Origin of the sequence: Paenibacillus thiaminolyticus, assembly GCF_007066085.1 — a bacterium.
GTDB classification, from domain to species: Bacteria; Bacillota; Bacilli; order Paenibacillales; family Paenibacillaceae; genus Paenibacillus_B; species Paenibacillus_B thiaminolyticus.
In genome coordinates, this window is sequence record NZ_CP041405.1 from 3,596,373 (window position 1) to 3,654,043 (window position 57,671).

The 57,671-nt window shown below is 54.1% G+C and carries 45 protein-coding genes and 4 riboswitches (2 of these 49 cut by a window edge); of the genes, 20 read left to right on the forward strand and 25 right to left on the reverse strand.

From position 1 onward, the window contains the following. Both FLT43_RS15960 and FLT43_RS15965 read right to left on the reverse strand, forming a co-directional pair. Positions 1–997 carry the 5' portion of an ABC transporter substrate-binding protein gene (locus FLT43_RS15960; RefSeq protein WP_373994932.1) on the reverse strand. It extends 314 nt beyond the left edge of the window, so 997 of the gene's 1,311 nt are visible here — the first part of the coding sequence; its start codon is at positions 995–997; its stop codon lies off the left edge, out of view. 110 nt (positions 998–1,107) lie between these two features. Further along, positions 1,108–2,091: a helix-turn-helix domain-containing protein gene (locus tag FLT43_RS15965; protein WP_087440427.1), complete on the reverse strand. Its 984-nt coding sequence runs from the start codon at positions 2,089–2,091 to the stop codon at positions 1,108–1,110. 172 nt (positions 2,092–2,263) lie between these two features. Between FLT43_RS15965 and FLT43_RS15970 the strand changes: the two genes are divergently transcribed. Both FLT43_RS15970 and FLT43_RS15975 read left to right on the forward strand, forming a co-directional pair. Then, on the forward strand, positions 2,264–3,454 hold the full coding sequence (locus FLT43_RS15970; RefSeq protein WP_087440472.1) for an acyltransferase family protein: 1,191 nt from the start codon (positions 2,264–2,266) through the stop codon (positions 3,452–3,454). 350 nt (positions 3,455–3,804) lie between these two features. Continuing rightward, positions 3,805–5,007 (forward strand): MGDG synthase family glycosyltransferase, encoded by a 1,203-nt coding sequence (locus tag FLT43_RS15975; RefSeq protein ID WP_087440426.1) that lies wholly within the window; start codon positions 3,805–3,807, stop codon positions 5,005–5,007. Between the two features lie 1,105 nt (positions 5,008–6,112). Here the strand turns inward: FLT43_RS15975 and FLT43_RS15980 are convergent. The 11 genes from FLT43_RS15980 to FLT43_RS30520 form a co-directional block, all read right to left on the reverse strand. Then, positions 6,113–7,681 (reverse strand): DUF4129 domain-containing protein, encoded by a 1,569-nt coding sequence (locus FLT43_RS15980; RefSeq protein ID WP_164776683.1) that lies wholly within the window; start codon positions 7,679–7,681, stop codon positions 6,113–6,115. Beyond that, positions 7,671–8,789 (reverse strand): DUF58 domain-containing protein, encoded by a 1,119-nt coding sequence (locus tag FLT43_RS15985; RefSeq protein ID WP_087440423.1) that lies wholly within the window; start codon positions 8,787–8,789, stop codon positions 7,671–7,673. Before FLT43_RS15985 ends, FLT43_RS15980 begins: the two co-directional genes overlap by 11 nt. Positions 8,790–8,794: 5 nt before the next feature. Next, complete coding sequence (locus FLT43_RS15990) at positions 8,795–9,754, reverse strand: AAA family ATPase (protein WP_087440422.1); 960 nt, start codon at positions 9,752–9,754, stop codon at positions 8,795–8,797. A gap of 231 nt (positions 9,755–9,985) precedes the next feature. Continuing rightward, complete coding sequence (locus FLT43_RS15995; RefSeq protein WP_087440421.1) at positions 9,986–10,684, reverse strand: hypothetical protein; 699 nt, start codon at positions 10,682–10,684, stop codon at positions 9,986–9,988. Continuing rightward, entirely contained in the window at positions 10,677–11,600 is a 924-nt protein-coding gene (locus FLT43_RS16000) for an ABC transporter ATP-binding protein (RefSeq protein ID WP_087440420.1), read from the reverse strand. Before FLT43_RS16000 ends, FLT43_RS15995 begins: the two co-directional genes overlap by 8 nt. A gap of 143 nt (positions 11,601–11,743) precedes the next feature. Beyond that, positions 11,744–12,685: a sensor histidine kinase gene (locus tag FLT43_RS16005; protein WP_087440419.1), complete on the reverse strand. Its 942-nt coding sequence runs from the start codon at positions 12,683–12,685 to the stop codon at positions 11,744–11,746. Position 12,686: 1 nt separating this feature from the next. Then, a complete protein-coding gene (locus FLT43_RS16010; RefSeq protein ID WP_087440471.1) occupies positions 12,687–13,382 on the reverse strand; it encodes a response regulator transcription factor in 696 nt (231 codons plus the stop codon). A 129-nt stretch (positions 13,383–13,511) separates the two neighbouring features. After that, complete coding sequence (locus FLT43_RS16015; protein ID WP_087440418.1) at positions 13,512–14,138, reverse strand: GNAT family N-acetyltransferase; 627 nt, start codon at positions 14,136–14,138, stop codon at positions 13,512–13,514. 31 nt (positions 14,139–14,169) lie between these two features. After that, positions 14,170–14,340, reverse strand: coding sequence for a hypothetical protein (locus tag FLT43_RS29380; RefSeq protein WP_164776682.1), 171 nt, complete (start codon positions 14,338–14,340; stop codon positions 14,170–14,172). 28 nt (positions 14,341–14,368) lie between these two features. After that, positions 14,369–14,479, reverse strand: coding sequence for a hypothetical protein (locus tag FLT43_RS30665; protein WP_326051479.1), 111 nt, complete (start codon positions 14,477–14,479; stop codon positions 14,369–14,371). A gap of 89 nt (positions 14,480–14,568) precedes the next feature. Continuing rightward, positions 14,569–16,398: a protein kinase domain-containing protein gene (locus tag FLT43_RS30520; protein WP_087440417.1), complete on the reverse strand. Its 1,830-nt coding sequence runs from the start codon at positions 16,396–16,398 to the stop codon at positions 14,569–14,571. 173 nt (positions 16,399–16,571) lie between these two features. Continuing rightward, a riboswitch (TPP riboswitch) is annotated at positions 16,572–16,679 on the forward strand. Positions 16,680–16,807: 128 nt separating this feature from the next. Here FLT43_RS30520 and FLT43_RS16025 point away from each other — a divergent pair. Genes FLT43_RS16025 through FLT43_RS16040 form a run of 4 tightly spaced genes read left to right on the forward strand, consistent with a single transcriptional unit; the run spans position 16,808 to position 20,634 of the window. Continuing rightward, positions 16,808–17,404 (forward strand): YkoF family thiamine/hydroxymethylpyrimidine-binding protein, encoded by a 597-nt coding sequence (locus tag FLT43_RS16025; protein WP_087440416.1) that lies wholly within the window; start codon positions 16,808–16,810, stop codon positions 17,402–17,404. Positions 17,405–17,436: 32 nt separating this feature from the next. Beyond that, positions 17,437–18,009 (forward strand): ECF transporter S component, encoded by a 573-nt coding sequence (locus tag FLT43_RS16030; RefSeq protein WP_087440415.1) that lies wholly within the window; start codon positions 17,437–17,439, stop codon positions 18,007–18,009. After that, positions 18,006–19,880: an ABC transporter ATP-binding protein gene (locus FLT43_RS16035; protein WP_244194010.1), complete on the forward strand. Its 1,875-nt coding sequence runs from the start codon at positions 18,006–18,008 to the stop codon at positions 19,878–19,880. The genes FLT43_RS16030 and FLT43_RS16035 overlap by 4 nt, the downstream gene beginning before the upstream one ends. Further along, positions 19,846–20,634 carry an energy-coupling factor transporter transmembrane component T family protein gene (locus tag FLT43_RS16040; protein ID WP_087440414.1) on the forward strand — a complete coding sequence of 263 codons (789 nt, stop codon included), beginning with the start codon at positions 19,846–19,848 and terminating at the stop codon, positions 20,632–20,634. The genes FLT43_RS16035 and FLT43_RS16040 overlap by 35 nt, the downstream gene beginning before the upstream one ends. A gap of 84 nt (positions 20,635–20,718) precedes the next feature. Here the strand turns inward: FLT43_RS16040 and FLT43_RS16045 are convergent, their stop codons facing one another. After that, on the reverse strand, positions 20,719–21,735 hold the full coding sequence (locus FLT43_RS16045; protein ID WP_087440413.1) for a LacI family DNA-binding transcriptional regulator: 1,017 nt from the start codon (positions 21,733–21,735) through the stop codon (positions 20,719–20,721). 496 nt (positions 21,736–22,231) lie between these two features. Between FLT43_RS16045 and FLT43_RS16050 the strand changes: the two genes are divergently transcribed. The 5 genes from FLT43_RS16050 (at position 22,232) to FLT43_RS16070 (ending at position 31,019) form a co-directional block, all read left to right on the forward strand. Then, a complete protein-coding gene (locus tag FLT43_RS16050; protein ID WP_087440412.1) occupies positions 22,232–23,113 on the forward strand; it encodes a carbohydrate ABC transporter permease in 882 nt (293 codons plus the stop codon). Positions 23,114–23,123: 10 nt separating this feature from the next. Continuing rightward, complete coding sequence (locus tag FLT43_RS16055; RefSeq protein WP_087440411.1) at positions 23,124–23,972, forward strand: carbohydrate ABC transporter permease; 849 nt, start codon at positions 23,124–23,126, stop codon at positions 23,970–23,972. Between the two features lie 33 nt (positions 23,973–24,005). Continuing rightward, positions 24,006–25,352: an ABC transporter substrate-binding protein gene (locus FLT43_RS16060; RefSeq protein ID WP_087440410.1), complete on the forward strand. Its 1,347-nt coding sequence runs from the start codon at positions 24,006–24,008 to the stop codon at positions 25,350–25,352. Between the two features lie 128 nt (positions 25,353–25,480). After that, entirely contained in the window at positions 25,481–28,519 is a 3,039-nt protein-coding gene (locus FLT43_RS16065) for a cellulase family glycosylhydrolase (RefSeq protein WP_087440409.1), read from the forward strand. A gap of 16 nt (positions 28,520–28,535) precedes the next feature. Continuing rightward, entirely contained in the window at positions 28,536–31,019 is a 2,484-nt protein-coding gene (locus FLT43_RS16070) for a beta-mannosidase (protein WP_087440408.1), read from the forward strand. Between the two features lie 125 nt (positions 31,020–31,144). On the opposite strand, the gene pdxR is transcribed toward FLT43_RS16070, so the two are convergent. The 4 genes from pdxR to FLT43_RS16090 form a co-directional block, all read right to left on the reverse strand. Continuing rightward, complete coding sequence (gene pdxR, locus FLT43_RS16075) at positions 31,145–32,590, reverse strand: MocR-like pyridoxine biosynthesis transcription factor PdxR (protein ID WP_087440407.1); 1,446 nt, start codon at positions 32,588–32,590, stop codon at positions 31,145–31,147. A gap of 179 nt (positions 32,591–32,769) precedes the next feature. Continuing rightward, on the reverse strand, positions 32,770–34,749 hold the full coding sequence (locus tag FLT43_RS16080; RefSeq protein ID WP_164776637.1) for a serine hydrolase domain-containing protein: 1,980 nt from the start codon (positions 34,747–34,749) through the stop codon (positions 32,770–32,772). A gap of 119 nt (positions 34,750–34,868) precedes the next feature. After that, complete coding sequence (locus tag FLT43_RS16085) at positions 34,869–36,233, reverse strand: serine hydrolase domain-containing protein (RefSeq protein ID WP_087440405.1); 1,365 nt, start codon at positions 36,231–36,233, stop codon at positions 34,869–34,871. Between the two features lie 144 nt (positions 36,234–36,377). Next, positions 36,378–36,848 carry a MarR family winged helix-turn-helix transcriptional regulator gene (locus FLT43_RS16090; protein ID WP_087440404.1) on the reverse strand — a complete coding sequence of 157 codons (471 nt, stop codon included), beginning with the start codon at positions 36,846–36,848 and terminating at the stop codon, positions 36,378–36,380. Positions 36,849–37,087: 239 nt separating this feature from the next. On the opposite strand from FLT43_RS16090, the gene FLT43_RS16095 reads away from it, so the two are divergent. Next, positions 37,088–37,657 carry a GNAT family N-acetyltransferase gene (locus FLT43_RS16095; RefSeq protein ID WP_087440403.1) on the forward strand — a complete coding sequence of 190 codons (570 nt, stop codon included), beginning with the start codon at positions 37,088–37,090 and terminating at the stop codon, positions 37,655–37,657. Between the two features lie 55 nt (positions 37,658–37,712). Here the strand turns inward: FLT43_RS16095 and FLT43_RS16100 are convergent, their stop codons facing one another. The 3 genes from FLT43_RS16100 to FLT43_RS16110 form a co-directional block, all read right to left on the reverse strand. After that, complete coding sequence (locus tag FLT43_RS16100; protein WP_244194009.1) at positions 37,713–38,882, reverse strand: sensor histidine kinase; 1,170 nt, start codon at positions 38,880–38,882, stop codon at positions 37,713–37,715. A gap of 13 nt (positions 38,883–38,895) precedes the next feature. Further along, a complete protein-coding gene (locus FLT43_RS16105) occupies positions 38,896–39,591 on the reverse strand; it encodes a response regulator transcription factor (protein WP_087440401.1) in 696 nt (231 codons plus the stop codon). A 126-nt stretch (positions 39,592–39,717) separates the two neighbouring features. Further along, positions 39,718–40,239, reverse strand: a complete 522-nt coding sequence (locus tag FLT43_RS16110) for a hypothetical protein (protein WP_087440400.1) — start codon at positions 40,237–40,239, stop codon at positions 39,718–39,720. Positions 40,240–40,497: 258 nt separating this feature from the next. On the opposite strand from FLT43_RS16110, the gene FLT43_RS16115 reads away from it, so the two are divergent. Next, a complete protein-coding gene (locus tag FLT43_RS16115) occupies positions 40,498–40,629 on the forward strand; it encodes a DUF4023 domain-containing protein (RefSeq protein WP_087440399.1) in 132 nt (43 codons plus the stop codon). A 145-nt stretch (positions 40,630–40,774) separates the two neighbouring features. Here the strand turns inward: FLT43_RS16115 and menA are convergent, their stop codons facing one another. After that, positions 40,775–41,728 carry a 1,4-dihydroxy-2-naphthoate polyprenyltransferase gene (menA, locus tag FLT43_RS16120; RefSeq protein WP_087440398.1) on the reverse strand — a complete coding sequence of 318 codons (954 nt, stop codon included), beginning with the start codon at positions 41,726–41,728 and terminating at the stop codon, positions 40,775–40,777. 242 nt (positions 41,729–41,970) lie between these two features. Continuing rightward, positions 41,971–42,060: riboswitch (cyclic di-GMP riboswitch) on the forward strand. Between the two features lie 105 nt (positions 42,061–42,165). Then, positions 42,166–42,253, forward strand: a riboswitch (cyclic di-GMP riboswitch). Positions 42,254–42,351: 98 nt separating this feature from the next. Here menA and FLT43_RS16125 point away from each other — a divergent pair. Then, complete coding sequence (locus tag FLT43_RS16125; RefSeq protein WP_087440397.1) at positions 42,352–43,005, forward strand: anthrax toxin lethal factor-related metalloendopeptidase; 654 nt, start codon at positions 42,352–42,354, stop codon at positions 43,003–43,005. Between the two features lie 67 nt (positions 43,006–43,072). On the opposite strand, the gene FLT43_RS16130 is transcribed toward FLT43_RS16125, so the two are convergent. Further along, positions 43,073–48,136: a MucBP domain-containing protein gene (locus FLT43_RS16130; RefSeq protein WP_087440396.1), complete on the reverse strand. Its 5,064-nt coding sequence runs from the start codon at positions 48,134–48,136 to the stop codon at positions 43,073–43,075. Positions 48,137–48,286: 150 nt separating this feature from the next. Then, positions 48,287–48,374, reverse strand: a riboswitch (cyclic di-GMP riboswitch). A gap of 493 nt (positions 48,375–48,867) precedes the next feature. Here FLT43_RS16130 and FLT43_RS16135 point away from each other — a divergent pair. The 4 genes from FLT43_RS16135 to rbsK all read left to right on the forward strand — a co-directional run bounded on the left by FLT43_RS16135 (position 48,868) and on the right by rbsK (position 53,381). Continuing rightward, positions 48,868–49,845, forward strand: a complete 978-nt coding sequence (locus FLT43_RS16135; protein WP_087440395.1) for a LacI family DNA-binding transcriptional regulator — start codon at positions 48,868–48,870, stop codon at positions 49,843–49,845. A 220-nt stretch (positions 49,846–50,065) separates the two neighbouring features. Continuing rightward, positions 50,066–50,992, forward strand: coding sequence for a ribonucleoside hydrolase RihC (rihC, locus tag FLT43_RS16140; RefSeq protein ID WP_087440394.1), 927 nt, complete (start codon positions 50,066–50,068; stop codon positions 50,990–50,992). A gap of 32 nt (positions 50,993–51,024) precedes the next feature. Next, positions 51,025–52,386, forward strand: a complete 1,362-nt coding sequence (gene dcuC / locus FLT43_RS16145; protein WP_087440393.1) for a C4-dicarboxylate transporter DcuC — start codon at positions 51,025–51,027, stop codon at positions 52,384–52,386. Positions 52,387–52,448: 62 nt separating this feature from the next. After that, entirely contained in the window at positions 52,449–53,381 is a 933-nt protein-coding gene (rbsK, locus tag FLT43_RS16150) for a ribokinase (protein ID WP_087440392.1), read from the forward strand. An 836-nt stretch (positions 53,382–54,217) separates the two neighbouring features. On the opposite strand, the gene FLT43_RS30525 is transcribed toward rbsK, so the two are convergent. Both FLT43_RS30525 and FLT43_RS16160 read right to left on the reverse strand, forming a co-directional pair. After that, positions 54,218–54,574 (reverse strand): SAM-dependent methyltransferase, encoded by a 357-nt coding sequence (locus FLT43_RS30525; RefSeq protein WP_127510963.1) that lies wholly within the window; start codon positions 54,572–54,574, stop codon positions 54,218–54,220. A 135-nt stretch (positions 54,575–54,709) separates the two neighbouring features. After that, a complete protein-coding gene (locus tag FLT43_RS16160; RefSeq protein WP_087440389.1) occupies positions 54,710–55,804 on the reverse strand; it encodes an NAD(P)H-dependent flavin oxidoreductase in 1,095 nt (364 codons plus the stop codon). Between the two features lie 647 nt (positions 55,805–56,451). On the opposite strand from FLT43_RS16160, the gene qoxA reads away from it, so the two are divergent. Both qoxA and qoxB read left to right on the forward strand, forming a co-directional pair. Next, positions 56,452–57,477, forward strand: coding sequence for a cytochrome aa3 quinol oxidase subunit II (gene qoxA / locus FLT43_RS16165; RefSeq protein WP_087440388.1), 1,026 nt, complete (start codon positions 56,452–56,454; stop codon positions 57,475–57,477). Between the two features lie 27 nt (positions 57,478–57,504). After that, on the forward strand, positions 57,505–57,671 hold the 5' end (the start) of the coding sequence (qoxB, locus tag FLT43_RS16170) for a cytochrome aa3 quinol oxidase subunit I (RefSeq protein ID WP_087440387.1). 1,777 nt of this gene lie beyond the right edge of the window; 167 of the gene's 1,944 nt are visible here — the first part of the coding sequence; it begins with the start codon at positions 57,505–57,507; its stop codon lies off the right edge, out of view.

Below are 57,671 nucleotides of genomic sequence, written 5' to 3' on the forward strand. Positions count from 1 at the left end.
GCTTCGCGCCCTTCGGAATATAGAACACGCTCGTCGCGACATTCCCTGGATTCTTCATAACCGGATTATTCTCATCATACGGAATCGGCGCAATGCCGTAGTTCAGATTCGGCGCGAACTGCTTAATGAAGGTCGGCAGCCATTCGCCGTCGATCGTCATCGCATACTTGCCGGAGAAGAACGGATTCTGCGCGGACATATATTGGCCAAGACCCGAAGAGAACCGATCCAGATTGTCAGAGCCGTATTGATCCCAGATGCTCTTGGACAGCTCAATGGCCGCTTTGACGCCCGCATGATCCGGCGTCACCTGCTTCGCTTCGGCATCATAGAACGAACCGCTGTAAGCATAGGCGAAGGTGTAGGCATCCATGCCCGGCCATAATCCCAGACGCTGAAGGCGTCCTCCGTCCTCCACGATGCTCAGCGCCTTGGTATATTGCTTCAGCTCGCCGATCGTGGCCGGAGGACCGTCGAAGCCCGCCTCGGCCAATATATCTTTGTTATAGAACAACATCGATACATGCATCGCAATCGGGATGGCGTAGGTCTTGTCTTCATACTGCGACGTGCTTAATGCCGCCGGAACGAAATCTTGCAGATCGACGCCATCCTGCGCAATATAATCATCCAGCGGCATCATGGCGCCGCGCAGTCCCCAAGGTACGACGTTCTGGCCGAATTGCGAGGCGATGTCCGGAGGATTGCCGCCAGTAATCGCCGTGAGCTGCTTCTGATAGTCGCTCTGGGATAGCCCCTTCACCTGGATGCCGGGGTTGGCCGCATTCCACTTGGCGATCAGCTTCTCAATCGCTTCGCCCTCCGGCCCGGTCCATCCGTACCAGAAGCTGAGCTCTACCGCATCTGCGGAAGAACCGTTATCTGTCGCGCCGCCTTCGCTCCCCTTGTCCTGGGAGCTGCCGTCCGCATGTTGAGAATTGCCCCCAGAGCATCCGGATACAATCGAGATCATAAGAACGAGAACAAGACACCACATCACCGATTTTCTTCTCACACTTCATCCCCCCGTAATGGTTGAATCGAACAACCGACTGCGATCCTGTTAGGCTAACAAGTACCCATATGGTAGCATGTAAACGCTTTATTTCATTTCACTTTTGTCTGTATAAGTGGGATTATCGTATGATTGTCATTCTTTGGCTGCACCGCTTGCTTGCGGAAATAGGTGGGAGAGATGCCCGTATATTTTTTGAAGATCCTGCAAAAATAAGAGAGCTCGTTGAAGCCCGTAGAATAGCATACATCCGTGACGGACAGCTCCGGCCGCATGAGCATGCCGATAGCATGGAAGATGCGAAGATCGGTGACATAGCGGTTGAACGTCTTGCCTGTCCATTCCTTGAACAGTCCGCAGAAGGTTGACCGTGACAGATTCGCGAGAGAGCACAGCGTATCGAGCTTCAAATTTTCATGATAATTCGTATGGATGTACTCGATTACCCCGGTCATAATATTTTTATATTTTTCCGATTTCTCGAATCCCGCATCGACCAGCTCCCGGTTCACCTGCCGAACCAGGATGGACAGCAGCAGGAGCAGGTTCGCTTTCAATAAGATCTGAAAAAAGGGAGATCGCTTCTCATACTCCGCCAGCATCTCCCTCATCAGATTTCGAACCCTGACCTCGATCACATTCTCCAGCGTAAGCTTGGACTGAATGCTGCTCTCCCTTCGCAAAAAATACTCTACATAGGCTACATCAAAAAAGGAGCGATCCACCGGCTTCTCTTCCAACCGTTCGTTGATAAAGGAAGGCATAAATTCACAGCCGTATATTTCAAGCTCCTGCTCTGGAGGAATCTCCACACTATGCAAAGTAAACGGAGAGACGACAAAAATGTCTCCCGCCGCAATCGCGAACCGCTCGCCGCTCACCGTATGATGGAAGGCTCCTTTGGCCACATACCAGATCTGAAAATAATCATGGCAATGGGTCATTAAGCTCGGTTGGGCCGTCAATCGATACATTTTGCAGGGCAAGCCCTCCAACATTTCCATCCTGGAATTGAAATAAATAATGCCGGAACGGGTCAATTCATCAATATCAGCGATGTTCCATTGAAGTGCCAATGCTATTCACTCCTTCGTATCCCGCCATATATGCTCTGCCTCTCGACTACTTCTCCTCCTTGGAACCGTTTTCCTATGTTCTCATGAAAAATTTAAACATCTCCCTCCAATATGGGATTACAATGAAAGTAAGGAAAAGGAGGAACGCCGGTATGGAGAAGTGGAGATGCCCATGAAGCCGAAAATCGTATACTTGGATGGCGTTAGGGGAATGGCGGCTTGCATCGTGGTGGTATGCCACTTCTTTCAGGTGTTTCTTCCGTCTGTCTTTGAGGGCAGACCGGAGATGGCGCATTTCGCCTTCGAGGGCGCAGCCGCGCGGACGCCGATAAATCTTCTGTTTAACGGTAACTTTTCTGTATGCCTGTTCTTCGTGCTGAGCGGTTATGTGCTGAGCTATCGTTATTTTCAGACCAAAGACCGTCTGCATGTATACTCTTCTGCCGCTCGAAGATACTTCCGCTTGGCCATACCCGCTGTTCTGTCCGTTGTCCTGGCTTATCTGGCTATCATCGGCGGATTCGGATTCTATGACGACATTCAGGGAATCACCTTATCCTCCATGCCCGATCCGTTCGCGGCCGATACCGGCGTATGGGCGATGATGAAGGAGAGCCTGTTCCATACCTTCTTCACCTATGGTTCGCAATACAATCCCGTGCTCTGGACGATGACGTACGAGTTGTTCGGGTCCTTTTTGATCTTTGCATTCCTGCTGCTGCTTGGGAAGCGCAAGCTTCGGTTCGCCGTCTATGCGCTCCTGATCTGGTTCTGGATCGACTCTTACTATTTGGGATTTGTGCTGGGCATGCTGTTGAGCGATCTCAAGCATAGCGGCCGGAACTGGCTGGCGGCCATCAATCGGCCCTGGATCAATGCGATATTTGTCATCGCCGGCATATACATGGGCTCTTACCCTTATTGGAGTACGCAGGGAACCATCTACTCCATTCTCGTATGGGAAGCGCCCGGATTTTCCTTCTTCGGGTTCTACCATGTCATCGGATCATTCCTGATCCTGACGGCCCTGTTGAACTCAAGCCGGATGCAGACGCTGTTCAACCGCAAGCCATTCGCCTATTTGGGCAAAATATCGTTCTCGCTGTACCTTGTGCATTTTACTATCATTTGTACCCTCGGCAGTTATATCTTCGGGCAGCTCTATTCCGCACTGCCTTACGGGATGAGCGTCCTGCTGACGATGGTAATAACGCACCCGGTCATCTTCGCTGCGGCCCATCTCTTCGATCGGTTCGTCGATGCCAAGACACTGGTCCTGCTCTCGCGATGGAGCGTGCGGCTGTTCGGCCCTGCGAAGCGGCAGCACGCCGTACAGGGGGAGCGAACAGTTGGGATGGATTGAGAGAATTCGTGGCACTCGTGGCTGCATACGTCTCTACTACAGCGAATATAGTTATCTAGGGAGATGTCCCAATCATCTTGCTATAGTATAAAGTAGGCGGGCATACGGTCCCTATGATGATCTCATTTGAAAATCTTATAAATTTTCAACCTTTTCTCATCATTTTTATTTTATGATGGAATTTGTTTGCATGATAGCTAGGTCCAAGACCCGCCAAAGGTCTAGGATCACAACCGCACTCCAGTCCATTTCCAGTCCGTCCCTTTTCGGATACGATAAATGTAACAAATTCAGAGAGAAGAAGTAGCCAGAGATGGTGAAGTTATAAATAAAGGGAGATGTTAGGAAACATGTATGATCGGGGTTACGGTAAACAGCCGAAGGAGAAGGTGCTCGTTCTCGCAGGATCGCTAGGCCACGGCCATCTGCAGGCGGCTCATGCGATTCGGGAAGCGGCCCGCACCTGGTGCCCGCAGGAAGCAGAAGTGCATGTCGTCGATTACTTGGAACAGGTGTCGCCGCATCTGCACACGGTCGGTTCGTACTGCTTCGTGCAATGGTTGAAAATGTTCCCGAATATGTACGGCTTTCTGTTCGAGATGACACGCCGGGATCATCGCTTCTCCCAGCTGATTAAAAATGTGCCGCTGACGAGTCTGCGTCCGCTCATCAAGCTGATACGCGAGGTGCAGCCGACGATTATCGTCAGCACGTTCCCGGCGGCGAGCGCGGCGGTATCCCGCCTGAAGGAGCGCGGAGCTGTGCAATGCGGCCTGGTGACGGTCATTACCGACCATACCGATCATAGCTTCTGGATTCACCCCCATACCGACCGCTATCTCGTCGGTTCGGAGGAAGCCCGGGCCAAGCTGGCCGGACAGGGCATTCCCGCCTGCCGGATCGAAGTGTCCGGCATTCCGGTTCGTCCGGAGTTCTACGGAAGCTATGACAAAGCAGCGCTTCGGAGCCGCTACGGTCTAGATCCGAATCGGATGACCGTACTGCTGATGGGCGGCGGCTGCGGCCTGCTCGATCCCGATTTCTTCCGCGCAATGGAAGAAGCCGACTGGGCAGCCGACATGCAGTTCATCGTCATCTGCGGGCGGAACGAGCGGCTGCAGCGCCACCTCGAGGAATGGGCGGCCTCGTCCCCGCTTCATATCCGGGTGGAAGGCTACGTGCAGCCGGTCCATGAATATATGGCGATGTCCGATCTGCTGATTACGAAGCCAGGCGGGGTGACGACGACCGAGGCGGTCGTCCAGCGGCTGCCGCTGCTCGTCTACAAGCCGCTGCCGGGCCAAGAGCAGGACAACATCCGGTATCTCGTGCGCAAGGGACTGGCCTCCCAAGCCGAGGATCCGGAGGATCTCGTGTCCCAGCTCTCATCCTTCGCTTCCCGGCCTGAAGCGCTGCAATGGATGAGCGTCCGCGCTCAGGCGGAACGCCAGCATACACAAGCCCGCGTGCTGGAAGCAATTTTGCAGGTTGAACGGCACCCGATCGTGCCGCGCAAGACGGCAAGACTCCGCTTCCGCCGCAATTACGTGTAATAATAACGTGTAAATAACCTAGTAAGTAAAAACAGCCGTCAGAGTCTCGCCCTGGCGGTTTTTTGCGCGGGTTGAGGCGGTTCAGGGCGGGCTAGTCGGGAGTCTTGTGGAGTTGTTGGGAGTTGTTGGGAGTTGTTGGGAGTTGTTGGGAGTTGTTGGGAGTCGTCGGGTCTTGTTTGGATTAGCTAGTTCTGGTGTGGGCGGTATCTGATTGTGCTTGCTCGTGGTCGCTCATGTGGCCGGTGTCTGTTTGTGCTTGCTCGTGGTCGCTCATGTGGCCGGTGTCTGCCGGTGCCTGCTCGTGGTCGCTGGAGTAGCCGGTGTCTGCTGGTGCCTGCTCGTGGTCGCTGAGTAGCCGGTGTCTGCTGGTGCTTGCTCGTGGTCGCTGAGTAGCCGGTGTCTGCTGGTGCTTGCTCGTGGTCGCTGGAGTAGCCGGTGTCTGCTGGTGCCTGCTCGTGGTCGCTGAGTAGCCGGTGTCTGCTAGTGCTTGCTCGTGGTCGCTGGTGTGGCCGGTGTCTGCTAGTGCTTGCTTCGTGGTCGCTGAGTAGCCGGTGTCTGCTGGTGCCTGCTCGTGGTCGCTGAGTAGCCGGTGTCTGCTAGTGCTTGCTCGTGGTCGCTGAGTAGCCGGTGTCTGTTTGTGCTTGCTCGTGGTCGCTGAGTAGCCGGTGTCTGCTAGTGCTTGCTCGTGGTCGCTGGAGTAGCCGGTGTCTGCTGGTGCCTGCTCGTGGTCGCTGGAGTAGCCGGTGTCTGCTAGTGCTTGCTCGTGGTCGCTGGAGTCTACAGTAGCACTGGGTATGCAATGGTATACATGGTGCCTGCTTCCTCCTATATCCTGGCCTGCGATGAGTGCTATTCGTGTTTTCCCGCCAAAAATACTGTAAAAGTGCAGCTTTTTCACAGGGGCCGTTATTGCCGCAAGTCAATCCTGCAAATGTGCACCAATTTCACACCATAATTGCTTGATCGGCACTTTTCGAAGTGAATTGATGTAATTTTGCAGGATTTTCCCCAAATTCACCCTCTATCCACCAAAAATGATGTAAAATTACAGGAATTTTACATGCAAAAGAGAGCCACCAAGGCTCACCTTTGCAATAAATTCGCCTCACTTCATTCCGCCGCGTATCTGGCGGACCAGCCGCTCCACCATCTCGTCCGGAATATCGCGCTTCCCGTATCGGGCTTCGGTGTATGCCTCGCCAAGTTCGTTCTCGACGGCTATAGTGTACGCCTCGCCCAACTCCCTCTCGACGGCTCCGGTGTACGCCTTGCCCAACCCGCTCGCGACGCCTTGACCGCGCTCTGGCTCCCGCTCCCACTGCCGAAGATGCTCCATCGTCTCCTTCGGCGTGCGGCTCGGGTCGGGCTCATACCCTTTCTCAATCGCCTGGCGCAGCCGCTCCCGGTACAGGAAGCGGACCCGCTCGCGATTGGTCCTCAGGTCGTCATAGAGCTCCCGGCGCCAGCGGCGTGCGGCCTGCGCCCACGGCTTCATGACGCGGCGGCGAAGCTTCTCCCATTCGAACGTGGAGGAATGCTCGTCGACATAGTCCGCCGCCTCCGGCCCCGCTTCCCGCTTGCGCAAAAACCGCAGCAGCGCTTCCCAGGCCTGCGGGAATAGCTTTTTCATCAGGAAGCGCAGCAAGAACCAAGTGCCGGCCAGCGCCCCGACAGCCAGGGCGACCCAGAAGACGACGGTGATGAGACGCTCCAGCAGCGTCCAGAACAGACTTGGCTCGGCATTCGCATCGGCCCCGAATAGAGGCATTAGCGGTGCGGCCTGCGGCGGCGGAGGCTCGTCCACGGCCACATTCTCGCTCCCCGAGAACAGCCAACCGAGCAACATGCGCGTCCACTCCATCAGCGTATCCATCGCCGAGCCGAAGGTAAAGGCGACAATCAGCACCAGCGCAAGGAAGAACAGGATGACATAGGACGCATTAAGGCGCATCACCTGGGCCGGAACGGAGCCGCGGGCCTCCACGCTGTAATTGGCCTTGTTCAGCTGCCCCCAGTTCATCTGCCAGAGCGTGCCGAAGACGAAGAGTACGCCGACGGCGGCCAAATGCGGCTGCAGCGCACGCAGCTCCGCGCGGAAGAAGGAGAGTGCGAACACGAGAAAATAGATGCCGAGCGCCGCCCAGTTCCAATGTACGGTATCTCCGAACGATGACCGGTTCGCCACAGCCGACATCCCTCTTGCAAACACGAGAAAGCCTGCCGCATACACCGCTATAATCGGCAGCCCAATCGGCACTACGGCTGCCAGCGCGGCGCTGCCGGCCACGAACAACAGCAGCAGCCAGAGGCGAAGCCGCTTTAAGCGAACCGCACACTGGAGCACCGCCCCCATGGCCGCACAGGCCGGCCATAGTCCGTACCACAGCTGAGGTCCCGCCACATTGGGCGCCGCGTACACGCTGATCAGCAGCAAGACCGGGAATAGGATGAGATAATCGAGCAGCGCCCTCAGCAGCGAAGTGCCGAACTCTCGCCCCCGTCTCCAATGCCAACCTTGGCTACCCTCCCGGTTCCGTTCTGGGTTCAGTTCCCGACTGCTTTTACGGTTCAACTCCCCGCTCCCGCTCCGATTCTGGCCGCCTTCCCGAGTCGGTTCCTGACTCTGACTCTGATTCTGACTCCGGTCAAGCCCCTTTGCCCGGCTATTGAGCATGGCGCACCTCCTCATCCCCCGGCTTCGCAACGGGCTTCGGCAGCACGAGCCATTCCACGGCGCTGCCGCGCATACGCATCCTGTTCACGATCGCTTCCGCCTGACGGGAAGGCGGGAGCGGCGTCACGATAATATAGTCGGTATCCCCGGCCGGCTCCCATTGCGCGAGGAAGGTGGCGAACGTCATCGTCAGCTCCAGCTCCAGCTTCGCCATCCATTCGAATAGCCGGTGCAAATGCAGCGTTCCCGCTCCGGGCGGAAAGGTAAGCGCGGTCCCTCTAGCATGGCCGGGCTGGCTTCCGTTGCAGCTGACGCCCGTCTCCATCCCCTGCTTCACCGTCGCATGGGCGATGGAGGCCGCGTAAGACAGCGCCTTCTCGACCTGCTCCGGAATCGTCACCTTCGACCACATCCCGTCCGATGTCTCGAAATTGACCAGAATCATCAGCTTGCGGTCGGCCGTGTAATCGAACTTGTGCACTTGAAGACTATTCGTGCGGGCCGTCGCCTTCCAATGCACCGATTTGAGCGTATCGCCCGGGCGGTACGGCCGGACGCCTGATTTCCAGAACGGATCCTCCAAGATCCAACGGCGGACCGGAATATCCCCAATCCAGCTCTTCGTCGACAGTGGAAGCTGATCCAGAGGGATGAGCGCAGGATATACGGTCAGCTCCAGACCCAGCGGAATGCGGCGGACCGCATCGAACACGCCGAACGGATCGCCAGCCGTCATCGTAACGCTGTCCAGCCGGTAGATTCCCCGCTTCACGCATGTAATCTGATGACGGCGAATGACGCGTGTATACGGTTTCAACGCGAACAAGCTTCGATGGTTCTGCGAGAGCTCCCCGACGTCCATCTCCAGATTATGCTGCTTCCCGAAGCGAAGGGCGCTCGGATTCATCGACTCGAGCCGGACCCAAGGCAGCGGCAGCAGCTTGTCATTGCCAATCGTCTCCGTCATCTCCACCGTCTCGCCGGCGAATAGCTTCTGCTTCGAAAAGGTGCGGGTATAAGAAACCCTCCGCAGCGCCCAGCGTCTATACAGCATACCTTGCACAGCCAGCGCAAGGCCGAGAAACACAATCAACCAATGCAGCGGCATAGGCGTCACTCCGCCGCACGGGCTTCTGCCGGAACCGGCACCTGGCTTACGATCTGGGCCAGGACCGATTCAGCTTGATCATCCCGCGATCCGGCCGCATGGTGAAGCAGCAGGCGATGCGCTAGCACCGGAGCGGCCATCGCCTTCACATCGTCCGGCGACACGTAATCCCGCCCGCGAATGACGGCATAGGCCTGTACGGCGCGAAGCAGCGCCTGGCTGGCCCGCGGGCTGGCGCCCAGCGCGATGTCCGGGTGGCTGCGCGTCCGCTCGACAATGCCGAGCACATATTCGAGGATGGCATCATCAACATGGACCTGAGTATATCCGGTCCGGGCCGCCTTGATGTCCTCCTGCGTCGCCACCGGGGCAAGCTCCTGTATCGGATCCTCGGTGCGGAAGCGGGAGAGAATGCGCAGTCCTTCCTCGAACGTCGGATAGCCAAGCTTCAGCTTCAGCATGAAGCGGTCCAACTGGGCCTCCGGCAGCGGAAAGGTGCCGAAGTTGTCGAGCGGGTTCTGCGTCGCCAGCACGATGAATGGCTCTTCGAGCTGCATCGTGACACCGTCGATGCTGACTTGGCGCTCTTCCATGCACTCTAGCAGGCTGGATTGGGTGCGCGGCGTCGCCCGGTTAATCTCGTCAGCGAGCAGCAGGTTGGTGAAAACCGGGCCCGGCCGGAACTCGAATTCGCCCCGCTTCTGGTTGTACACATTCATTCCGCTCAGATCGGTAGGCAGCAGATCGGGCGTGAATTGAATGCGCTTGAAGGTGCCGTCGATTGACTTGGCGACGGATTTGGCGAGCAGCGTCTTGCCTGTGCCCGGAACGTCCTCGAGCAGCACGTGGCCGCCAGTGAACAGGGCGACGAAGATGCGGTCCAGCGTATCGTCCTTGCCGACGATAACCTGCTGCACATTGCGCTTAATAGCTTGGGCAAGCGTATGAATACGGGATAAGTCCATAGATCGAAGCACCTCGTTTCCGTCGTGGTTACTGCTTCTATGTTACCCTTTTTTGGAGGGCTCGGCTACGTTAACCCTGAACAGGGGCGGCAATGGCAAGCGAACGGGGGATCTGAAGGTTAAGGTAAATAGAAAGGGAGAAGGAGAAGAAATGGACCTGGCCTCATCCGCCGTTCGGCGGAGAGAAGACGCCAAGAAGAACGCAGCCTCCTGGCCGCGTTCCTTCTTATGTTATGTCGTCACATCGACATGCTCAATATTGCGGATGGTGAAGTAAGCGATTAGCCCGCCGATGACCGCCAAGGCCAGAGGGATGAAGATGATCGACCCCAGCGAGAACCCATTGGTGTTGGAGGAGACAATCGCGATCATCAGAATCGAAGAGACGATGGTCGCCGCGACAGAATGCTTCCGCATTCCGAAGAACAACGGGATCAGCCCCATGCCGCTGGCGGCGATTGCATTGATGAAGGCCTTCAAGCCCTGGGAGGCGAGCGCCGATACCGGCAGGCCCCCCGGCACCAGATCGAGCCACCGGTTCAAGAGATAATAACCGCTGGCCACGAACAGGGTGGACAGGATGATGGCGCAGAACGTGAAGATCACGACAATCGCCAGCTTGGCCGCGATAAGACGCTTGCGGCTGATCGGGTACATGAACAGCACCGTAATCGACTTGCTCCGGAATTCCTCGATGACGAAGCGCGAGAGCAGCACCGCCGCGAACACAATGAAGGTGCTCCGCACGATCGTGACGCTGAAGTCGAATGCCTCAAGCAGGTTAGTAAAGGCAGGAATGCCCTCCTCCACCTTCTGCACGAAGCTGACGAACAGCATGAAGAGGAGAATGATGGCGCTGGCGATGACGGCTCCGCGGATGTAGCCGCCGATCTTGTATTTTTTCATTTCCAGCTTCATCAAGTTACGCATGGATGCCGCCTCCGTTCAATAAAGTGAGGAAGTAGTCTTCCAGAGACTGGTTCTTCTTATGAATCGACTCGATAATGACATCGTTCATAATCAGTGTCTTCGCAATCTCGTTCTGCGGCAGCTCCGTGTCATATACCCGTATGACCTGTTCGTTCATCAGCCGCAGGTTCGTAAGGTTCATCCGGTTCTCCAGCACGAACACCGCATGCTGGCTGTTGGTCGTGACGATCTCGATATAAGCGGCATTCTGCTCCCTCACTTCCGCCATCGCCACCTCGGCGAGCAGCTTGCCGTGATTGATGACGCCGATCGTATCGGCCATCTGCTCGATCTCCCCCAGCATATGGCTGGAAATGAGCAGTGTAATCCCGTAGTCGCGGGACAGCATCCGGAACAGATCCCGCAGCTCCTTCATACCGATCGGATCGAGTCCGTTAATCGGCTCGTCGAGCAGGAGCAGCTCCGGCTTCGTCGTAATGGCGCGGGCAATGCCAAGCCGCTGCTTCATCCCGAGGGAGAAGTCCTTGACCATTTTCTTGTCGATGCCGCGCAGATTGACCAGCTCAAGCGCCTCGTCAATCGCCTTTTTATCATGATAGCCCATATATTCGCAGTGCAAATCCAGATTCTCGCGCGCCGTGAGCTTGTCGTAGAAAATCGGATATTCGATAATCGATCCCATCCGCCCGAGCAGTTCAAAGGATGTGTCCGTCAGCTTCTGCCCAAGAATCTCGATCTCGCCGCTGGTCGGCTTGACCAGATTCGTCATCATTTTCATCAACGTCGTCTTGCCAGCGCCATTCGGCCCGAGAAATCCATAGATTTCACCCCGCCGGATATTCATGCTGACTTCCGATACGACTTCATTGCCTTGATAGCTTTTGGTGACCCGATAGGTTCGCAATGCATAGGTCATCGCTCAAACTCCCTTCGCTCGTATGCCTTATGCTTCCATCGTATAATTTGAAATTCTCTTTTTTCTTTCCTGATTCTTACGAGTTTCTTAAGAAACGGCACATAGCCCGCAGACAGCCGTTCCGGTCTATCCGCAGGCGGAAATCAATAGGCGAGGGCACGCAGCCGAATCGTGAAGACGGTCTTCGCATACGGCTTGCTGTCCAGATGAATGGCGCCGCCCATATGCTCCACGAGCCGCTTCGTAATCGTCAGGCCGAGCCCGCTGCCTTCGAATGATTTGTTCCGTGAATCCTCCATCGTATACATCCGTTCAAATACCCGATCGCGATGCAGCTCCTGAATGCCTTTGCCCCTGTCCCACACATCGATCAAAATAAAGCCTTCCTCCTCGCGGGTCTGGATGCCGATCGCCTGGCCGTCGCCGCCATGATGGATGGCGTTCGAAATGAGATTGTTTAGAATGCGCTCCAGCGCCTCTTCGTTCGCGTGCGCGTACATCGGCTTTTCCGGGATCGCGATATCCACCTCGAAGCCTCGCGAAGTCAGCGTATCATAGAACTGAAGCATGCTCTTCCGGCATGCCTCATTGATATCCAGCCGGGTCAGCGGCAGCTCCTTGTCTCCCGACTCCAGCTTCGCCAGATCGAAGAAGGTGCGAATCAACTTCAGCACATCGTGCAGCTTCTCATTTACCCGTTCCAATAAGCGCTGACGCTCTTCCGCAGGCATATCGGGATCCAGGCTCAGCGTCTCGATATAACCGAGGATGACCGTTAGCGGCGTCTTCAGATCATGGGAAATGTTCGACAGCATCCGGCGAATCGACTGCTCCGTGCGGTTGTATTGGGCTGTTACTTTCTGATTCTCGCTCAACAGGCGGTTGATCTCAATCAGGATCGGCCGCAGCTCGGGATCGCTCGTCACCACGAGCAGCTTCTCGCGTGTCGGTTCGGTCAATATGAGGTGCAGCTTCGAATGAATATAAGCGAGCTTGGCGCTTCGGACCCGCCGTGCCCGCCACTGCAGCAAGAGAAGAAGGAGCAGAATGGCAATTAGCGCGCCGTACACGAGATGGATGATCATCTTACTTCCCTTCCCACTTGTAGCCGATGCCCCATAGGGTCGTAATATAGACGGGATGGGAAGGATCGTCTTCGATCTTCTCCCGCAATCGGCGGATATGGACATTAATGACATTCTCGTCGCCCAAATAGTCGTCACCCCAGACAAAGCCGTAGATCTGGGCCTTCGTAAATACCCGGTTCGGATTCGTCATGAACAGCTTCAGCAGCTCGAACTCGGTCGAGGTCAGCTTAATCTCCCGCTCCTGCTTGGTGGCGCGGTAGCCGTCTACATACAGGCTGAGCGGGCCGGAAGTGATAACGCGCTCCTCGGGTTCGGCCAGCCGCGCATATTCGGTGGCACGCCGGATGGAGGCCTTCACCCGGGCTGACAGCTCAATCAAGGAGAACGGCTTGGCCACGTAATCATCGGCGCCGAAGCCAAGCCCCAACGCTTTGTCCACGTCGCCGTCCTTCGCCGACATGATCAGAATCGGAACCGAGCTTCGCTCGCGTATCCGCTTGATCACTTCGTAGCCGTCGAGCTTCGGCATCATCAGATCCACGATGACGACATCATAGGAACGCTGGCCGAAGAGGGTCAGGCCCTCTTCCCCGTTGCCCGCCGCCGTGACGGCGAACCCTTCCTTCGTCAAATGATTGCCCACCATCTCCACGATGCCGGGATCGTCTTCAATCAGCAAAATATGCTGCTTCATCATCTATCCTCACACCTTCACTGTTGTGTTGCGTTACGGCTTGTGCTGCGGCATGGCTGCCGAATGCTTGATGGGAAATTCATCTCAGCAGGGCATCTTGCCCGCATCATGCGGAACCGGAATCGCAGCTTACCGTTCCGGCCTTCCGGCGCCGTCTGGCAGACAGACCATGCAATACTGCTTCAACTCGCTGTTCCGCAGCCGGATCGTATCCACGACCGTGAAGCCGTAATGTTCGTACAGCCCGACATTGCGCGGATTTTGCGTCTCCAGGGTACAGGCGATTCCCCGTCCGCGGCATTCGGCCAGCAGCGGGGACATCATCTTCCGCACCCAGCCCTGCCCCCGGTATTGCGGCTGCACCACGAGCATATCGAGATGCAGATAAGGCTGGTCGCCCAATGAGGCCAGCCAGGCCGAGCTCATGCTGCGCAAGCCCGACAAGCCGCGCAGGAAGCGGGCGGGACTGATGTAGCGGCACATGCCTAACGACTTCGCGACAGCCCGGGCAACGCCCCATGCGTAGCTCGCGCGGGAAGCCCAAGAGGTTCCCATCCGCTCCGGACGGAAGATGAGCGCTACGGCCTCCATTTTATCCGATGTCGCGTACAAGCCGCCGTAATCATACAGCAATTCGATATAATTGCGGAAAAACAGCTTCAACACTTCGACACGGATAGACGGATCGGGCAGCAAATGCACATACAACCCGTCTTCCTTGAAGCCTTGGGCCATGACCGCCGCCGCGGCTTCCATATGCTTGCGTTCCAAGAGCAACAGCTTGGCACTACAAATAGTTCCACCCCGAATCTTCGAATATCGCTCCTTCGCCGGCTGGCGGCGCCGAAGCTTCTCCTGCCATCGTACTGCGCCGGACCGGATGAGTCAATTGTTGCCGGTGCGGCTCGAACGGATTTGCCCAACCGCAGGCGGTGACGCGTGCCGGAACAAGCAACAAGCCGCCAGGATTTCCTGACGGCCGGCCCTTACAGTCCGATCTGGATAAATAAATTGTTGGCGGTATAGAACAGCACCGGCGCCCATAGCGATCCCGTTCGCTTCCACATGCAGCCTGCGATCAGAGAGAACATCATCATGGTCCCCATTCCCCTTTCGGCTTATCACCTCATCACGTTACCCTGCGGCAACCTTCCGGGCAATTCCCCGACAGGGGGATTGGGTAAGATTATGGCGTCCGCTCATCCAGCCAGCCGAGCGTCTTCGCGACGGAGACGGCCTTCATGCGGCGATCGACGCCCAGTTTCTTGAACAAGTTTTTGATATGAGCCTTCACCGTCTCGGCCGACACCAGCAGTTCTTCGGCAATCTCCTTGTTCGAGAGGCCGCGGGCCAGAAGGTTCAGCACTTCCCGCTCGCGGGCGGTCAGTTCCTCCACCTTCGCCAGCCGCTGCAGCTCCTCCCTGGACGGCGGCAGCCTTCTAGCCTGGGCTTCGGCCACATACAGCAGTTGGCAAGCCAACGTGTGCAGCGTTCCCAGGCGTCCCGGGACGAAGGCGTGCCCCGTCCGTCCATTCACCAGATACAAGCAGCCCCGCACCTGGTCGTGCATCCGAAGCGGCAGCACCAGCACCGAGGCCGGGCAGCCTTCCGCCGCTTCGGGCGGGCGTGTCGCCGGCCCAGGCTGATCCGGCCCGCCGGAGTGCCTCTCGTTCTCGGTGCGCAGCAGCATCGGCTCGCCCGATTGAAGCGCAGTCTGGATAAGCTCCTGCGACAGATCGCCGCACGCGCTCAGCGGACAGGGCCGGAAGTCGCCACAGCCGCTCATCACGCCGTTGTCCGAATCGATCGACGCTTCCACGTAAGGCTCGCCCTGCCGCAGGACGATGAGATACCCCTGCCCCGCTCCAGCCTGCATCACAATCGTGGCGAGCAGCTTCTCCGCCAGTCCCCGTCCCTCCCAGCCCTCCGCGAAGCAGTGGGATGACTGGACGACCGCCGCCAGATCCAGAGTCTGCGGATAGCCGCCGCTATCGTCCCCCGCCAACGGTCCGGTCAAGCCGAATAACGGAGCGTCACCGGCCTGGCCCAGCGCAGGGTGAGGCAGGATGCGCCCCGGCCCCGGGTCGACAGGGTAGAGCGCCGTCACCGATAACTGCCGCGCCGGCGCGGCCTGATCCCGCAATGTTCCCTCCGGCAGCTCCGATGCACGGCTGTTCCGCCGCCCCTCCAGGCATTCCTCCAACGCGACGCGCAGCATGCGCGCATCGGGATAGCGCGCTTCCGGGTCCTTCTCCAGCAACCTCATCACGATCTCCGCCAGCTCTGGCGGCAGTTCCGGCCTCCGTTCGGTTAACGGCACGGGGCGCCGCGCCATATGCGCATGCGACCAGGCAAGCGCGTTGTCCGCCTCGAACGGCAGCTCTCCTGCCAGCAGCTCATACCAGGTCACGCCCAGGGAGTACAGATCCGAATACGGGCCGAGGTCGCAGTTCATGCGCCCGGTCTGCTCCGGGGACAGATAGATCGGATTGCCCTCCAGCAGAGGGCGCTTCATCGGCTGTCGCTCGCCCTGCTGCAAGAACAAAGCGTACCCGAAGCCGGTCACATAGATTCGCTTCGTCACCATCTGCACGAGGATCGTATCGGGCTTGAGATTGAGATGGAGCACCTGCTGCTGGTGAAGCGCCTCGATCATCCGGCACATGCCGATGCCCAGCTCCAGGAACTCGTTGCACGATACGGGTTGCATCTCGAAGTAGCTCCGCAAGGTTACCCCGTTCACCGGCTCATACTCCAGAATCAGGGCGTGGCCATGCGGCACGACTGTCACCGGCCGCAGGATCCCGTCGACAGGCACGCGAGCGGTGCCTTCATATTCATGCAGCAGCTTCGCGTTCTCGATAATGGTGCGGCTGCCTTCCTTGACCACCTTGAGCAGGGCGGGGTGCCCCCGCTTCGCCGCATAGGCATAACAGACGTACAGGTAAGGGTCTTCATATATAATTTTATCCACTTCATAACCGGGAAGGGTCAGGCCGTTCGTCATTGCATTCATGGAGATTCCCTCGTATTCTCTCGATTCCAAGCGAATTCAATTTCTTCTTTTCATTATAGCGAAAGATCGCCCGGAGGAACGATGAAAAAGCAGTTTTCTCGAAAAGAGTCTTTACATTCAGGACGGTCCCGGTATAATGGGAAGCGTAAAAGAGGCAATCCCAACCGCATATCCGTGAACACTAGGGGTGCTTGCTCGCAGGCTGAGAGACAGCGGATCGCTGTTAACCCTTATGACCCGAACTAGATAATACTAGCGTGGGGAAGTGTAGGTAGATTACGATGATTCGCGCTCGCCGAAGGGGGCTTTCCTTCCTGGCAGCCGTTCTTCCGTATGGCGAACCGCACTTCCCGGAGGTGCGGTTTTTTGCTGTTTTTACGATCATTCGCAGATACGGGAGGAATTCGCAATGAAAAAAACAATGTGCGGCACCGGCCAGATCGCCGGCTGCCGATTCTCGCTCTATCCGATGAGCGATCGGTTCGTGGAGCTGATTCTCGGCGCCCTGGAGGCAACGGACCTGTCCAAAGTATGGTCGAAGACAGATGAGGTGAGCACCTGCGTCCGCGGCAAGGCGGAGCATGTGTTCGATGTGGTGAAATCGATTTTTCTCCACTGCGCTAAGTCCGGCGTCCATACCGTACTGAATGCCACCTTCTCGATCGGATGCCCCGGCGACAGCGAAGCCGATTATTACATGACGGAGGACGACCATCGCCTGAATGAAGAGCGCTCCCGCCTCATCGCCGTCCAGACCGATGCGCAGTTCTCGCTCTACCCGCTCGGCACGCCGGATTATATGGATACCATCTATGACATTATCGGCCTTGCCCGGGAGGAGGGCACCTTCACCAAGGGGGTTCATTATGCAAGCGGGCTGCAGGGCGACGCGCATGACGTGTTCGCGACGCTGGAGCACGCCTTCGAGCAGGCGCGGACAAGCGACAGCACTCATATTGTGCTGACGGCGAATATTGCGGCGCACAGTCCGAGCCGGAAGTCATGAACGCGGGAAGCGGAAGGGAGAGCCATATACCGATGCAACAGTGGAAATTAAAAGATATCGTCATGCTCAGCTCGTTGTCTGTCGTCTTTGCCGTTGTGTATTTGATATTCTTCCAGGTAGGCAATGTCCTGGTCGGCTTCATGGGGCCGATGGGCTATGAGGTCATCTTCGGCATCTGGTTCATCGTGTCGATCATCGCCGCCACGATTCTGCGCAAGCCGGGCGCCGCCGTCATCTCGGAGACGGTGGCCGGCGTCGTCGAGGTGCTGATCGGCAACGCCGTCGGGCCGATCCTGATCGTGTCCGCCCTCATTCAAGGGCTGGGGGCCGAAGCGGCCTTCGCCGCCACCCGCTACCGCAGCTACAGCCTGAAGACGCTGATGCTGGCAGGGGTCGGGGCGGCCCTGTTCAGCTTCGCGTGGGGCTACTTCCGCAGCGGCTTCGGGGCCTACTCCACCGGCCTCGTCATCTCGATGCTGGCCGTCCGCTGCGTCAGCGGGGCGCTCATCGCGGGGCTGCTCGGCCACGGGATCGCGCAGTCGCTGAAGCGGACCGGCGTGCTGCGCAGCTATCCGATCGCGAAGGAAGGCACCCGCGCCGCATGAGCTGCGTGAATGGGAGCTGCATGAATGGAAGCCGCGTGGATGAGCACATGGATGAGCGCGTGGCGGCGATCGAAGCCGAGGGGCTGACGCTCGCCTTCGAGGCGGGCGCGGACCCGATCCTGTCCGGCCTCGACGTCCGCATCGGCGACGGAGAGACGGCGCTGCTGCTCGGGCCGAGCGGCTGCGGCAAAAGCTCGCTTGCCCTCTGCCTGGCCGGGCTGTATCCGCACGCGATCGACAGCGAGGTGCGGGGCCGGGTGCTCGTGTACGGGAAGCCGGTCGCCGAGCGGGCTGCGGGCGACGCCCCTTGGGCGGCCGGCATCGTGTTCCAGGACTTCGAGAGCCAATTCTGCCTGCTGCGGGTCGAGGAGGAGATCGCCTTCTGCCTGGAGAACCTCGGCTGCCCGCGGGAGGAGATGGACGGGCGCATCAGCGGGGCGTTGGCCGCGGTGGACCTCGGCGCCTGGCGCAAGGCGCCGATTCACGAGCTGTCCGGCGGCATGAAGCAGCGGCTGGCGCTCGCCTGCGCGATCGCGATGGAGACGCGCCTGCTCGTGCTCGACGAGCCGACGTCGAATCTTGACCCGGCGGCCCGGCGGCAATTCGCGGCGCTCGTTCGCGAGCTCGCCCGGGCGCGCGGTCTGGCCGTGCTCGTCATCGAGCATCAGCTCGATGAGTGGATCGGCCAGGCGGACCGGCTGCTCGTGATGGACGCCGCCGGCGCCATCGCTTACGACGGGCCGCCCGCCGCGTATTATGCCGGCGCGGTGCCGGAAGCGGCCGGCATCTGGCAGCCGGGCCCGCTCCGGCTGTACCGCGAGCTGCGGCGGCTTGTGCCGGGCGGGGAGCCGCTGGCACAGGCGGCGGTCCTGACGGAGCAGGACCTTGCCGCCGAGCTGGCCCGGTGGAGCGAAGCGGGCCAGGCCAGCGCGCTGCAGGCGCTGACCGCGCCTTCGCCGGCCGGCTGCAGGCCTGCCGGAGACCAGTCTGGCGGCGGAACGGGCGGAGACCAGGCCGGAGGCAGAGCAGGCGGGGTCCGGGCCGGAGGCGCTCCCGAGCCCGGCCCTCTGCTGGAAGCGGATGGCCTGCACTTCCGGCGCGGCGGCCGCCCGGTGGCGGACGGCATCTCCCTGACGCTGCGCGCGGGAGAATGGGTCGCCATCGCCGGGCCGAACGGGGCGGGCAAATCGACGTTCGCCTCGCTGCTGTCCGGGCTGAACGAGCCGGAAGCCGGAACGGTCCGGCTGCAGGGACAACCTCTCGGCGACTATGCGGAGAAGGAGCTCCGGACCTGGATCGGCTACGTCTTCCAAAATCCGGAGCATCAATTCATTACCGATACCGTCGCCGATGAGCTTGCCTTCGGGCTGCGCCAGCAGGGCATCGCGCCGGCCGTGGTCGAGCGGGCGGTTCAGGATGCGCTATGCCGCCTGCGGCTGGAGAATGCCGCGCAGGCGAGCCCGTTCTCGCTCAGCCAGGGCCAGAAGCGGCGGCTGAGCGTCGCTTCGGCACTGACTGATGAGCAGAGGCTGCTCATTCTGGACGAACCGACCTACGGTCAGGACGCCGGCACGACCCGCGAGCTGATGGGCATGCTCGGGGAACGGATCCGGCGGGGGGATGCGGTCATCATGATTACGCATGATATGGAGCTGGCCTGCGCGTATGCAGACCGGATCATCGTCCTCCGGGACGGCCGCGCCGTCTATGACGGCCCGCCCGCCACGCTGTGGTCGGAGCATGCGGAGCTGGCGGCGGACTGCCAGCTGCTGCCGCCGCTCCGCTGCGCGGCCGCTGGCAGGCTGGCCGAACTTATCGCGAGCAGGAGGGAGAAGCATGCTGCGTTTGCAGGATTGGAATCCGAGCATTAAGGGTTTGGCGGTCATCATGTCCGTTATTTTGTTGTCTCTGACCCTAGATCCGATTACGCCGCTGCTGGCGCTGATCTGGACCACAGGGATGACGTTCGTACTTGGCCGCGTGTCCTGGAAGAAATGGCTGCTCGGCTTCGCGCCGTTCCTGATCATGAGTGCCGGGTACGTATGGACGGCGATATTGCTTCCCCGCGCGGGGGCGGACGGATCTTCTGACGTGGTATGGGAGTGGGGATCCTTCTCGGTAACGGCGGCAGTGCTTCATCAAGCGCTGTCGCTCGGGCTGCGGGTGCTCATCTTCTCGGCGCTGTCGCTGCTCTTCATCCTGACGACGGACCCCGTCCGCTTCATGCTGAGTCTGATGCAGCAGTGCAGATTGTCCCCGCAATGGGCGTACGGCATCCTCGCAGGCTACCGCTTCCTCCCTTTCTTCCGGGAGGAGCTGCGGATTCTGCAGCATGCGCACCGCATGCGCGGCATCGAACGGGAGCGCGGCTGGCGGGGCCGGCTGCGCGCCATGAAGCGGTATGCCATCCCGCTGCTCGCCTCCGCCATCCGCAAGTCAGAGCGCGTCGCCGTCGCCATGCTGTCCAAAGGCTTCACCGGCAAGCGGGAGCGCCCCTATTACGTGCAACTTCGGGTGTCCTGGAAGGATTGGCTGCTCCTGCTGCTGCTCATTGGCGGCATCTGCGGATGCTATCTGCTGTCCTGGCACATGGACTCGGTCCGGCTGTACCGGGGGGAACTGTAGCCGCCGACATGAGTTGAGATACGGGATGCCGCCCCGTATCTCCTTCGCTTATCCGGCGGCGAGTCTATCCAAGAAGGGGATGTATCAGTGATGCGATGTTTCCGGGGTCGAGAGTGATTGCACGGAGTCGCGGACAATCAAATTCCCGGGTACGACTTTGATTCCGATGCGGGAAGCCGGATTTTCCATCTTGTATTGGAGTCCTCGAATCGTTTCCTCCGCCATACGCCGGATATCAACCGCGATCGTTGTCAAGCTTGGATTCGTCTGTGTGGCATAAATGTAATTATCGAATCCGACGATGGAGATATCCTCCGGCACGGAAATATGATGTTTGCTCAAAAACGAGATAAAATTATACGCCGTCTCATCGCAGTCGCATACAAAAGCGGTAGGAAGTTCATCTGGAAGAACAAAGTCGGTGAACAGCCGGTCCTCTATATCCCGGTCATCCAAAATCCATTCCTTGCGAATGTCCAGACGATTTTCGGTCATGGCTTTGTAATAACCAAGATAACGGTCAAGAATATTGCCTAGAGCATATATGTTTCCAACATACCCTATATTCTTATGGCCGCATTGAATTAAATAGTTAGTAAGCCGATGCGAGCAGTAGAGATTATCGGAAATAATCGCGTCCACATCATAGCGCCAGTCATAAAAATCAAGGAAGACTAACGGAAGCGAGGTGGACACGAGCTGATCCAGGTAGCCTTTGGGGAAACTCCCCAAGACGACTAAGCCGCCCATCTGCTGGTTCTGCAACAGATTCGGCATACTCGGATTCGACTCGGACACCTTGGTTACGACCTCAAGAAGTGCAGTACAGCCGATGTCGGACAAGCCCTGCACAAGACATTGGTACATATCCCAGTAAAAAGAGTTTTTAATACACATGTAGCGTTCCGATACGACAACTCCGATCACTCGATTCGGGTTGGCGGCGGATTTCCCACTATAGCCCATTTCGGCAGCGGTTTTCATGATTTTCTGCCGCGTCTCCTCACTTACGCCCTCTTTTCCGCTAAGCGCTTTGGACACAGTTACAGTACTGACCTTTAACTGTTGTGCGATATCAGACATGGTTACATTTTTCTTCATAATTAGCGGAAATTCCTTTCTCTGATTTGAATTCGTTCCTGTTCATGGAATGTATTTTACCATATATGAGGCGATTTTGAATCCATAAATTACTTTAATAACCTTCTGCTTCCGGGTAACAACTCCTACCTTTTTTATGAAAAACAAATTAAAAATAAAGTAAGAGCAACCACTTCCGGATTGAAACCGTTTATAGCTATGGACTCTTTCCTCATCTATCATACCTTATCATTAACATTTTTTAAACTGTTTTTACTTAATTATTGACAACGTTTAACCTTAGTAATAAGCTAGTACTTGAAATTACATAGACAAAAATAAACATAAAACGCCTTTTGTTTGATTTTTTAAGCGTTTTCGATAATTATTACTTAAATAATACTAATTTTATAAACATATATTACTTAAAAACAACTTTATGCCAAACAAGTAAATCCATATATTGGTCAACCTATTTCTTCGGAGAATGATCGCTAACCTTAAAGGAGGATATTTTATGAAAGCCCTTGCAAAAAATGGGTACTTGCGGCAGAAAAAAATATTGATACTTGGCTTTACGGTTTTTCCAATCGTGTTTCTATTGACCTTTACGTATTGGCCCATGCTGAATATGGTCTGGTACAGCTTCACAAGCTGGGATGGCATCAGCAACGTCAAGGAATTTGTCGGTCTGGATAACTATGTTCGCGTGCTGAACGACCCTCAATATTTTTCCGTATTCAAAGTCAGTCTCTATTATATTGCAGGCTCCGTGCTCAATTTGTTTCTCTCGTTATTCATTGCTACCATTTTAAATTTCAAGCTCAAGTTCTCTAATTTTTTCAAAGGCGTTCTGTTCTTTCCTTATTTGATTAACGGTGTAGCCGTCGCCATGATCTTTCTGTTTTTCTTTCAGCCGGACGGGGTGCTTGATTCGTTCCTGTCGCTGCTCGGCTTGAACAGTTGGATCCAGCAGTGGCTGGGGAATCCGAACCTGATTAACCCATCCATGGTGTTTGTATCGATGTGGAAAGGACTTGGGTTCGCGATCGTCCTGTATCTGGGCGCGATGCAGTCCATTGACAATAGCGTATACGAGGCGGCAAATGTCGATGGCGCGAATGGGTGGCAAGTGTTCAAATCGATCATTATTCCTTCGATCAAGCCAGTGTTGACCATCCAGATTATATTGTCTGTCAAAGGCGCCTTAAGCGTGTTTGAAATTCCGTTTATTATGACGAACGGGGCCAATGGCAGCATGACATTCGTCATCCAGACGATAAAAACCGGGTTTAACTACAACAAAGTCGGGTTAGCCTCCTCTATGGCGATGATTCTGTTCATCATCATCATCATCATGACCGTGGTGCAAAAATTTATCTTGAAAGAGGAGAAGTAGGAGGATCAACATGCAAAATACACGGACAAAAACAGGTCGTGAGCTTGCCGTCAATGTCATGAAGTATTCAGTGATGATTATTTCTTGTTTGATTATTTTGTTGCCGATCGTCGTCGTTTTTTTCGGTTCCTTTAAGACCCACGCCGAATTTTATGATTCGAATCCACTGGCGCCGCCGGCCAGCTTTCTTAACTTCGACAATTATAAAGCGGTCTTTGTAGAAGGGAAGCTGTTAACCGGCTTTATCAATACGGCCATTATTATGGTCATTTCCTTGACAGGCTCGATTCTATCGGGAACGACGATCGCCTATGTGTTTTCGAGGTTTCAGTTCCGAGGCAAAAAAATACTGCAAAATATGTTTTTGTTTGCCGCACTCGTACCGGGAGTCACGATGCAGGTGACCGTGTTTCAAGTCATTAACCAGCTGGGAGCATTCAATACGCTGATGGCGCCCATCCTGCTGTATATCGGAACGGATATTATGGCGATTTATATCTTTATGCAGTTTATCGACAGCATCTCCAAAGATTTGGACGAGGCCGCATTGATTGAAGGCGCTTCCTATTTCCGCGTGTTTTTCAAAATCATATTGCCTTTGCTCAAGCCGGCTATCGTAACCATCATCATTATTAGCGGCACCACCATTTATAACGATTTCTACACCGCGTTCTTGTATATGCCAAGCGCTGACCTGGCAACGATCTCGACGTCTTTGTTCAACTTCAAAGGGCCGTATGCCTCGTCCTGGGAGATCATTCTGGCCGGCATCATTGTCGTTATGTTCCCGATGTTAATCGTGTTTCTTACCCTGCAAAAGTACATTTACAACGGGTTAACAGCGGGTTCAGTTAAATAAAAATAAGGAAGGGATGGTGAGCGTAATGGCGGTATGCCGCAACCTGATGCCGTCATTGCCAAGGTTATGAAAAAAACTATGATTCTCGCTCTATCCATACTGCTGGCAGGATTCTCAATCGCTGGATGCTCCTCGAGCAAAAACGCGGACGCCAACACAAGCAAATCCTCGATTAGCGGTGACATCGTGGTCATTACCAATGACGCGGGCTCCATTGATACGTTATTCAAAGATTACGAGAAACGATTTAAGGAGAAATATCCCGAAGTCAACTCCGTTAGATTCGAAGCCGTGCAAGATTACGACAATAATATGAGAACGCGAATGTCGACGAAAAACTATGGCGATGTCCTCTATAATCCGAACTTGAGCGCGGACAAGTTCGCTCAGTTCTATGAGCCGCTGGGCACGGTAGAGGACATGAAGCAAAAGTATACCTTCGCCGAACGCGGCGCTTATGACGGACAAGTATATATGCTTCCGGTATCCGGCGACGTAAGCGGAATCATGTACAACAAAAAAGTATTCGAGCAGGCCGGAATTACGGAATGGCCTACTACGGTGGATGAGTTCATGGCCGATATGAGAGCAATCAAGGAAAAAACTTCTGCGATTCCGTACTACAGCAATTACAATGCGGGCTGGCCGCTGTCCCAATGGAAAGGGAACGAGGCAGTCATCGCCAATGATTCTGCTTATCGCAACCAGACGCTCCCGCATGATCCAGAGCCTTTTGCAGCCGGGAAGCCGAACTATATTCTGTATCATGTGTTATACGATCTGACCAAGGAAGGTCTGATCGAAGCGGATCCAACCACTTCTGACTTCGATAAATCATTGCAGATGATTGCCAATGGACAGATCGGCAGCATGGCGCTCGGTTCCTGGGCACTGTCGAATGCACGTTCCTTGGCGGATAATCCGGATGATGTAGGCTTTATGCCATTCCCGAATGCCGACCACAAAGCTATGCTGAACGCCGGCTATGGCATGGCTGTGAATGTCAACAGCAAAAACAAAGCAACCGCGAAGGCGTTTGTGGAATTTTTCATTACCGAGTCAGGCTATGCCGAAGCGCAAGGCAACGTGCCTGGAGTCGTCGGAGGCAAGGTTCCGGAATCCCTCAATGATATGGAAAAGAATAATGTGGAGTTCATGGTAGAGCTGCCTTCCATACAAGGCGAAGAAGGTCTGGTCGAAGAAATTCTGTCTCAGTCTGAAGTTGGTCTGTATGACGAGAAATTCGGACGCCGCATCATCGATACGGCCCTTGGACGTTCTCAAGAAGGCTTTACCTCCTTCGATGACATTGTGAACCGCATGAACCAGGATTGGTCCAATGCGCAAAAAGAGGTTTTCGCGAAGAGAAACATACAATAGACAGGTTGCAAGGCTGCCTGAAGAAGCCTAAGAATGCGTGGATTCCACTGGAATCTTACCGGCTTGCGCTCTTGGAGGCAGCCTTTTGATTTGTCTGACACGAATGACGATCAGAAAGAGGGTTGACCATGTGTAACATATTGATTTTCAGCGATGATGCCTTCCCCGGTTATCGTCCTGTTCCCATCGATCTTCCTCATGCCGTGTCCTGCAGTGCTCAGGAGCTGCGGCATCACCTGACGGAATCCTTCGATGTATTTGTAAATATGCATGGGGCTTATTTCCCGATGGACGCCTTCGAGACGATCGAGCGATTTCTGGAACAGGGGAACGGTTTCCTTCATTTTGGAGATGTCCCTTTTCAGTATCCGGTCATCTGGAACGGAACCGGCTGGGATGTGCAGAAGCAGCAGTGGAGCTATCTTCGCAAGCTCAACATCCACAGCTTCATGAATGTCGGCGCCGAGGAATGCGGGATTGCCGCATATGAGGTGAATCGGATGAATCCGGTCGCGGACTCCCTTATGCCGCTATTGGAGGTTCAAGATACTCGTAATTTGATTATGGTGCCGACCAAAAATAAATATGTTCCCAAGGAATGGGGGTCCGTCGGTTCGATGGATGCCGCCATTTCCCCGCTGGTCAAGGGCCTGACCCAAGACGGAGAGCATTACAGCTCACCGGTGGTCTTGATCGAGAACCGCGCAGGGAAATATCGCGGGGGCCGGTGGATTTGGGTCAATCAGGAGATAAGCACGGAGGACCGGAATAGCTTCGCGCAAGCGGTAACCGATTTAGGAGCATTTGCCGCCAGAGGAGTCAGAGAGATTTTCATCAAGCCTTCCTTCGCTTCTTATCTGCCCGGCGAGAAAGCTAGCGTGACCATCCAAATCGAAAACCCGGCAATGGATGGCGCCTGGCACTGCCACCTTGAATTAATACACGCTGGCGACATAATTGCTTCGGCAGATCGGGAGGTAAGCGGGTCATCCTTTACCCTTACGGATCAAGTACCATTTGACTGCGAGCTGAAGCCTGGCCACTATGAGATATTGATGAGCGCCACCAGCCAGGATGGGGAGCGGAGGCAGTTCAAGCAAGGCTTTTGGGTGAGGGATGACCAGTTGCTAAGCAGCAGCGAGCGAGTGAAATGCGGCACCGACTATTTTATCATCAACGGAAAACCTGCCCCTGTGGTCGGGACAACGTATATGTCCAGCGATTATTCCCGCGCCTTCCTGCAATATCCGAATCCGGGAATCTGGATGGATGATATGAGAGACATGAAGCAACAGGGGATCAACTGGATTCGCACAGGGATGTGGTGCAACTGGAGAAGGTTCATGCTGGATGACGGGCATTTCGATGAATTTATCCTGCGCAGCATTGATGCGTTTATACAATGTGCGGCGGCCCATGGCCTGCAGGTTACCTTTACGTTCTTCACGTTTGTGCCTGAGCCTTGGGAAGGCAGCCACCCTTATTTGGATATACGAAGCCTGGAGGCGCAGAAACGGTTTATTGCCCACATTGTGGGCAGACATCAACATACGACCAATGTGGATTGGGATCTCATCAACGAGCCCTATGTCTCCGATCATCCGTCCCAACGAAGAAGCGATGATGATGTACTGGAGAGAAATGCGTTTCAGGCCTATATGCGCGAGAAGTATCAATCGGTAGAGACCATGGCTGCCGCACTCGATATTCCGATATCGGATGTTCCTGATTTTTCGGCCCTGCCTCTTCCTGAGAGGCAGCATATCAATTTCGATATTACGGACATGGGCGACAGTAAGAACGGGCTGATCTGGCAAGATTATTTGCAGTTCTGCACCCATATGTTCCGCCAATGGACGGAGGAGATGAAGGCGGTTATTACTGCAGTGCAGCCATTGCAGTTGGTGACGGTCGGACAGGATGAGGCGCTCCGGGGCCAACGGCCCACGCCTCTCTTAATTGGCGATTTGCTGGATTATAATGCGCAGCACACCTGGTGGCTGCTTGATGATCTGGTATGGGATACGGTCTTCACGAAGTACTACGGCAAGCCGCTGCTCGTGCAGGAGACGGGCATTATGTACTTGGAAAATGCGGATAACAGCCCGCGCCGGACCGAACGGGAGATCGCTGATTTGCTGGAGAAAAAATTCGCATATGCCTTTGCCACTCGCTGCGCAGGCGTTATCCAGTGGGTCTGGAATACGAACTGCTACTTGCAGAGCGCCAATGAATCGAACATTGGAGCCATTCGTTCGGATGGCAGCAAGAAGCCGGAGATGAAAGTGAGCCGTCAGTTCGCAGAGTTCTTCGCGCAATCTCAGGATTATATCAGTGATATGGCGAAGCAGGAAGAAATCGCGGTTATTTTTCCATTTACGAATGACTTTTCCAACAAAAATTTTGCGCAGCAGGCAACGGCCCAAATCATCAAAGTGTTGGCCTATTACAATAAACAACTGGCCATGGGTGTGAGCGAATATGAACTGGAGCCGCTTCTCGAAGCTCAGCCGAAGCTGATTTTCCTGCCAAGTCCGCATCATATCGACGGAAAGCAATTCGAAAAATTGATGGCCCTTGTTCGTGAGATGGAGACGACCTTGGTGATTACCGGACCGATTTCATTGAACGAATATTTCGCCAAAACCAATCGGGCGCAGGGACTGGTAGGGGATACAAGCTTGGAGCCGCTGTCCCGATTTGAGCGTCTGACATATGCCGACAAGAGCTACGAGCTGTCCTTTGCCCACCATAATGCCGGCAGAGCCTTCAAAGAGAACGGGGCGAATGGCGAGGCGGCCGTGAATATCCCGCTTGGCAAAGGCCGCTTGATCTGGATCCCGCTTCCGATTGAGCTTGCGGAAGAGCCTCATGTTTTGAAAGAGATCTATGCCGATCTGATTCGGGAAGCGCAAGTGACGGAGCCGTTCCAATTGGAAGGCGACAGCTGCGGAATATTCGTGAGCCGCTTGAACTGGCAGGACGGCATCCTCTATACGATTATCAATGAGACCGGAGCAGACCAGACGCTCCGCATTCGAGATCATGTTCTTAATCAGACGTATTCATTAACGGTTGGAAGCAACCGAAGCAGTCTTTTTACGTTGGATAAGGACGGTACGGTCATAGCCAGCTATAAAAATGATTCCATCATACAAGCCAAATAGTGAGAGAGGTAACGAAATGATTAAGCTTGATCTGAACGGAATGTGGAGAATGAAATCTGCTCTGGAGGAGGATTGGATTCCGGCTCAAGTCCCCGGATCTGTTGCTTCTGACTTGCTTCGGGCCGGTCTGATCCCGGATCCCTATTATAAGGAACAGGAATATGAAGTGTTTGGTCATTTTTATAATGACTACGAATATGAACGGGAGTTCTGGGTCGAGCCGTCGTTGCTGGAAGCTGCCGATCAACTCGAGCTGTGCTGCGAAGGTCTCGATACCATCGCTGACATTCACTTGAACGGCGTTCAGCTTGCTCATACCTTCAATATGCACCGCACGTATCGTTTTGCCGTTGATGAATTGATTACGCCAGGACACAACTTACTTCACATTCGCTTTCACTCCCCGGTTCAGTACGTCGAGAGGAAGCAAAAGGAGCTAGCCTTGTGGGCCGCAAACGGCGACTATGTCGTGCAAGGCTTTCCTCATTTGCGCAAAGCCCATCATATGTTCGGCTGGGACTGGGGCCCGAAGCTCCCTGACAGCGGAATCTGGCGTGATATTTACTTGGCTGCTTACGAGAAGGGGCGATTGGACGATGTCTACCTTACGCAGAAGCATCAAGAATCAGGTAGTGTCATGCTGGATATCCGCGTTTCTGTCGAACAATACGGCAATGCGCCGCTTGAGCTGATTACAGAGCTGACTGCGCCGGACGGGAACAGGCTGGTGTCGGATGCGCGTCCCATCGCTGGCGGGACAGACCATATACAGCTTCATGTGGACGAGCCGGAATTGTGGTGGCCGAATGGACTGGGCGAGCAGCCGCTCTATGAATTGAAGCTATGGCTTCGCAGCGGGTCCGCCACCGTGGATGACCAAGTCTATCGCGTAGGTCTTCGCACCTTGACGGTAAGGAATGAGCCGGATCAATGGGGTGAATCGTTCGAGTTCGTCATCAATGGTGTCTCCATCTTCGCCATGGGCGCCAATTATATACCGGAAGACAATATCAGGGACAGGCATTCCATTGAGCGAACCGAGCGCTTGATTCGGGATTGCGTTGAAGCCCATTTCAATTGTATTCGGGTATGGGGCGGGGGCTTCTATCCGGATGACTATTTCTATGATTTATGCGATCAATACGGGTTGATTGTGTGGCAGGATCATATGTTTGCCTGTGCGGAATACGAAATGAACGAGGAGTTCAGCAAAGAGATTATTAGCGAAATCGCGGACAATGTCAGACGTATCCGGCATCACGCTTCGCTGGGCCTATGGTGCGGCAATAATGAAATGGAAATGGCTTGGGTCGATTGGGATTTTCCGAAGCGGGAGAAGTTAAAAACAGACTATGTGAAGCAATTTGAAATCATCATTCCCGAAATCACCAAAGCCCATGATCCGAACACCTTTTATTGGAAAGCATCCCCCTCGTCGGGCGGCGGCTTCGATGAGCCGAATGCCTATCACAGAGGAGATGTTCATTACTGGGAAGTATGGCACGGAGACAAAAAATTTACGGAATACCGAAAGCATTACTTCCGGTTCTGTTCCGAGTTCGGATTTCAGTCCTTCCCGTTACTGAAAACAGTCCGCACCTTCACCGAGCCGGGTGACCGGAATATTTTTACGCCTGTCATGGAAAGTCATCAGAAAAACGAGGCCGGAAACGGTAAAATTCTTGCCGGAATCTCGGATAACTTCCTGAATCCGAAGGATTTCAGTTCCCTGCTCTATGTGTCACAGCTCTTGCAGGCCGAAGCGATGCGATATGGCGTGGAGCATTGGCGCCGCAACCGCGGGCGCTGCATGGGCTCGATCTACTGGCAGCTGAATGACTGCTGGCCTGTCGCCTCGTGGTCCAGCCTAGATTATTACGGCCGATGGAAGGCGCTCCATTACAGCGCCAAGCGATTCCATGCTCCTGTCTTGCTGTCTGCCGAAGAAGAAGGCTCTCAAGTGAAGCTATGCGTGACCAACGATACGCGCGATCAAGTCAAGGGTACGGTGGTATGGAGGCTGCGAGACGGCTCTTCCGCTATTGTTCAACAGGGCAGCATCGACATGGAAGCCAATCCCCTGTCCGCTCGCGAATGGGTTACATTGGATTTTTCGGATGTGATAGTGAGCGACAAGATAAAGCGCAATGTGTACGTCGAGTATGAGCTGCTCGTGGACGGGGCAGTAGTTAGCGATGGTTATGCGCTATTTGTGAAGCCGAAGCATTATCAGCTCCAGCAGCCGGAGCTGCATGCGGTTGTGTCCGAGGAGGACGATTGTTTTGTCATCCAGGTGCAGGCGAGCCAGCTTGCGCTCTTTGTGGAGCTTGATTTCACGAATATAGATGCCATATTCGAAGATAACTATTTTCATGTGTCTGCCGGGGAGCCGAAACAAATTCGAGTCATGAAAGCCAATCTGTCAAAGCCTGCTTCCCTGCGCACACTGCAAGATGAGCTGCAAATCCGAAGTCTGTTCGATTCGTATCTCACGCTCTAATCAATCGGATAGAAGCCTGCTATCCAGCAGCGCGCATTATTCCAAAGCAGGAGAGAGGAACGTCCTCTCTCCTTGTTGCATTGTCTTAATTGTCATTCCGCCTCATGCAGCCGCTTCCGCTCTGCTCAATCCCCAAGCCAGACCTCGCTCAGGCGGCGGATTCCCTCGTCGATCCGGTCGATCGGAATGCCGCCGAAGCCGAGGAAAAATTCTGTGCGGCTCTCCGCAGGCGGACGCAGCCAGGTGAACGCTGCCGAGGCCAGGCGAATGCCGGCTTCTCTGGCCCTCCGTACCAGCTCTTGATCGCTATGAGGGCTCTCGAACCTCATCAGCATATGGAACCCGGCATCCGTCCCGGTAATGCCGGCGCTCTCGCCGAAATGCCGCCGGATGGCTGAAATAAGGCAGTCATGCTTGTTCCGGTACAAGGTACGCATCCGGCGGACATGCCTCTCCAGATGCCCCCGCTCCATGAACAGCTGCAGCGCGTGCTGGTTCCAGCGGGGGGCCGACTGCTCGAACAGCGTATAGTATTCCATGAGCTGGTACGTACCCAGCAGCGATGGCGGCAGGATCATATAGTGAATGCCGACCGCCGGAGCGAGCACCTGGGCGAACCCGCCCAGATAGATGACATCGGATTCGGGGATAAGCCCCTGCAAGGACGGAATCGGGCGGCCGTAATAGCGCAGCTCGCCGTCGATGTCGTCCTCGATAATGAAGCCGTTCGTCCGCCGGGCCCATTCCAGCAGCTGAAGCCGCTTCGCAATCGGCATAATCATGCCGCGCGGGAATTGATGGGACGGGGAGACGCAGACGATGCGGGCGGCGCTGTCATAGAGCTCGCCGATATGAATGCCGTCTTCCTCCAGCGACACGGGCGTCACTTCGTAGCCCTGCTGGCGGAACGTGGCCGGGCAGAGCAGATAGCCCGGATTCTCCACCGCGATATGGCCGGCATGCTCCCGCAATAGCTTGGCCAGCAGGGTCAGCAGGACATGCGGATCCGAACCGACGATAACCTGCTCCTTCGTGCAGCGGACTCCCCTGAATTGATGCGCATATTTCGCGATCTGCTCCCGCAAGCCCGGCTCTCCCTGCGGATCTCCGTACCAGAGCAGCTCCTTCCGCTCCGGCACGAGCAGCTCCTGGAAGATGCTTCGCCACACCCGGTATGGAAAATGGGCGCCGTCGATGCTGGACAAATGAAAATCATACGGATACGTTCCCGCGTCACGGGCGGGCGCCGCCCGCTTCGTCACGCCATCCGCTTCCGAAGGCCGCTGCGGCTCCGCGTCCCCGATCCCGAGCTGCAGGTACGGCTCCGGCAAATGCTGCACATAATACCCTTTGCGCGGCACGCTGGCAATGAATCCTTCCGCGGCCAGCTGGTTATAAGCCAGTTCCACCGGCGTCGGGCTGAGCGACAGGTAGTCGGCTAACGCCCGGATAGAAGGAAGCCGCGTCTGCTCGGCCAGACGGCCGGATGCGATTTCGCGTTTGATATAATCGACAAGCTGCAAATATTGCGGTATAGGGCTCTTATCATCAAGCCTCGGAATCAACAGCATGGCAACCTCCACTGACCTGTTCATTAACTGAAAATATAGATAATCAAAGTATACAGGAGCTGACGCTCATGAAATAGGCCAATCTGCCAGCCTGACGTTGATTCCGGACTGGCGGCTGGTCTGCTTCCTCGGCGACTGGCGGGAAGCGGCGGCCATGCCGCCATCGCTCTGACGTCAGGTCACATCGCCTTGAGCATCAAATCCGTCAGCTTCGACATGACCAGCGCCGCTTCCTGGCGGGTCATCGCCTGCCGGGACGCGAAGTCGACGGCCCCGTCCGCGAGCAGCTTGACTTCCGGCCCGTACAGTTCCAACGCCGCCATCGTCTTCACGCTGTCCGCATACGTATCGTCGGTTCCCTCGGCCAGCTTCACGCCGCTCAGATCCGGGCGGGCATTCTCCAGAATCGGCGCCATGCCGCGTACGATCATCTCTGCCGCTTCCTGCCGGCTGATCGTCTCCTCCGGACCGAACCGGTCTTCCGGTACTCCTTCCGCCAGACCGAGCTCAAGGGCCGTCTGAATCTCGGCATGGGCCCAATGGTTCGCCGCATCGGCGTACGCCGGACGCTGTTCGGACAGCGGATAGCCTAACGCGCGCATCATAAGGGCGATCAATTCCGCCCGTGTCACCGGCTTCTCCGGACGGAAGGTCCCATCCTTGAATCCCGCCGCCCGATCAATGGCCTGCAAATAATGAATATGTGAGGCATAAGGGCTGTCCTGGGCCACGTCACGGAAGGCTTGCTTCGTGATCTTCTGGGCGTAGCTGACCGGATTCAGGTATTTCAAATAATCGACCGTATGATCGCTATTCTCCTTGAAGGCAAGCAGCTTCCCCGCTTCATCCTCGAACAGAAGCGTATCGATCTGCTTCGCGGAGTGCCGCCCTAGCACATCCTCGACCAACAGCTCTCCGTCTCCCGTTGCCGTAACGGTGGTCTGCAGAATTTTCACTCTCAGATCGAGATAGACCCCTTCCAACCTCCGAAGCTGCTCCATCGGCGTCCGAAGGAACGTCCGCGCCTGCTCCTTCTTCGGATAGTACTGGTTCATGAAGGCGGCATACCAGTCCGAGCGCAGCATCCCTTCCGCATTGGCGGAGATGAATATGCCTGTCTTCTGATCCGGCAGCAGCCACATGCAGGAGGCGAAGCCGAGCAGATCTCCGCCCTTGGAAATGACATGCTGCCCGTTGCTGCCCTTAGGCTCGCTCTCGAAGCCGTACGTCGCATCGGGGAACGCCGGATGTATCGGCTCACGGTAGATCTGCATGGCCTCGACCGTCTCCGAACGAAGTATCCGGCCGTGGTTATTGGCGCCGCCATTCAATTGCGCAATCATGAATTGGGCCATATCACTGCCTGTCGTGTTCATCGCTCCGTCCGGCCCTTCCGTAGGCGTTACGCCATACACCGAAATCGGCTTGCCGCCACGCTCATAACCGGTAGCCAGCCGCTCCAGCACCTCCTTCGTCAGCAGGAAATCGCTGCTGGCCATCCCTAGCGGCTTGAAAATATGCTCCTTCATATATTGATGGAATGGCATCCCGGAGACTTGCTCTATAATATAGCCTTGCAGGATGTAGGCGAAATTGTCATACATATAAGCTTCGCCCGGCTTGCGAACCACCGGCGGCATTCTTTCCTTAATATAAGATTGGATCGAGACCGTGCGGGACAGATCTTCCGGGAAATCGTCCATTGTCTCCAACGTAACTTGAAATCCAGACGTATGCGTCAGCAGATGATGCATCGTCACGGGCTCCTTGAACGGATTGTCAATGCGAATATCCCCCATATAGCGGTTGATATCGGCGTGCAAATCGATCTTCCCCTGCTCCGCCAGCTGCATGACCGCGGCCGCCGTAAATGTCTTGGAGACGGAGGCGATGCGGAATACGGTTTTATCCGGATCAACCGGCACCTTCCGTTCCATGTCGGCATACCCGTACCCCTTCTTCAGCAGCACTTTCCCATCCTTGACGACGACAACGACAGCGCCACCGGCATCCTTCGGTTCTCTCTTCTCAAAAAAAGCATCCGCAAACTGCTCCAGTTCACGCGCGTCAGCCGGACCGGCTTGACGGGCCTTGTCTGCCGCAGCGAATGTGGTCGGACCGTACCCAAGACCGGAAAAGACCATTCCTGCGATGGTCATGACAATCACTCCTTTGACCGCTCTGATCCCTATCTTCATCATACTCCCCATCCCTGTTCCCTTCTCTCTTGACATCAATGGCCACGACTGCAGGGGCGTCCGCAGCAGCGGAGATCCCGTTATCGGATCCGTACGGCATGCGTCTCATGCCCCTCCTCGACGATTACCAGCTTCTCCGCCCGCGTCTGAACTGCCTGAACGATGAACTTCACTTCAACCGGGATCAACCGAACGAAAAATCTCGTGTCACTGGCCGGGTACAGCTCCACGCGCACGGTGCCGGGAGTCTGCAAGTAAAGCCGGCCGTCCTCAATCAAAACGGAGATGATCCCGTCCCCTCCGTCCTCCTGTTGGTACAGTCCGGCATAGCACGGATATAAACCCGTGTCGACGGAAGCAATCCGTTTCTCTAACGGCCGCTGCGGAATCTCATAAGGCTGGTCGAACAAAATTTGTTCGGCGGCGTCGATAACCGCCTGGTCGAACTCGACATCCTGCTCCCGGTTACGCAAATAAATCAGTGTCATATCAGCCTCCAGATAGCGGTTCAGGAGGGAGGCATACCCCGGCCAGCCGCCGCTATGGCTAACGACGCGTCCTTTTCCTTCCTTATCTTCTACTATCCAGCCGAACCCATAATCGAATGTCTCCCCATTGTTCAGGCGAACGGGAGCATACGCTTGCTCAAGCGATGGCCCGCTGACAAGCTTCCCGGCTTGGAGTGCCCGGTCGAAGGCGAGCAGATCATGCACGTTCGAGCTCATCGCGCCATCTCCCTGGATACCGTCAAGGTAGACGACATATTGCGTCTCCGGCACAAGGTCGGGCAGCTCATACCAGGAAGAATGATGATCATACACATAACCGTATGCGTAATTGTCCATCACATCGTCCTCCATTCTCCGGCTGTAGATTCTCGAAGCGTTCATACGGAGCGGAAGGAAGACCCGCTCGCGCATGAAGTCGGCAAAGATCTGCCCCGTCGCCCGCTCAATAATCAGCGCAAGCAGCACATAGCCGGTATTGCTGTACAGCCAGCTCTCATTCGGCTCGAAATAAGCCGGCAGCCGATGCTCCGCCAGCATCGCCAATACATCGGCGTTCGTCGCGATTCGCTTCCGATCCCAGTGCTCGCAGAACAGCTCCATAAAGTCCGGCAGTCCTGACGTATGACAGAGCAGATGACGGATCGTAATCCCCGGGTAAGGAAGCTCCGGCAGCCACTGGGCTACCGGGTCGTCATAACCCAGCTTCCCCTGCTCTGCCAGCAAGATGATGCCCGTCGCCGTGAACGGCTTCGACAGCGATGCCAAATCGAATACTGATCCCGTCGTTAGCTGCCGGCCCGTCTCCTGGTCGGCCTCCCCAAAGGCGGCCTGATAGATTATCTCGCCCTGCTCGGCGGCGATGAAGACCCCGCTCATTCCTCCCTGCTCTTCCAACTTGCTGAATAATCGCTCGAACCGCTGGCGCTTCGTTTCCATACTCCGCTCTCTCCTTTTCTATACCTATTTTCGCAAGTCAATAATGATTGATTTAACTTAATTATTAAGATAACTTAACTGTTGGCCAAAGGAGAGCCCTCCCTCTCCTGCCCGGGGATGTCCTTCAGATTCCGGCATGAAGCATCAATCCGTCTCTGCCCCGCCCTGACAATCCTTCTCTACGATTCCTTTGAGCTTCATGATAATGTTCCTCAATGCCACGACTTCTTCATAATCGAGCTGGGTATAGTAGCGGTCGATAATGGTCCGCTCTAACTCCTCCTCCCGGGCGAAATGCTCCGCTCCGCGCTCGTCCAGGCGAACGAAAATTTCCCGGCGGTTGTTCGGGTTGATCTCCCGGCTGACGTACTTCGCCTTCTCCAGCTTGCTGACGATCTGGCTGACCGCACTGGAGGAGACCTTCATCCGATCCGCAAGCTCGCTGACCGTCAGACGCCCATGGTTGTGAACGAGATCGAGCAATATCGTCTGCTTCGCTGTAATCTCGCTGTCGATCAGCGACTCATGAGCTTGAAGCAGCATGACATTCATGGCATAATCCGCTTCAGTCATCTCCTTGACGAGTCGGATAAGGTCGTCGCTTGCCTTTTTCAATTACATCCACCTCCTTAATAGTTAAGTTATCTTAATTGTTTTCTATTCTAATCCATTCCGTTCGGTTCTGCAACCCAGACTTCCCTCTCACCTTGCCTCAAAGCGGCATTCCCTACGGAAATAAGAGCGCGCACGTCTGCATGAGCCTATCTGTCCTTTTAATTTCCGATAATCTGTATATTTCTATATATACAGTTGTTGGCTATAGTAAAAAATAGAACACTCAGGAGGGGAATATCATGACCACCGACAGACCAAAAACAGAAGCACCGGTTCGATTTTTGGAAGGCAAGCGCATTTACTTGCGTCCAATCAGCTCGGAGGATGCAGACTTCTATTACCAGATGCTGTTCAACCCGGAAATGAGACGATTGACGGGGACGCAGCGGCATTTTTCGAAGGAGCAAGTCGCCAGTCATATCGAAGGCAAAACACAATCCGCTTCCGACATGCTGCTGCTGATCGCGATCCGCGAATCCGATCAAATCATCGGGGATATTGAGCTTCAGGATATCGACAGCATTAACCGCAGCGCTGGCATGCGCATCGCGATTGATGCGCCCGCGAATCAGGGCAGAGGGTTCGGCAGCGAAGCGATCGGCTTGCTGCTGGAATACGCCTTCGGCATTCTGCAGCTGCATCGGATTGAATTGAACGTATTCGCCTTCAATGAACGCGCCATTCACGTCTACGAGAAAATGGGCTTCCGGCGCGAAGGCGTGCAGCGCGACGCCCTGTATTACAATCATGCGTATCATGATTCCATTATAATGAGCATCCTGGAGCATGAGTACCGCAACCGCGCATAACCCGATGAATCAGGGGCATTTTGCCCCTTTTCCGATCACCGTCATACCGATGCGGTCACTTGCTTAGCGTTGGAAACGCCGCCTCGAACGTTGTGCCAACGTCCGGCCTGCTCTGGACCTTGATAAAACCGTTATGTTTTTCCATAATGGCTTTGACGATAGAGAGCCCTAATCCAGAACCTGCAATATTGCGGGAGCGTGACTTATCGACACGATAAAAAGGTTCGAATATGTGCGGAAGCTCTTCGTCCCGCATTCCTATGCCTGTATCCGAAATTTGGATAATTGTATGAGATCCGCGCCGCGCGGTGGAGATTTGAACTTTGCCGCCGGGCGTATTGTATTTCACCGCATTCTCGATCAGATTGAACAAGACCCTGTACACCAGCGTCTTATTGCCGACAATCGGATGGCTGCATTCGCCTATCTGGATCTGGACACGCTTCTGCTTGCGCAGCGGCTCCAGCTCCTGCTCGATCGGCTGTAGCGCTTCAGACAAATCAATCACGTCCGTTGCGCTCTCCTGACTGTCTGCAGTCAGGTGCATTAAGTCTTCCACCACATCAATGAGCCGTTGGGTGCTTTGTTCCGTAATATCCACGGTTTCTCTGTAGTCTTCAATAGAGGGGGACTCATCCAATTTCAATACCTGAATCCCGGCTTTGATAGTCGCAAGCGGCGTTTTGAGTTCATGTGCGGCATTGGAGGCGAATCTTTTCTGTCTGGTGAAGGACTCATCCAGCCTGTTGAGCATCGTATTGAAGGAGTCGGCCAGACTCCCGATTTCATCGTTCGTCGAAATGGGATCAAGGCGTTGGGATAAGTTATTTTCATTGATGTTGCGAATGGTTGTGCTTAGTTGATTCACCGGACGCAAAGCTCTTCCCGCGATTGCATAGGTTGCGGCCATTCCGAAGGCAATGATGATAAACATATAGATGACGCTGGCATCTACGAACCTCTCATTGGCCTCTATTGTACTGACCTGAACAGAGATATTGTTTAATTCCCCATTATCGCCTTTTTCCCCTTCCATTGTGTCAGGATGAGCCCCAATTTCTATCTCCTTCATAAAGTCGGATATATCACCTTCAGTCCTGTTCATAGGGACAGCTCCTGCCATGAAAGGCTTCACAAATTTGCTCTCCGCATTATGGATGGAGATCAGCGTAACGCATACGGCGGTGAGAATAACGATGCAGCCGGTAAGCAACGTCAACCTCATACGCAACGACACCCTATTTAACATGGTGCTCACCCGCGGAATCGGAGATCATGTACCCCTGGCCTCGTATATTTTGGATCATATTCTTATCCCCCATCGCACCCGCGAGCTTTTTTTTCAAGGAATAGATATGAAATTTAAGAGAGTTGGAAAATAAGTCTGTATCGCTGTCCCATGTATGCTCTATCAATCGCTCCGCGCTGATGACACTGTTTTTGTTCAGCATCAGATATTGAAGAAGAGAATACTCCTTCCTGGTCAACTCTATAAGCCGTCCGTTGGCATAGGCGCATTTCCGAGCCGTATCGATGCTGATGGAGCCACAAGCGAGAACCGTATCCTGCTGCGCGAACGAGCGCCGCAGCAAATTGCGGATTCTTGCCTCCAGTTCATTAAAATCAAAAGGCTTGATCAAGTAATCATTGGCCCCGCAATCCAATCCCTCAATGCGATTTTCGATCTCGGAGCGGGCCGACAGTATGAGAATGTTGATTTCTTTGTTGTTGCCGCGAATGAGCTTCAACACTTCCATGCCATCCAATTTAGGCAGATTCAAATCCAGCACGATGACATCATATTGGTTGATTTCATGCAGTTCGATAGCTTCTTCCCCATCCATCGCCTTGTCTACCGAGTAGCCGCATTTCTTGAGTCCCTTCGCTAAAAGATTTGCTAGAGCAAATTCGTCTTCAACTAATAATATTTTCATTGCTATCCACTCCCCGTAGAGCCTGTACATGACCAAGCAGCCACGGATTGTGGCTGCTTGGCTGCTTCATCATACAGTTGCAAGATTATGATTGGTATCAAGTCACACGCTATCGGACATCATTTGTTACTTTATTGTTTTTGTGAGCATTACGCGGCCATCTTGGCCTTCACGCTGCATATTTTGCAGCATGCCAGCCTCCAGCGTAAGTATATCGACCTTCACGTTCTCTGTCTTATCCGCTTTAATCGTTTGAGAATCGATGATATTCGCAATTGTTTCATTCAATACCTTGTCCGTCTTCCGATCAAGCTTAAGGCTCTTGACTATTTCCTGCAGCTTCTTGGAAGTGATTTGCTCGGGCTTGAGGCTAGCGACCATGTCGTTAATTTTCTTTTCCGTCCTCTGATCCAGCTTCAGATCTTTAATCCCCTGGACCAATTCTTGTTGCATACCGAAGCCGGAGACTTGCTCCTTATCCATTTCTGGATACGAAGCCATGGATGCTGCCTTCAGCGCCCCCGAAGCCTCAGTTTTTAAATCCGCTTGGATGGAACTTGCCCCCGTAGCCGCAAAAGCGCTGAGCGGCAGCGCGGCCACCATGGCAGCCACCATAATCCCCGTTTTTAATACATTAACCTTTTTCATAGAAATCCTCCTGCAGTTCGTTTTTTTGGTGAATGACTTGCAACTGTGACTTTAGTTTACAGGGAGCACGGTTAGATTAAGGTTAGGTTTTAGGAGGATTTCAACGATTTTTTCATATGTTTTATACTTATTTTATCATATTTTAAAATTAATAGTCATTTCTTGTGATATTACCATATTCATAGGAATAGCTCTCGCCGAATCAAAGGGAGGAGAGTTGGCAATAGTAAGAGCCTAAGGACTAAGGAGGTGCCGACGATGGAAAATACGCATGAGTATGTAGAGAAGCTCAAGGAAACGCAGGAGAAGGCGGAGCGCAATCAGCAGAGGCAGGGCAAAGGCTCGCCGGGCAACAAGCTGCCGAACAAGCAGCACAGCACCAATAAGTAGAGGAAATGCCAAGGGGAGCGCGGGAACCGCCGCGTTCCCAATGGTTCCCCCGCCAACCTGTTCATCCCCCCTGCCCGTCTGATTAGACGAACGCAGGGGGGATAATGCCTTACGGCAAAAAATGATTCTGCAATGCGGCACACCGCTATATCAGGTTGAGCAAAATCGCTGCACCCAGAGCGGCAATTCGGGCCATATTCGTGATGATGAAGTTTTTGACCGCCAAAACGAAGGTATGCTCCTTGGTCTGCTTCTGCTGGAATGCGCGGATATTGCGCTGCACCGGGATCAGCGTGCATAGGACAAGCAGCAGAATAATCGGATTGACCTTCAAGATGAACAGGACGATGAGGTCCAGATAGGATGCATAATAAATGATGCGGAACAAGGCCAGCGCATTCGCCTTCCCGATATAGACCGGGAGCGTATACCGCTTATTTTCCACATCGTCTTCCATGTCGCAAATATTGTTGGCCAGCATAATATTCGCAATGCACAGAATCGCCGGTATGGAGATAAGGAACACCAGCAGAACCTCGATAATATTGATATCGACCTTCACATGCCAGTCTTCCAGCCACAAGGCCGCCAGCTGATGATCCTCCACATGGATATACGTGGAGATGAAGATGATGACGAACCCCATGAACAACCCGGAGAACAATTCCCCTAGCGGCATGCGGGAGATCGGGACCGGTCCAAGCGAGTACAAAAAGCCGACCAAAAACGATAATCCGCCTAAAAGAAGAATCAGCAGGCCGGTCTGCAAAAACAGAACAACCCCTGCGCTAATCGCAATGACGAGCAGCGTCATGACGGTGGCGACGACCGTCGATTCCTTCATTTTGTACTGCACGATCGCATTATGGACCTCATAGCCGTAGCCATGGGTTTTGATCGCCTTTTTGTAATCGTAATAATTGTTGATGGCCGTGGTCGCCATATCGAAGGACAGCAGAGAGGCGAGCATCAGCAAGAAATGGCTGACTTCGAAGGATTGGAACCGAAAGACAGCATACAGACTCCCGATAAAGAAGGGGATCATGCTGGCGGTTTTGGTCTGGATCTCGACCAGCTTGAGAAAGCTTGTGATTGTCACGTTTCATACTCCTTTGCATGTACAGCACCCGTTGAGGCTTCTTTCTGTCTTGCTTCTTTTCCTCTAAACTTTATCACCAGATCCAAGGGCCGTCCAGTTCCTTAGTATCTCCCGAAATGGCCGCAAAAAAGCCTGTAAAAACCAAGTCCGCGCACGCGGTTTCATCTTGACAAGGCAATCTATCAATATTAATCTAAAGGTAGATAGATCACTAGATTTTTATTCCAACCGCATATCTATCCTAGTGATAAAGGCAAACCCATCGAAAGATGGCGACGCAAAGCTACAGGGGCTTCAGCGAATGATACTCGCTATGCCAGCCAGTTACCGATAGAGATAGCTTGACGTGTCTTTCGCGAACGTTCCCAAGCCCTTCTTACTTCGGTAAGCGGGGCTTTTTCATTAGGATGGACAAGCGAAGGAACAGGTCAACTCCGTATTGACAAAGGCAAACCTGTTGAAAAGCAGGGACGCAAAGCTATAGGGGCTTCAGCGCTGCCAGCGCTCAGCCAGCCAGCTACCAATATTGAAGCAAGCGCCAGCTGCGCGCTCAACTCTACCAATCCGGATGGACAGGAAGAGTTGCGGAAGCAGAGGCGCCGGGCTTCAGAGGAGAGATTGCGATGAAATGGGACAAGCGTCTGTTGGGCCTGCTTGTATTGGCCGTTATCTTGTTCACGGTACCGGTCTATCCGGTTCACGCCGAGGATGCCATTATCAATAAATTAGTCGTGCTGCCAAGCAGTGAATATAATGTCAAGGAAGCCGAAGCCATGAAGGAACGGCTGGCCAAGATCCCCGCCCGAATTCTGAACCAGCTGTATGACAAGGGCGTCACAATCAAGCTGACGAACGACATCATTACGAATGAACCGGAGTTAAGTTATTTGAAGGGCGTGACGCCGCGAGGCTGGGAAGGCACCGGCATGACATGGGACGATGTTCCCGGCGTCAGCGAGCGCATTGTCGCCGCCCGCATCGGATACAGCAACAAGGGCCATGGACACAATTCGTTCAATCTGGAAATTCACGAGACCATGCATGCGGTCGACCGCATCGTCTTCAATGAAATCAGCAGCACCGAGGAATTCAAGAACATTTTCAATCAGGAAGCGAATATCAAGTATAACGGGGACGGCTACGTGTCGGTCCATCCGACCGAATACTTCGCGGAGACCGCCAGCTTGTATGTATACAGCGATGCGACACGGGAAGAACTCAAGGAGCTCACCCCGCTCACCTATGAATTCATGGACAAGCTGTTCGCTAATCCATAATAGACATAGAAGCTCCTTCCGGGCAGATGCCGCGGAAGGAGCTTCTTGTTCATGAGGCGAGCCTGCCTTATGGGTATACCCGGTCAGGCTGGATGGAATCCCACGTCTCATAACCGTCCTCGGAACGGCTGTACTCGTGGTGGTTCGTCGCTTCCAACACGTCCGAATAGTACCATTTGCCCGGCTTGTTGTCCGGCCATTGCTTCGCATCCTCGTGGATATCGGCTGCCTTCACCTTCCGATTCAGCACACTGTTAATGAAAGCCATCGCTTCCGCCCGCGTAATGTACTGGTTCGGCTTGAAGGTGCCGTCCGGATAACCTTTAATCCAGCCTTTGTTGGCCGCCGATACGATATATTTCTCTGCCCAATGTCCGGAAATATCCGAGAACATGCCGTTCGCTTGATCATTGAGCTTATCGAATCGGGACGCAATCGCGGCGAACTCCGCCCGCGTAATGGATTGGCCGGGCTTGAAGGTGCCATCCTGATATCCGGTGATGATGCCGGCACGTTCCATCGTCGATATATGTTTGTTCGACCACCGCTTCTTGGCTACATCCGAGAACGAATTCTGGTCGGTCAGATAGTTCACGCGGCTCTCGTTCTCCATCAGACGATAGAAGATAGCGGCGACTTCTTCCCGGCTAATCTGATTCTCCGGCTTCACCGTGCCATCCGGGTAACCGTTGATGTAATTGTAGTGGTTCTCCATATCCAGCTTCGGCGGAACCGGCGGCAATGGCGGCACCGGTGGCAGCGGCTTCGGCGACGGCGTTATTGTCGTGGTGCTTCCTCCCGAACTGCCGCCAGTACCCGGATCCGGATTGGACGAGTTTTTCGTATAATAGAAAATATATTCCTGTCCTTCCGCATCGGTGAACGTGTACGTGCCGCTCGACTTCACCGGCGTATAGCCCGATACCGAGACCGCTGTCAACGTGACTTGGTCTCCCGGCTTGCCGCTCTGCGTCGTCGGCGCAGCCAGCTGTTGGCCCGATCCCTGCTCCAGATACTTCACAGTCACCTGGCGTTTCGTCTGGGATGAGTCCTTTTTATAGAAAATATTCAACATCTGCTCCGGTTCGTCACTGAATGTATACGGGTAACTTGAATGCTCAGGGTGATAGACGGCGCCCGTCACCGTAATCGGAGACGTCCAGTACAAAATCTGATCGCCGGCTCTTCCCTTGACTCGCTCGGAGTCTTTCAGCACATGGTTCGTCCCGGCTTCCAGATGATTAATCGTCAGAAGCTGGAAATCCCCATGCTCGCCCTTCACATAGTAGAACGTATACTGCTGATCAGGAGCCGTTGTAATCGTGTAAAGCTCATTGAATTTGAGCGGCGTATATACGGCATCGGTGACGGTAATCTGATCCGCTCTCAACCACAGCACTTCCCCGGACTTGCCGGAATGGGTGGACGGAGCTTGCAGTGCCAGATTCGATTCTTGATCCACGTAGTGAACCGTTACCGTGTACGTCTCGCCTTCATTTACTTTGTTATAGTAGAAGGTGTATTCCTGCTCGGTGTCTGCTGTCACCGTGTACTCGACGCTATACCGTTCCGGCTTGTAGACCGCATCCGTCACCGTAATGTCTTCCGCCGTTAGCGTAAGCGCCGACCCAACTTCCCCGGTGCGTGAAGTGGACTCCTTCAGGGATTGTTCCGTCGCCCGATCGACGTAATGCACGATTACGGTGCGCTCTTCGCCTGTCGGATCATCTTTGGTGTAGTAGAACGTATACACCTGGTCAGCTTCTGCCGAGAACGTGTACTTGTGCGTCGCGTTCAACGGCTTGTAGCCCGCCACTTCTTCCGACGTCAGTTCGATGGTCTGCCCGGTTACGCCTTCTTTCATCGTTTCGTCAGCCAGTACTTTGTCTGTACCCTTTTCCAGGTACTTCACTGTTAGCGTCTGACTGCTTCCGACGTAGTAGAAGATGTATTCGTTCGTTCCTGCTTTGAACGTGTACTCATACGTCTCGTTCTCCGCTGTGTAACCCGGAATCGGCTTCGCTTCCAACATTACCGTCTGACCCGTTACGCCTTCTTTCGTCGTTTCGTCAGCCAGTACTTTATCCGTACCCTTTTCCAGGTACTTCACGGTTACGATCTGCTTCTGGGCCGTGTAGTAGAAGATGTACTCCTGGTTGCCTTCCGCTGTGAACGTATAAGTATGTTCACTCGGCGCTACTGGCTCATACCCTTCTACCGGCTTCGCTGTCAGCAGCCTCGTCGAGCCCGTTGGGCCTGTGAACGTATCCGGATCGGCTACCTTAACATCCGTTGTGCCTTCCAGCAGATACTTCACGGTTACCGTCTGCTTCTTAGCCTTATAGTAGAAGATGTGCTCCTGGTTGGCGTCCGCTGTGAACGTATAAGTATGTTCACTCGGCGCTTCTGGCTCATACCCTTCTACCGGCTTCGCTGTCAGCAGCTTCATCGAGCCCGTTGGACCTGTGAACGTATCCGGGGCGGCAACCTCGACATCCGTTGTGCCTTCCAACAGATACTTCACGGTTACCGTCTGTTCCTTGGCCGTGTAGTAGAAAATATACTCGTTCTTACCTGCTTTGAACGTGTACTCATACGTCTCGTTCTCCGCTGTGTAACCCGGAATCGGCTTCGCTTCCAACGTTACCGTCTGACCCGTTACGCCTTCTTTCGTCGTTTCGTCAGCCAGTACTTTATCCGTACCCTTTTCCAGGTACTTCACGGTGACCGTCTGCTTCTTAGCCTTATAGTAGAAGACATGATCCGAATTTTCGCCGGCCTTCAGCACATAATTCACTGATTTCGGTTCTTCCGCTTCATAGCCCGCAATTTCTTCGGGTTTCAGCGTAAGCTCTTCCCCGGTTTTCCCTGTCTTCACACTTGGGTCCAGCAGTTCCTTGCCTGTTGCCCGGTCTACATAGCGAACCTTTACGCTTTGCTCTATTCCATTGTAGTAGAAGACATGATCTGGATTTTCGCCAGCCTTCAGCACATAATTCACTGATTTCGGCTCTTCCGCTTCATAGCCCGCAATTTCTTCGGGTTTCAGCGTAAGCTCTTCCCCGGTTTTCCCTGTCTTCACACTTGGGTCCAGCAGTTCCTTGCCTGTTGCCCGTTCTACATAGCGAACCTTTACGCTTTGCTCTGTTCCATTGTAGTAGAAGACATGATCCGGATTTTCGCCAGCCTTCAGCACATAATTCACTGATTTCGGCTCTTCCGCTTCATAGCCCGCAATTTCTTCGGCTTTCAGCGTAAGCTCTTCCCCGGTCTTCCCTGTCTTCACACTTGGGTCCAGCAGTTCCTTGCCTGTTGCCCGGTCTACGTAACGGACTTTTACGCTCTGATCCTTTGCTGTGTAATGAAAAGTAATCGTTACATCCTTGGCAGGCATCACGCCCGTTACATGCCCTTGGTCCACGCTCAGTCCGCTGCCCTCGCTAACCTCGGCACTGGCGAACTCATATCCGGCGAAATTCTTGCTGCTTATATCAATCGATTCGCCCGGCTTTTTGTCCGCATCACTGCGATCCAGCACCTTGTCTCCCGATTGATGAACAATCGTAAGCTTGTTAGGGACATCGTTGTAACCGAACCAAATAATTGGCGATGGCTTGCTTACCGTTAAATCAACCTTCGTTGGATTAGCTCCAACTCTCAACGTGTAACCTGGCACCGTTGGCGCTGGAATGGTATAGGATTGGCCGACCTCAAGCGCATCGCTTCCATTCTCCTCGTGGTAGCGGCTGTACAGCTCTTGGGCCAAATCAGGACGCTCGACTTCTTGACCGTCAGAATTGACCGGCTTGCCGTTGGCATTGACCTTATACGCCTTTACAAGAATCGAACCTTTGCCCAAGCCCACTCTCGGCACTTCGAAATCCTTCGACGTACGGTCACCCTTCGCATCGGTGTAATTCATCGTCGTTGTCTTGTTAGTCGGGTACAATTGTTTCGGATCCGGATTTTTGGAGTGATCCATTTTGACCCGGTAAGTAAGAGTCGCTGGATTGCCTTCCGTGACATTGCCGATGTCCCAGTTGAACGTCTCGGTTTGCGGGTTCCAGGTGACCTCCCCTTGAGAGACCTTATAGTCGTCCGGGCCGAAGGAGCTCCCCTTCAACTTCAGATCGAACATGTCCCCCATCGGGTCAGTGACTACCGCATTTTCAGCGGCAAAGGCAATTTTGCTGGCCAGCTCGGAGAAGATTCGCTCCAGACTGTCGCTGCTGCCCGAATAATAACCTTTGTTCCCTACATCCTTCAGCGTATTGGTTGCATTGCTATTGCTCCCCACATCCAACCCGATAGAATAAATGCCGATTCCGGCATCATGGGCCAGCTTGGCTTCGGAAATCGTGCCGATGCCATTGTCTTTAATTTCAAACTCATAGCTGCAGCTCCACCAACCACAAGTTTCCTTGCCCAAACCATACCAGCTAGATCCTAGGCTAAAACTGGAGCCCGACCCGATAATGTTTTTGTAGTTAAAATCAGAAAGAATAAACTGATGGCTATTATTTCCCCATGAACCTTTTACTGCAGTAGACGCCTTGTAACTATACGTCGGCTCCCCGTCACTCAGCAGAACGATCACTTTGTTGTTGGCCTGGCTTGTCTTTAAAAGTTCCTGAGCTTCGTGGAGTCCTGCCTGAATATTCGTTCCCCCGGTCGCCTGTATATTATCAATGGCACGTTTCAATTCCGTCTTCTGGTCAAGGCCTTTGAAGTCAGATACCTGATCAGAAGTCTTATTGAAGGTCACTACTGCAATTCTCGTGTCCGAGTCTTCAATCAACAGATTGTCAACGAATTTCTTGGCTGCATCCTTCGCCTTTGGCAATCGATTCTGGTTCGGTTTTTGGGTCATGCTTCCCGACTTGTCGATCACGAGCACGACATCGGAGGAGCCCGATTTCAGGTTCTTGCCTTCGACGGTCAGTGTAATATCCCATTCATCCAGCTTGCCTTCGACCGGGTTGGCTTCCTTCGTGAGCTTCACCGCTCCCGGATTCGGCCACTCAAGCTCCCCGGAACTCGCCGCCTGGGCGCCGATCGTGCCCGGAATCGTCCCAAATGCGACACTCAACATACACAACCATGTAACTACTAGTCTGAATCGGCGTTTCATAGTTTCCTCCTCATTTTTTCATCTGAGTCCTCCTTTGCAGAGTAAAAATTGCCTCCTCACGTCTTATTTATATCGTTCTGCGGGCCAAAAATACCGCGGAGAACCGCCCTATGAAAAATAAAAAAATCCGGCTGCAATTTAACGATTGTTAAATGCAGCCGGACGATCATGGGCCTGACGACCTTTAGATTCCTAAGCTTTGCGGCCTAATCTTTCGATTAGTGTGCCCTATGTAATTGGCGTATCCAATCATATCCAGCTAAAGCACTATTCATGCTCAATATATGGGACAGCCTCCTATTTGTCAATCACTTTTTTGAAAATTGTTCGATGCACTTCCAAAGGCAGAAAAAAACCCGAAATATCCCCTGATTGGGGGATTTCTTTCGACCTTAAAATGATATAAAATATTCATTTCTTTGAAAATTTATTGCACACTATTTTCATTATTATAGGCACTTCGACCTAATATTTCACAATTCGACGCTCCCTCATATAAATGGATGAAGAAGGATGGAGAAGGAAATGAAACCCCAACTCGCATGCCATCGATTCATGCCGAATCGGGTCATACTATAAAGGCAGGTTTGTTCTGCTCCGTAAAGAGGAGACGACAACTGAACAGGTAATTTGCAGATCTTGGATCGTTGACAAACGGACAAACAGGACATATGATAAATGATGTAACGGATGTGTAACCGGTTACACATGGAAAGGAAGGATACTCCGTCATGGCCACGATCAAAGATGTGTCGAGATTGGCGGGCGTATCGGTCGCAACCGTCTCCCGGGTCCTTAATCAAAAAGGGTATGTCCACGAGGACACTGAGAAGAAAGTGATGAACGCGATTCGGGAACTGGACTATATTCCGAATGACGTCGCCAGGAGCTTGACCAAAAAATCGGCGAAAATGCTGGCGCTTATTGTCCCGGACATCACGAACCCGTTCTTCAATGAACTTGCCCGAGCCGTGGAGAAGGTGACCCAGCTATACGGATACGCGACCATTCTGTGCAACTCCGACGACACCCCTGCCAATGAGAAGCAATATATTCATGCGTTGAAGCAGAAATACATCGACGGCTTCATTCTTGCATCCAATACGCTATCGGCGGAAGAAGTCCAACAGCTGGATGTCCCGGTGGTTACGTTGGACCGGACGATTTCGGACACCATACCGACGGTCGCCTCCGACAACCGCGAGGGCGCACGGCTGGGCGTGCAATATCTCCTCGATCGGGGCTGCAGCAAAATCGCCCATATTCGGGGCCCACAGCAGCTATCGATTGCGGACGAGCGCTGCCAAGGATATTTGGATGTGGTGCAGGAGGCTGCATGGTTCTCTCCCGATCTCATCGTCGAGGGCAACTTCAATCTGAACCAAGCGACCGACACAGTCAATCGCTTGCTGGACCGCCACCCCGATATCGACGGAATCTTCGCCGGCAACGATATTATGGCGATGGGAGCGCTGCGGGCCGTTCAGAAACGGGGCATCCCCGTTCCCGACCAGATGCAGATTGTCGGCTTCGATGGCATCTCGCTAGGCGAGATGGTCTACCCGGAACTGACGACCGTCGCGCAATCGATCTATGAAATGGGACTGCTAGCTGCTCGAATGTTGATTAAAATGATCGAGAGAAAGCCGCTGGATACGATGCATTACAATCTTCCCGTAGAGCTGGTTCGGCGAGGGACGACGCGATAATCGGCCCGGCCTCAGCTCGGCTTTCATAGAACTTCATTTTCAGGGAATGCTATTCTTTAGAAAAACAGCGTACGCTCGCTCCAGTCTGATTTTTCTTCATACCCATCCGACAGCTTGGGATGAAGAAGTTCTTTGTCGGATGTGTAACCGGTTACACATGCAATGGATTTGTTTTCACAAGTCGCTTTCAACCCACTACATTCAAAAGGAGTGCTTGAACATGGAAACTGTTAAAAAAATTCCTATCATTCTGGATACGGACCCCGGAATTGATGACGCCGTTGCCATAGCGGCCGCCCTGTTCCATGAGTCCATCGATGTCCGGCTGATTACGACGGTTGCAGGCAACGTCGGCCTCGACAAGACGACCAATAACGCCCTGAAGCTGCTGCAGTTCTTCGGCAAAGATGTGCCTGTCGCCCGGGGCGCCGCCAAGCCTCTCGTACGTCCGGCCGAAGACTCCAGCCATATTCACGGAGAATCCGGCATGGATGGATATGAATTCGACGAGCCGACGCAAGCTCCGCTCGATCACGCCGTATTGCAGATGCGTGACACCATTCTGAACAGCCCGGAACCGATTACGATCGTTCCGATCGGCCCGCTTACGAACGTGGCCCTGCTGCTGACGCTGTTCCCGGAATGCAAGGCGAAGATTGAGCGAATCGTACTGATGGGCGGTTCCGCTTCCCGCGGCAACCATACGCCGAACGCCGAATACAACATTTATGCCGATCCGGAAGCCGCCAGCATCGTATTCAATGCCGGTCTGCCGTTGGTGATGGTCGGACTTGACGTGACCAGCCTGGCTACATTGACGACCGAGATTGTGGAGAAGATAAAGGAAATGAACAAGACGGGCTTCATGCTCTACTCCTTGTTCCAGCATTACCGGGGCGGCAGCCTGAAGAGCCGCGGCTTGAAAATGCATGACCTGTGCGCCATTGCCTATCTGGTCAACCCGGGTCTGTTCCAGACGAAGGATTGCTTCGTCGACATCGAGCTGGCAGGTACTTATACGGCCGGCACGACGGTCACCGATATTACGAACCGCCTTGGCAAGCCAAGCAACGCCACTGTATGTCTGGACATTGATGTTCCCGCTTTCCGCGAGTGGGCGATAGAAGTCCTTGGCAAAACCGTATAAACCTTCTTATTATATAAGGGAGCGTGTTCAACGTGTTGGAGATCATCATCAGCATCGTTCTTCTTGTTGCAACCGGGTATTTGATCGCCAAGAACTATGACGCTAAATTTGTGCTCCTGGCCGCAGGTATCGTGCTTATGATCGCTGCCGCGCTGCTCGGACATCAAGTGCTTAGTCCTGAGGACTCTACAGGTCTTGCCTTATTGGATCCATTCAAACAAATTGGGTTAGTATTCGTGAGACAATTGGGCGGCGTCGGGTTAACGATTATGGTGTTATTCGGTTTTTCAAGCTACATGACGCACATCGGAGCCAGTGATGTCGCCGTGCATCTATTGACAAAACCATTGGGCCGCATCAAATCGCAGTACATTCTTGTGCCAATTGTGTTCCTGCTTGGTAACCTGTTGTCTCTGGTCGTGCCAAGCGCGTCCAGCCTGGCGGTTCTTCTCATGGCCACCCTTTATCCGGTCTTGAAGAACACAGGAATGTCATCGCTCACGGCTGGAGCTATCATTGCAACCACGGCGACGATTATTCCAACGCCTCTGGGAGCGGACAATGTCGTCGCTGCGGAAAATCTGGGGATCGATATTATCGACTATGTATTCACCTATCATGCCAAGATCTCGATTCCCGTGCTGCTGATTATGGCTGTCGCTCATTATTTCTGGCAGAAATATATGGACAAACGTCAGCAAGGCGCCTTACATCAGGACATCAATGATGAAAAGCTGTCCGTGAAAAAAGATTTGCCGCCTGCCTACTACGGTTTGCTGCCAATCTTGCCGCTTGTTCTCGTGCTCGTCTTTGGATTACTGATCACGAGTGTCAAGCTTGGGCTGGTGGAAATTACGTTCATTTGTATGGCGCTGGCCCTGGTCATTGAGATTATTCGCAAAGGTTCCTTCAAAGAAACCTCTAAACAGCTCTCGATTTTCTTTACTGGCATGGGCACGGGGTTGGCTCAAGTCGTCTCCCTGATCGTCGCTGCAGGTATGCTGGTCGAAGGCTTAAAATCAATGGGCATTATTGATATGCTAATCGAATCGGTTAGACATATCGAGAGCGCCGGCGTTATCCTGATGCTCAGCTTCGCAGGTGTTGAAGGCTTGATTACGTTCATCAGCGGCAGCGGATTGGCTGTGTTCTATTCCGTGATTAACATCATTCCGGATATTTCGGAGAAGCTGGGGATCAGCGGTGTTATGATTTCACTGCCAATGCAGCTCATTGCGAACTTGGTCCGCTCCATCTCGCCGGTAGCGGCCGTCATTATCGTCGTCGCCTCAATTATTAAGGTCAATCCGATACAGATCGTGAAGCGGACATCTGTGCCGGTTCTGGTCGGGGTCGTCTCTTGCCTCATCTTGTCGTTCATTATGTTCGCCTAAGAGGACAAGGGAAAAGAGGATCCCGCCAGGGATCTTCTTCAGGTAGGAGGGAGTGTAAGAAAATGAACCATATATGTGTAGTGGGCAGCTTGAACAGAGATACAAGCCATCTGCTCGCAAGACTGCCGATGGTGGGGGAGACGGTGCACGGTATCAGCACCTCTTCCAGCGCCGGAGGCAAAGGCTGTAACCAAGCCGTATCCGCCGCCCGCTTGGGCGCAAAGGTCGCCTTCATCGGCAAGGTCGGTGAAGATAAAGCCGGTGATCAGCTTCTGACGGTGCTGAAGGAGGAGCAAATCGATACCTCGCATATCGATGTCGATCCGAAGGTGCATTCCGGAGAAGCGACGATCCTGATTCAAGAGGATGGGAAAAATGCCATTATCGTCACGCCAGGCGCCAATATGAACATCCGCGAGGAAGATATAGAGCGGGCTTACTCGGCCATCGATAAGGCAGATATCGTCATCGCCCAATTCGAAATTCCGATTCCGGCGGTGACCCAAGCCTTCGTCTATGCCAAGCAGCAAGGCAAAGTAACGGTTCTTAATCCAGCTCCGGCCAAAGTCATTCCGGAGGAGCTGCTGCGGGCGACCGACATTCTGGTGCCGAATGAATCCGAGATGCAGATCATTACGGGAGTGGAGCCCTCCAGCGACGATGCCATTCGCCAGGCGGCGGACCGGCTGCTCGGGTACGGCATCCGCTACGTCATCGTCACGCTGGGCGAGCAAGGGGCGCTCATCTGCCATGCGGATGGAGCCGCTCATGTGCCAGCGAAGCGCGTAACCGCGGTCGATACGACGGCTGCCGGCGATTCGTTCATCGGCGCCTTGTGCAGCCGCCTCGATCTCACCCAATGGCAGGATGTCCGCCATATGGAAGACATCGTCCGGTTCGCCAACTCCTTCTCGGCGCTGGTCGTGCAGCGCAAGGGAGCTATCTCTTCGATTCCTTACGCACATGAACTGGAATCTTTGCAAGAGAAGCTGTGAACTTTCCAGAGCTCAAAGCACTTGGATCCGCCCGTCATCGCAACGATTTGTCTAGCATGACCAAATTCGGATAACCTAATAAGACGAAGGGGCTGTCCCATAAGCTGAAATTAGCTTATGACGAGACAGCCCCTCCTTATTCTCAAAGCTCGACTCTGAAATACTGTAAAACTGCATCATTTCCCTGGACACGTCTATCCGGTAGGCAAAATCCGCAAGACTGCACGATTTCTCCAGATACGCCTTTTCGGTAAGTGAAATCCTGCGTAAATACAGCAATTCGATATGGACGACTTGACCAGAAAGGGAATCCTGCAAAACTGCAGGAATTTCACCCGTTTCGCTTCGGCTTGAAGCAAAAGGGCCTAAAATGATGTAGATTTGCAGCAATTCCTCGGGATGTGGATTCATTGAGCCGAAATTACTGTAAAATAGCAGCAATTTCCCTCACACGAAGCCGCAGGAGGCAATGATGCCTCCTGAAGGCGATGATGCCTCCTGAAGACAATGATGCCTCCTGAGAGCGATGATGCCCCCAGGATCCGACGCGGTCTCTTGGATCCCGTAAAATAAGGGCGTTGAGAAGTCTATAGGAATATTTCGCCACTTCATTTTTTATATAGTGGAGCTCGTCTCTCCGTGAGAAAAAATTCTGAGTGCCAAGTTTTGATTGTGTAAATGGACATCTCCACCCCTTCGTAAAAACAGGGGTTTTCCAACAGCCTGATTAACGCATGATATCCAGTTTCTTCCTCCTTCCGCCCCTTTTCCCGCCGCTGTCATCCCGCCTCAATATTTCCTGTTGCTCCGTTCTGCCCCGCATCCTTATGCACTCCCTATGGGGCTGCCTCTTTTTCTGCTTTATTTGCGATATTTCTCGACGGCCAGAGCGGTAGGCAATCCGTAAACCCGCCCGTGGAAGCGCCGGCATCCAGCGCAATCCGGCCCGTTACGTCGATCTGGAAATGCCGCAGCGCGCCCTCCAGCTTCAGGCCGCCCTTCCCAACGTATTTCCTCTCGCTCCCTTTGACGGCGATGCGGGCATCCGGTTTCACCCGTTCACCTGCATAAGCCGCTTGCTGCCCGTTCACGAAGACGCTCCCCGCAAGAACCAGACTCTCTGCCTGTGCGCGGCCGTAAGCATATCCGCCATCCATTAGCGCCCTCCATAAGGGCATTGTCCGTTGTCCCATAGCGAATCCTCCCTAAGATAGAAGTCTGAATGCTCAGAGTCTTCTTCCGGGAGGAGGGGCACGGATTGGACAGCAGCGTTATATCTCGACTATCAGATGATACATCGCTGTCTCCTTCCTGGTACGTCGTCTGTTTTATGCTTGATTCAGTGCTGGAAGTTCGCTCAACAGCTGCTGCGCCTCTTCCATGATCTCCATCACAATGCGGGAGGCCGGATCCCCATCCGTCAGCAGCCGCGTAGCTTGGCCGGCCCATAGCGACATGTAATCCGCTTCATTCCGTACTGCCGCGGCCTTCCGAATCTCATTCGTTGCCGAGTTCTGCGTCGGGAACGGCAGGGGCTCTACTCCGCTCTCATCGAATCGGCGTATAAACGCATTGCTGATCCCCCGTGCCGGACGTCCCGAGAACACCCGCGTAATGACGGTGCTCTCCTCCGTACTATCCAGCAGCGCTTGCTTATAGGCCCGATGGGCCCCCGACTCGGCGGCGGTGAGGAACCTAGTTCCGAGCTGCACACCGCTCGCGCCCAAGGCCAAGGCCGCCACCAGACCGCGTCCATCCATCACGCCGCCCGCCGCGACGACCGGAACCCGAACCTGATCGGCAATCTGAGGCACGAGAGAGAAGGTGCCGATATTGGCTCCGTTCGGATGCAAGCCGATGTCGAACGTGCCGCGATGGCCGCCGGCGTCGCTGCCCTGGGCCACGATAACGTCGCTGCCCGCCCGTTCCGCTTCCACCGCTTCGCGGACCGTCGTCACCATGGTCGTGACCTTAATCCCGCGCCGCTTCACGACCTCCATGAACCGGGCAGGCAGAATGCCGAACGCCGTGCTGATGACAGGCACTTGCTCCTCGATCAGCACCTGCATCTGCTGCTCGAACCGATCGGGCGTATGCAGCTCCGGGGCCGGTTCTCCAAGTTCGAGCTCGGAACGGATACCCCGCAGCACTTCGTTCACCTCGGCGATGCGGCTCGCGTCGTCCGTCATATCGGCCGCGAACAGATTGACTGCGAACGGCTTGGCGGTCCGCTGGCGAATCAGCCGAACCGCAGCCCGGATATCTTCCGGCTCCATATAGGCCGCTCCCAGCGTTCCGAGGGCGCCAGCCTCGGATACGCTCGCAACCAGGTCCGGGGTCGTCGGGCCGCCCGCCATGCCGGCTTGCACGATAGGATACGTAATGTTCAAAGTTTTGCACAGCTCCGTGTTCATCTTGGTCATATTTTCAGCTCCATTCCTTCCATTATGGGTCCTGCCGCGTCTAAAGCCGGGTATCCTTTAAGTTCCAAAACCTACCTTTCGGCAGCAAACGAGAGCTTAAGCAAGATCGCCTGCAGCTCGAAGGTATTTTTGTGCACAACACGAGGACAACCGTACACCCAGGGGATAATTTTTCTTAACCGGATGTTACGATTTTATGACAGCGGAATTGGCATGAGGAACTATCCGCCGTGAGCTCGTTCCCCTCGTGCTTGAAAGCAGAAAACCCATTGGAAGCAAGGATCCACCCGCAAATGCCATAGGTCCATTGTACAAATAATTACCAGTTAAAGCGAGGCCTAATAAGGGAAAAAGCACGCTTTCCATCCCGGCTTTAATGTGACAATATTGAGAACTCGGCCTTTTCGACCATAAATGTGTACAAAAATCAAAACGGCTGATTTCGGCCGAATAAGCGTGATTTTTGTCACATATCAGAATTAATCATTAATTTTTTTGGTTTTTACACCCAACATCGACCCATTTAATGTCATATATGGTTTTCTATATGCTTTGTTTTTCTACTCCCTTCTTACTAACATAGACTGTGAAATCATTATCCCGACATATTTCAGCGAAGTTAATCACACATAGAAAGGGGTATTTTTGTGAAAAAGAGATGGCCGCTATCTTTTCTTTTCCTATCTCTTATCATCCTGCTAACCGGATGTGATTCATCACTGCTCGTGCTGGATCCAAAAGGTCCGGTGGCCAAGACCCAATCGGACACGATAATCTTCTCCATGTTTATTATGGCGGGCGTACTGCTGGTCGTCTATGTCCTGTACATCTACATGCTGACCAAGTACCGGGCGTCGAAGGCGGCGCCGGATTATGAGCCGCCTCATATGGAGGGAAGCACATGGCTGGAAGTTACGTGGACGCTGATTCCGGTCATTATCGTCATCGTTCTGTCGGTCGTTACGGTTCGATCGACCTATGCCGTTGAGACAACGCCGGTGGGGTATGAGGATCAGAAGCCGCTTATCGTCTATGCTTCCTCCTCGAACTGGAAATGGCATTTCAGCTATCCGGAGGAAGGCGTCGAGACGGTCAACTACGTCAACATTCCGACGAACCGGCCAGTCGAATTCCGGCTCTATTCGTACGGGCCGATTACAAGCTTCTGGATTCCGCAGCTCGGCGGGCAGAAATATGCCATGAGCGACATGGTGACCAAGCTTCGGCTCGTCGCCGAGCATGAAGGCTCCTTCATGGGCAAGAACTCCAACTTCTCGGGGGAAGGCTTTGCCCACATGGATTTCGAGGCATTGGCGATGTCGCCGGAAGCCTTCGACAAATGGGTGAACGAAGTGAAAGCCACCGCTCCGGAGCTGACGAGCGAAGAGTTCGATACCTTGCTCGCGACGGAGCATGTCGGACGCAAAAGCTACTCTTCGACCCATCTGGCCTTCAAGCCAGCGCCTGAAGGCGAGCATGCAGGACACCATCACGGATCGGACGATGCAACCGCTCCGGAATCAGACTCGGTGCACTCCGGCACGAACCATACTGGAGCGGAGCATTCGGACACCGACCATGCGAATATGAATCATTCGGATATGGATCACGGTGCGATGAACAGTTCAGAGCCGGATCATGAGCAGACGGAGCACTCTCAGCATGGCAACTAGATTCGCAGAGAAAGGAGTCAAATCTGTATGAAATGGGACGAATTTTTCGTTACCGGAGAACCGATGATCTACGGCGCGATGGCCAGTATCGTCATCGCGTCGCTCGCCATCCTCATCGGACTAACCTATTTCAAAAAATGGGGGTACCTGTGGCGCGAATGGCTGACGACCGTCGATCATAAGCGCATCGGCGT

What these genes read in the sequence shown, in the direction of transcription:
- FLT43_RS16100 (WP_244194009.1), bottom strand. Translation starts at nt 38,882, where the DNA reads ATGAGGTTGACGTTGCTTACCGGCTGCATCGTTATTCTCACCGCCGTA.
- FLT43_RS15995 (WP_087440421.1), bottom strand. Translation starts at nt 10,684, where the DNA reads ATGCGTAACTTGATGAAGCTGGAAATGAAAAAATACAAGATCGGCGGC.
- FLT43_RS16110 (WP_087440400.1), bottom strand. Translation starts at nt 40,239, where the DNA reads ATGAAAAAGGTTAATGTATTAAAAACGGGGATTATGGTGGCTGCCATG.
- FLT43_RS30665 (WP_326051479.1), bottom strand. Translation starts at nt 14,479, where the DNA reads ATGATGATGTTCTCTCTGATCGCAGGCTGCATGTGGAAGCGAACGGGA.
- FLT43_RS15990 (WP_087440422.1), bottom strand. Translation starts at nt 9,754, where the DNA reads ATGGACTTATCCCGTATTCATACGCTTGCCCAAGCTATTAAGCGCAAT.
- FLT43_RS16130 (WP_087440396.1), bottom strand. Translation starts at nt 48,136, where the DNA reads ATGAAACGCCGATTCAGACTAGTAGTTACATGGTTGTGTATGTTGAGT.
- rbsK (WP_087440392.1), top strand. Translation starts at nt 52,449, where the DNA reads ATGAACCATATATGTGTAGTGGGCAGCTTGAACAGAGATACAAGCCAT.
- FLT43_RS16040 (WP_087440414.1), top strand. Translation starts at nt 19,846, where the DNA reads ATGCTGCGTTTGCAGGATTGGAATCCGAGCATTAAGGGTTTGGCGGTC.
- FLT43_RS16030 (WP_087440415.1), top strand. Translation starts at nt 17,437, where the DNA reads ATGCAACAGTGGAAATTAAAAGATATCGTCATGCTCAGCTCGTTGTCT.
- pdxR (WP_087440407.1), bottom strand. Translation starts at nt 32,590, where the DNA reads ATGCTGTTGATTCCGAGGCTTGATGATAAGAGCCCTATACCGCAATAT.
- FLT43_RS30520 (WP_087440417.1), bottom strand. Translation starts at nt 16,398, where the DNA reads ATGAATGCAATGACGAACGGCCTGACCCTTCCCGGTTATGAAGTGGAT.
- FLT43_RS16115 (WP_087440399.1), top strand. Translation starts at nt 40,498, where the DNA reads ATGGAAAATACGCATGAGTATGTAGAGAAGCTCAAGGAAACGCAGGAG.
- FLT43_RS16050 (WP_087440412.1), top strand. Translation starts at nt 22,232, where the DNA reads ATGAAAGCCCTTGCAAAAAATGGGTACTTGCGGCAGAAAAAAATATTG.
- FLT43_RS16070 (WP_087440408.1), top strand. Translation starts at nt 28,536, where the DNA reads ATGATTAAGCTTGATCTGAACGGAATGTGGAGAATGAAATCTGCTCTG.
- FLT43_RS16000 (WP_087440420.1), bottom strand. Translation starts at nt 11,600, where the DNA reads ATGACCTATGCATTGCGAACCTATCGGGTCACCAAAAGCTATCAAGGC.
- FLT43_RS15975 (WP_087440426.1), top strand. Translation starts at nt 3,805, where the DNA reads ATGTATGATCGGGGTTACGGTAAACAGCCGAAGGAGAAGGTGCTCGTT.
- FLT43_RS16065 (WP_087440409.1), top strand. Translation starts at nt 25,481, where the DNA reads ATGTGTAACATATTGATTTTCAGCGATGATGCCTTCCCCGGTTATCGT.
- FLT43_RS16015 (WP_087440418.1), bottom strand. Translation starts at nt 14,138, where the DNA reads ATGGAAGCCGCGGCGGCGGTCATGGCCCAAGGCTTCAAGGAAGACGGG.
- rihC (WP_087440394.1), top strand. Translation starts at nt 50,066, where the DNA reads ATGGAAACTGTTAAAAAAATTCCTATCATTCTGGATACGGACCCCGGA.
- FLT43_RS15980 (WP_164776683.1), bottom strand. Translation starts at nt 7,681, where the DNA reads ATGCTCAATAGCCGGGCAAAGGGGCTTGACCGGAGTCAGAATCAGAGT.
- FLT43_RS16025 (WP_087440416.1), top strand. Translation starts at nt 16,808, where the DNA reads ATGAAAAAAACAATGTGCGGCACCGGCCAGATCGCCGGCTGCCGATTC.
- FLT43_RS15985 (WP_087440423.1), bottom strand. Translation starts at nt 8,789, where the DNA reads ATGCCGCTGCATTGGTTGATTGTGTTTCTCGGCCTTGCGCTGGCTGTG.
- FLT43_RS16160 (WP_087440389.1), bottom strand. Translation starts at nt 55,804, where the DNA reads ATGACCAAGATGAACACGGAGCTGTGCAAAACTTTGAACATTACGTAT.
- FLT43_RS16035 (WP_244194010.1), top strand. Translation starts at nt 18,006, where the DNA reads ATGAGCTGCGTGAATGGGAGCTGCATGAATGGAAGCCGCGTGGATGAG.
- FLT43_RS15970 (WP_087440472.1), top strand. Translation starts at nt 2,264, where the DNA reads ATGAAGCCGAAAATCGTATACTTGGATGGCGTTAGGGGAATGGCGGCT.
- FLT43_RS16045 (WP_087440413.1), bottom strand. Translation starts at nt 21,735, where the DNA reads ATGAAGAAAAATGTAACCATGTCTGATATCGCACAACAGTTAAAGGTC.
- FLT43_RS16055 (WP_087440411.1), top strand. Translation starts at nt 23,124, where the DNA reads ATGCAAAATACACGGACAAAAACAGGTCGTGAGCTTGCCGTCAATGTC.
- FLT43_RS16060 (WP_087440410.1), top strand. Translation starts at nt 24,006, where the DNA reads ATGCCGCAACCTGATGCCGTCATTGCCAAGGTTATGAAAAAAACTATG.
- FLT43_RS16085 (WP_087440405.1), bottom strand. Translation starts at nt 36,233, where the DNA reads ATGGAAACGAAGCGCCAGCGGTTCGAGCGATTATTCAGCAAGTTGGAA.
- FLT43_RS16005 (WP_087440419.1), bottom strand. Translation starts at nt 12,685, where the DNA reads ATGATCATCCATCTCGTGTACGGCGCGCTAATTGCCATTCTGCTCCTT.
- FLT43_RS16135 (WP_087440395.1), top strand. Translation starts at nt 48,868, where the DNA reads ATGGCCACGATCAAAGATGTGTCGAGATTGGCGGGCGTATCGGTCGCA.
- FLT43_RS16080 (WP_164776637.1), bottom strand. Translation starts at nt 34,749, where the DNA reads ATGACCATCGCAGGAATGGTCTTTTCCGGTCTTGGGTACGGTCCGACC.
- FLT43_RS16010 (WP_087440471.1), bottom strand. Translation starts at nt 13,382, where the DNA reads ATGAAGCAGCATATTTTGCTGATTGAAGACGATCCCGGCATCGTGGAG.
- FLT43_RS16105 (WP_087440401.1), bottom strand. Translation starts at nt 39,591, where the DNA reads ATGAAAATATTATTAGTTGAAGACGAATTTGCTCTAGCAAATCTTTTA.
- FLT43_RS16095 (WP_087440403.1), top strand. Translation starts at nt 37,088, where the DNA reads ATGACCACCGACAGACCAAAAACAGAAGCACCGGTTCGATTTTTGGAA.
- FLT43_RS16125 (WP_087440397.1), top strand. Translation starts at nt 42,352, where the DNA reads ATGAAATGGGACAAGCGTCTGTTGGGCCTGCTTGTATTGGCCGTTATC.
- FLT43_RS30525 (WP_127510963.1), bottom strand. Translation starts at nt 54,574, where the DNA reads ATGGGACAACGGACAATGCCCTTATGGAGGGCGCTAATGGATGGCGGA.